Source organism: Streptomyces sp. NPDC001920, from assembly GCF_053594495.1.
Window position 1 is genome coordinate 1 of the sequence record NZ_JBSFEP010000024.1, and the last position, 57,671, is coordinate 57,671.

A 57,671-nucleotide genomic window follows, 5' to 3' on the forward strand; every position below is an offset into this window, starting at 1 on the left:
CAGGGCGTCGGCGTCGTCCTGGGTGGGGCAGGCGACGCGGACGATCTGGCAGCCGGAGGCCGTGAGCTCGGCGATCTGCTGGAGGGTGGCGCCGACGTCCGACGTACGGGTCGTCGTCATCGACTGCACCGACACCGGGGCACCGCCCCCGACCGCCACCGGACCGACCTGGATCCGCCGCGACACACGACGCTCGGCGATCGGCCGGAGGGGTACCTCGGGGACGCCCAAGGGGACGGCGGTCATGGCGTCACTCCCGGTTCCCGGAGACCGTCTCGCGCAGGGCGCGCAGCGACTCCTTGAGCGAGCCCATGGTGGCGAGGACGGCGGTCGGCTCGTAGCCGCAGTGCGCCATGCAGTTGGCGCAGCGCGGGTCCTTGCCACGGCCGTACTTGTCCCAGTCGGTGTCCTCGATCAGCTCCCGGTACGTCGGGACGTACCCGTCGCTCATCAGGTAGCAGGGGCGCTGCCAGCCGAAGAGGGAGTAGTTCGGGATCGCCCACGCGGTGCACGGGAAGTCGACCTTGCCCTCCAGGAAGTCCAGGAAGAGGGGCGAGTGGTTGAGCCGCCAGCGGCGCCGGTTGCCGCCCGCGAAGGCCTTTCTGAACAGCTCGCGGGTCTGCTCGACGCCGAGGAAGTGCTCCTGGTCGGGGGCCTTCTCGTAGGCGTAGGCGGGCGAGATCATCATCTCGTCGACCTTGAGGTCGTCGTTGAGGTAGTTGAGGACCTCGACGATCGTCTGCGGGGTGTCCGTGTTGAAGAAGGTCGAGTTGGTGGTGACCCGGAAGCCGCGCCTCTTGGCCTCCTTGATGGCCGCCACGGCCTCGTCGAACACGCCTTCCTTCGCCACCGACTCGTCGTGCCGCTCGCGCAGGCCGTCGATGTGCACGGCGAAGGCGAAGTAGGGCGAGGGCGTGAAGTCGTCCATCTTCTTGCGCAGCAGCATGGCGTTGGTGCACAGGAACACGTACTTCCGCCTGGCCACCAACTGCCGAGCGATCTCGTGGATCTGCGGGTGCATCAGGGGCTCGCCGCCGGCGATGGACACCATCGGCGCGCCGGATTCGAGCACCGCCCCCACGGCCTGGGCCACCGGCATGCGCTGCTTCAGGACTCCGGCGGGGTGCTGGATCTTGCCGCAGCCCTCGCACTTGAGGTTGCAGGCGTACAACGGCTCCAGCTCGACGATCAGCGGAAACTTTTCCCGCCTGCGCAGCTTCTGTTCGGCCAAGTAAGTAGCGACCTTGATGGACTGACGCAGTGGCATGGCCATCTGGCTCACCTCCTGGGGAGCAGCAAAGAACGGTGCCATTCGAAGAAAGCGGGCAGGACGGAACGAAGAACGCGGAAAGCCGATATTCCACCGCGCAACGTGCCGATCCGGACGAGTTCATGTTCTGGAGCGTCCACGACCACCCGGACGGCCGCAACCGGGCGCTCGCCCGCGCGCACGGCGCTCAGGAGCGTGGCCGCCGACTCCATGTCGACCGCGATCGCGCCGGTCGCCAGCAGCTCGGAGCGTTCCTGACCACGGATGACGTGGTCGGAGCCGGTGAGCGGGCCGGTGTGGACGGTGCGGCCCGGGACGGTCCGCACGAGTTCCTTGACGAGGAGCTCGGTCCCGACGCACGCGGTGGATCCCCCCGGATCCCGGGCCTCCTCGGCGACCACCAGGTCGCCGGGGTGCATCCCGGGGGCGAGACCGGCGCAGAAGCCCGTGGCGAGCACGGCGGCCCCGCTCAGCGCCGGCTCCGCCAGGGCCCGGGTGACGGAGCGCTCGGCCGCCTTGGGCCCCATGCCCGTACGGAGCACGGTGACGGGCCCGCCGGCGCCGCCGCGGTCGCTGGTGCGCAGGGCGAACTGCTCGATGCCGAGCGCACAGGCGATCAGCAGCGGGGCCGGGGCGGGCTTGGCGCTCATCAGCTCCCCTTGGCCTCGGCGAGCGGTTTTCCGGAGGTCGCCAACCCCTCGGAGGCGGTGGGCTTCTCGGCGAAGGGCTCCCCGTGGACGTACCGGCCGAGCGCGGTCAGCGGGAAGACCTGGCGATAGAGGTGGTAGTTGATCGAGAAGTCCCACGGGAACCCGGTACCGGTGAAGTACGGCTCGTCCCAGGAGCCGTCCTCGCGCTGGGTGGCCGCGAGCCACTGAACGCCCCGTTCGACGGCCTTGGAGTCCTTCTCGCCCGCGGCCAGCAGGGCCATCAGCGCCCACGCGGTCTGCGAGGCGGTCGAGGCGCCCCGGCCGCTCCACTGGCTGACGTACTTGTAGGAGCGCAGGTCCTCGCCCCAGCCGCCGTCGTCGTTCTGGACGGACTCCAGCCAGGCCACCGCGCGCCGGATCGCCGGGTGCGAGCCCGGGAAGCCCGCGGCCACCAGGGCGGGTACGACCGATCCGGTGCCGTAGACGTAGTTGACGCCCCAGCGCCCGAACCACGAGCCGTCCGGCTCCTGTTCGGCGAGCAGCCACCGGATGCCGCGCCGGGTACGCGGATCGTGGGCGAGGCCCTCGACCGCGAGCATCTCGACGACGTGCGCGGTGACGTCGGCCGACGGTGGGTCGATGACCTCGCCGAAGTCGCAGAAGGGCAGCCGGTTGGGGAACGGGCTGGTGTTGTCGACGTCGAAGGCGCCCCACGCCCCGTTGCGCGACTGCATCCCGAGGGTCCAGCGCACCCCGCGGCCGATCGCCTTCTCGACCCGCTCGGGGTCGTGGTGCCTGACGCGCCGCAGGGCGAGGACCACCTCGGCGGTGTCGTCGATGTCGGGGTAGTTGTCGTTGTGGAACTCGAACGCCCAGCCGCCCGGCGGAAGGTGAGGGCGCTTGACCGCCCAGTCGCCGGGGCGCACGATCTCCTCGCCCAGCATCCAGTCCGCGGCCTTGACGAGCTGCGGATGGTCGGCGGGCACTCCGGCGTCCGCCAGCGCGATGGTCGCCAGGCAGGTGTCCCAGACCGGTGACTGGCAGGCCTCGATCATCCGGGCCCCGTCCTCGCGCCAGACGGCGAACCGGTCCAGGGAGGCCAAGCCCTCGCGCATCACGGGGTGTTCGAGGTCGTAGCCGAGCAGATGCAGGGCGATGATCGAGTACACCGCCGGCGGCTGGATGCCGCCCCAGCAGCCGTCGTTCTCCTGCCGCTCGATGATCCAGCGGGCCGCGCTGTTCATGGCGGCCCTGCGCAGCTTGCGGGGGGCCACCTTGCGCAGCTGGTGCAGCGCCTTGTCGAGCCGCTGGAAGGCGCCGTCCCAAGTCGCCGCCGGGGCAAGGGGTTTGGGCGGATTGGGGTGCGCGGGATCGGTGTGCAGCTCGTCGAGCGGGAAGGGCGCGGGCCGCACCGGCCGCTTGGCGGAGACGATCGTCAACGGGACGATGGTCTGCCGGGCCCAGCAGCCGAAGTCGTAGATGTTGAGCGGCACCCACTTCGGGAAGTAGATCAGTTCCGGCGGGAGTTCGGGCAGGTCCTCCCACTTCCACCAGCCGAACAGGGCGAGCCAGATGCGGGTGAACACGCGCGCGGCCGCGATGCCGCCCCGCTCGCGGATCCAGGCGGCGGCTCTCGCCATGTGCGGGGCGTCGGGCGCGTCGCCGGCCAGGCGGAGGGCGACGTACGCCTCGACGGTGGTGGAGAGCTCGCCGGGGCCGCCGTGGAAGGTCGCCCAGGTGCCGTCCTCGCGCTGCTCGCCGCGGATGAAGAGCGCGGCGGCCTGCGTGGTCCTCTCGTCGCGGATGCCCAGGAACTGACGGAGCAGCAGGTCCTCGGCGTCCATCGTGACGTTCGTTTCGAGGTCGCCCTTCCACCAGCCCTGGGCGTCCTGCCTGGAGAGCAGGAAGTCGGTGGCGCGCCGGACCGCGTGCACGGCGGCTTCGTGGGCCCCGGCCGCCACGGGGGTCTCGATCTCGATGTCGCTGGCCGCGGCTGCCCGGGGCGGGAGCGCCCCGGTGCTTCCGTCGGTCGTCGCTGTCATGGCTTCCCCTTCGTGCAGTGCTCCTGGTAGTGCGTCTGCTGTGGGTCCGCCGTCGGCCGGTGCGCTGCTTCCAGCGGCACCGGCCGGCGACTACGCGAGGGCTATTCGACCGATATTGATCATCTCTTTTCGCCCGGTGGTGATCATCTCTTCCGTACGACGACGAAGTCGGCCAGCGCCGTGAACTGCGTCCGCACCCGCTCGGGCATGTCGACGGCGTCGAGGGCCTCGACGGCGACGGTGTGCTGGCGGCGCGCCTCTTCGGCGGTCCACTCGCGGCCGCCCGCCTCCTCGATGAGGGCGGCGCGGGCCGCGAACTCCTCCTCGGAGAAGTTCGCGAAGTCGCTGCCCTTGGCGTCGGCGGCGAGGATGTCGCCGAGCCGGTCGGAGGCGTCGCCGCCCGCCGCGAGCGCGGCCACCACCGGCAGGGACTTCTTGCGCTGGCGCAGGTCGCTCCAGGTCTGCTTACCGGTGGACACCGGGTCGCCCCAGATGCCGAGCAGGTCGTCGACGGCCTGGAAGGCCAGGCCCAGGTGGTAGCCGTACCTCTCCAGGGCGTCGGCGGTACGGTCGTCGGCGCCGCCGAGCACCGCTCCGATGGAGCTGGCGCAGGCGAGCAGGGCGCCGGTCTTGTTGCCCTCCATCTCCAGGCACTCCTCGACGCTGACGCGGTCGCGGTGCTCGTAGGAGATGTCCTGCGCCTGACCGTCGATCAGGGCGCGGGTGGCGGTGGTCAGACGGCGGGTGGCACGGCCGGCCTCGACGGTGCCGAGCTCCAGCAGGACCTCGTTGGCGAGGGCGAACAGGGCGTCGCCGACGAGGATGGCCTGGGCGGGGCCGTGCACCTTCCAGACGGTGTCGCGGTGGCGGCGCTGTTCGTCGCCGTCCATCAGGTCGTCGTGCAGGAGGGAGAAGTTGTGGACGAGTTCGACGGCGACGGCGCCGGGGATGCCGATCTCGGGCGCGGCGCCGGTGACCTCGGCGGAGAGCACCGCGAGGGCGGGGCGTACGGCCTTGCCGCCGTCGCCGGCCGTGGGGTTGCCCTCGGCGTCGATCCAGCCGAAGTGGTAGGCGGAAACGGTGTCCATGGGAGGGGCCAGGCGGTCGATCGCCGCCCGCAGTACCGGTGTGGCCAGGGTCCTCCCGCGCTCCAGGAGCGCGGCCACGTCCGCCGCGGTCTCTCGAGCGGCCTTCTCGGCCGGGGGCACAGTGGGCACAGTCTCTCCTCTTGTTGCGGTACCGGGGGTGCGGGGGCCTGCCTCGGTGTGCTGGTTCAGCATCAGGCCGCCTCCTCGACGTCGAAGAGGTGACCGGGGCGGGGCCGGCCCAGGGCGCTCAGCGCGGCGCCGGCCGCACTCACGCCGCTGCGGACCGCACTCTCCATGGTCGCGGGCCACCCTGTGGCGGTCCACGCTCCGGCCAGGTAGAGGCCGGGTGCCTGGGTACGGGCGCCGGGCCGCAGCCGCCCGACGCCGGGGGTGGGGGCGAACGTCGCCGTGCGCTCCCGGGTGACGAAGAAGTCCTTCACTTCGGCGCCGCGCGTCCTGGGCAAGAGCCGCTCCAGCTCCGGCAGGTACCGCTCGCGCAGCGCGGCGACGGGCTCGTCGATCTCGTCCTGCGCGGCCGACTGGGACAGGGCGAGGTACTGGCCCTCGCGCAGTCCCGAGGCCTCGGTGCGGTCGAACACCCACTGCACCGGGGTGCCGAGGGCCGCGAAGAAGGGCTTGCCGAGCACCTTGCGGCCGTACACGACATGGACGTTGAGGATCGGGGCGGTCCCGATCTCCAGCAGCCGCTCGGGAGCGTCGAGGGCACCGCCGGGCAGCAGGTCGTACGCCTCGCGCTGGGCCACGGCCAGTACGACGGCGTCCGCCCGGAGCGTCTCGCCGGGAACCTGGACGCTCCAGCCTCCGTTCCCCTCAGGGGTGATGGCGGTGACGCGGGTACGGACCTCGACGCGCACGCCCGCGGACTCGAGCGCCTTGCGAGCCAGCCGGTCGTGCAGGTCGCCGAGCGGGACGCGTGCCCAGCCGATGTCGGCGGCGCCCGGGTCGGAGAGCAGACCGGTCTTGAACACCATCGCGGCCAGCCCCAGCGAGGCGTCGCCCGCGACCGCGTTCAGGGTGGCGACCCCGACCAGGTCCCACAGGGCCTCGACGGCACGCGTCGACTGGCCGTGCTCGGCGAGCCAGCTGCCGAAGTCCTGGGCGTCCAGGGCAGGGTCGCCGAGGTCGAGGCCCTTGAGCGCGAGCGCGGCACGTCCGACCCTGGCGCGATCGGCGAGGGAGAGATGCGGATACGTCGCCAGGCTCCGGCCGAGGTGCAGGGGTACGGGCAGCGCGTCGCGCCGCAGCCTGCCGAGCCGCCGCCCCTCGGGCCGCGCGACGTCCAGCACGGGCACGTCGAGACGATCCTGCAGCGGTGCCAGCGCGGCCCCCTCGATCCGGTCGAGGAACCACCGGTAGGCGGTGCAGCAGCGCAGGTACACGTGCTGTCCGTTGTCGACGGTCAGTTCGCCGCGCTGGAAGGAGAACGCGAGGCCGCCGAGCCTCGGCCGGCCCTCGACCAGGGTGACCCGCACCCCGGCGTCGGCCAGGGAGAGCGCGGCGGTGATGCCGGCGAGGCCGCCGCCGACCACGACGGCGTGCTTCCCGGAGCCGCCGTAGATGTCCGCGAGCGCCTCGTCGGGCCGCGTGCCGTCGGTCATCGTGCACCCTCCCCTGCGCGACCGTCGTGCGGGTGGGTGAACGCCGCACGGCCGGTCGTCTCCGTCAGGGACGCGGCCGGACGGCGGAGGGTTGCCCGCCGCTTTTCACCGGTGGCATCACCTCGGACCGGAATGTCCATCAGGCACGCCTCCTGACCGCACGACTGACGCTTCGGCGGGTCACATGCCGGGTGTCCAGCCCGCTCAGGCCGCGCACGGCGACGTACGCCTTCTCGCGCCCCGGCAGCGAGACGCGGCCGCGCAGCACCGCCTGCGGGTCGCGCTCGATGCGGTCGAGGAGGCGGCGGTAGATGCCGGCCATGGCGGCGACGCAGGCGCCGCTGCGCCGGTCCAGCATCGGCAGCAGCCGGTAGCCCTCGGCGAAAAGAGCGCGGGCCCGTCGCACTTCGAAGTGCACGAGGCCCGCGAAGTCGGAGCCCTCCGGTGGTGTCGGTCCGCTGAAGCCGACCGAGCAGCCGAATTTGGCGAGGTCGTCGGAGGGCAGATAGGTACGCCCGCCCTCGCCGTCCTCGCGGACGTCGCGCAGGATGTTGGTGAGCTGGAGCGCCAGCCCGAGCGTGTCGGCGTACTCCGGCGCGCGCTCGACTCCGCGCGCCCCCGGTTCCGTGCCGAACACGCCGAGCGAGAGCCGTCCGATGGCGCCTGCGACACAGCGGCAGTAGACCTTGAGGTCGTCCCAGGTCTCGTAGGTCTCGCCGCGTACGTCCATCAGGACCCCGTCGATGAGTTCGTCGAGGCCGCCGAGCGGGATCGGGAAGGTGTCGGCGGCATGGGCGAGGGCGACGGCCACCGGGTCGATGTCGTCCTCGTCGACCGCCCGGTCACGGATCCGGGTCAGCAGCTCCCGGGTGTCCTCCAGCCTGGCGACCTTGACCTCGTCGGTCAGGGCGCCGTCGCCGATGTCGTCGACGCGGCGCGAGAACGCGTACAGCGCCGACATCGCGCGGCGCTTGGGCGTGGGCAGCAGGCGGATGCCGTACGCGAAGTTACGGGCCTGCCGCCCGGTGACGGCCTCGCAGTAGCTGTAGGCGGCGAGTACCGGTGCGGACGCGTGTGGTGCAGACTCCACGGTCCGGATCACCCCTCTCCTCGCAGAGTCACGCCCACCTCACGCAGCAACTGGAACCTGCTGGCTTTGGGCGGGCCGGGAAGTACGTCGTATTCGGCGGCGGCGATCGCGCCGATCGCCGCCCTTCCCCCCGCCACGAAACCCGCGAGCAGCAGCTTCAGCCTGCCGTGGACGCTACCCACCAAGGGGGTGCCTTCACTCAGGAGGTCCTGGGCACGTTCGGCTTCGTACGCCACCAGCGCGCGCACCGATGCGCCCGCCGTTTCGGCGGCGAGATCGGTTTCCTGGACGTGGAAGCGTTTCATGTCCGCGGCGGGCAGATAGATCCGGTCACGGCCGAGGTCCTCGGCGATGTCCTGAAGGTGCTCCACGATCTGCAGCGCGGTGCACACCGCGTCGGAGCGGCGGATCCGCTCGGGCGTCGCGGTACCGGTGACCGCGAGGACCAGACGGCCGACGGGGTTGGCGGACAGTTCGCAGTAGGCAAGGAGATCGTCGTAGGTCTCGTACCGTCCGACGAGCTGGTCCTGGCGGTTGGCGGCGATCAGGCCGAGGAAGGGCTCGGGGGTCAGCGAGCGGCGGCGGACGGTCGGCTGGAGGCGGCGCAGCAGGGGGTGGCGCGGGGTGCCGTCGAAGACCCGGCGCAGGTCGGCCTCGAAGGCGTCGAGCAGGACGAGGGGTTCCTCGGCGTCCTCGGGCGACACACCGAGCAGCCGGGCGTCGGCACCGCCGGGAGCGAGGTCGCCGTCGCCGATGTCGTCCACCAGACGGGCGAATCCGTAGACGGCCATGAGGTCGGTGCGCCAGGCCCTGGGCAGGAAGAACGGCGCCACGGGGAAGTTCTCCGTGGCGGCCTTGTCGAGCGTGTCGCGCTCTGGGTCACCTGCGCGGGTGCGCGTTCCCGTCACCGTGGACTGCCCGGGGCGGGGACGGCACGTGCTGCGTGGAGCTGGGGAGTTTCCGTAGCCATTGCCGTCACATCTCCCGTTCTACACCGCCGACCCAATGCATACTATTTCGGACACGCCGCCCGGCCGTCCGCGGCACAGCCCTGAGGGAGGGCGCCGTTCCTTATCGCCCCACTTGCCGCGTTTCGGTACCGGTACAGCTTACGTTGTACAACGGGGCGGGGCCTGTGAGGGTGTCCTGCGCATCACAACAACGCACCGATTGGCGTCAAGATTCCTACCGCCAGCCGGAGTTGACGTTTCCTTTGCAGACGCGGGGCCCCGCGGGGGCAGTTCCGGCGGGGCCCGGTCAAGCGTCCTGGGCCACATGGCCCATGCCGGGGTGGACTACTTGCCCGTGAACTTCTCGTACTCCTTGAGGACCTCGTCCGTAGGGCCGTCCATCCGCAGCTCGCCGCGTTCCAGCCACAGGACGCGGTCGCAGGTGTCGCGGATCGACTTGTTGTTGTGGCTGACGAGGAACACGGTGCCGGCTTCCTTGCGCAGCTCGCGGATGCGCTCCTCGGAGCGCTTCTGGAACTTGCGGTCGCCCGTGGCCAGCGCCTCGTCGATCATGAGGACGTCGTGGTCCTTGGCCGCGGCGATGGAGAACCGCAGCCGGGCCGCCATGCCGGAGGAGTACGTCCGCATCGGCAGCGTGATGAAGTCGCCCTTCTCGTTGATGCCGGAGAAGTCGACGATCTGCTGGTAGCGGGCCTTGATCTCCTCGCGGGACATGCCCATGGCGAGCCCGCCCAATATGACGTTGCGCTCGCCGGTCAGGTCGTTCATCAGGGCCGCGTTCACGCCGAGCAGCGAGGGCTGGCCGTCGGTGTAGACCTTGCCCTTCTCGGCGGGCAGCAGACCGGCGATGGCCCGCAGCAGGGTGGACTTCCCGGAGCCGTTGGAGCCGATCAGGCCGATGGCCTCGCCGCGGTAGGCGACGAAGGAGACACCGCGGACGGCGTGCACCTTGCGCACGCCCCGCTCCTCGCCGCGCTTGAGGATGCGGCTGAGCGCGGCGGTGGCACTGCCCTTGCCGGACTTGGCGCCGTTGACGCGGTAGACGATGTGCAGCTCGTCGGCGATGACGGTGGGGACGCGCGGACCGTCCTTCTTCGGCTCAGCCACGGCCGTACCTCTCTTCCGCCTTCCAGAAGTAGACGAAGCCGACCGCACCGGCCAGCAGCGCCCAGCCCAGTGCGAAGGCCCACACGTGCGGGGGCAGATAGGAGGAGCCGTAGCCGTCGATCATCGCGAAGCGGACCAGGTCCATGTAGATCGCGGCGGGGTTCCACTGCAGGACGTCCGAGAGCCAGCCCGGCACGTCCTTGCCCGCGAGCATCGCGGGAATGCTGAACATCACGCCGGACGCGTACATCCAGGTGCGCAGCACGAACGGCATCAGCTGAGCGAGGTCGGGCGTCTTGCTTCCCATCCGGGCGAAGATCAGCGCAAGCCCGGTGTTGAAGACGAACTGCAGGACCAGCACGGGCACCACGAGCAGCCAGGACAGGTCGGGGTAGGTGCCGAAGGCCACCATGATCACGACCAGCACGACCATCGAGAACAGCAGCTGCTGGAGCTGCTGCAGCGCGAACGAGATCGGCAGCGAGGCCCGGGGGAAATGCAGCGCGCGCACCAGGCCGAGGTTGCCGGAGATGGCTCGCACGCCCGCGAGCACCGAGCTCTGGGTGAAGGTGAAGACGAACACCCCGGTCACCAGGAACGGCACGTAGATGTCGTGCGGGATGCCCTCCCGGGCCCCCAGCAGCAGCCCGAAGATGAAGAAGTACACGGCCGCGTTCAGCAGCGGGGTCGCCACCTGCCAGAGCTGGCCGAGCTTCGCCTGGCTGTACTGGGCGGTCAGCTTCGCCCGCGAGAACGCGAGGATGAAGTGCCGCCGGTCCCAGAGCTGGCGGACGTACTGGAACAGCGAGGGGCGGGCGCCGCTCACGGACAGCCCGTACTTGGCGGCGAGCTGTGCCGCCGTGAGGCCCTCGTCGGGCGACGGAGCCGCGCTCACCGCGACTCCGCCGTCGTGCGTTGTCTCACTCACCAGTTGAAACTTTCGTCTTCGAGATGCGCAGCCTGTGCGGGCATGGCATGAACCTGGGGCCCGGACGGGGCCCGGGGGCTCTCAGGACCGAGCTTGTCAGATGACGGGAGGCCGGCCCAGTCGAGTCAGCCGCCACACCGTACGCCACTTCATGGGCCGGCGTGGACCGCAGGCAGTGGTCCACCCTTCCCGGAATCCGCCGAACCATGCCTTCAGGGCGGGGCGGGAGGGCCGGCGGACGAGGGTGAGCAGCATCCAGACGCCCAGATAGACCGGGACGAGGAGGGCCGGGAGGTTGCGGCGGGCGAGCCAGACACGGTTGCGGGCGACCATGCGGTGGTAGACCGCGTGCCGCGAGGGCGCGGTCGTGGGGTGGTACAGCACCATGTCGGACCGGTAGTCGATCATCCAGCCCGCGTCGAGGGCCCGCCATGCCAGGTCGGTTTCCTCGTGGGCGTAGAAGAATTCGTCCGGGAGACCGCCGACTTCGGCGAAGACCTGGGTGCGGACGGCGTTCGCGCCGCCGAGGAAGGTGGTGACCCGGGAGGAGCGCATCGGGTCGGAGGCCCGCAGCCTCGGGACGTGCCGGCGCTGGGTGACGCCGGTGTCCGGGTCGGCGATCCGGAAGCTGATGATGCCGAGCTTCGGGTCGGCCTCGAACGCCTGGCGGCACAGCTCGGCGGTGTCGTGGTGGGCGAGGAGGCCGTCGTCGTCGAGGAAGAGCAGGATGTCGACGTCGCGGCCGCTGGGGCCGAAGGCCTCGATGCCGACGTTGCGCCCGCCGGGGATGCCGAGGTTCTCGGGCAGCTCGACGGTGCGGACGCCCTCGGGGACGTCCGGTACCGGCGAGCCGTTGCCGACGACGACCACCTCGACCCGGTCGCCGTCCTGCTTGGCGACCGAGTCGAGCAGGGCACGCAGCTCGTCGGGGCGGTTGCCCATGGTGATGATGACCGCGCCGACCTTCGGCGAGGTTGCCGGTGAGGAGCCCATGCCGCTCACTTCAGCCTGCTGGAGGCGAGGATGGAGACGAGGTGCAGCAGGGTCTGCAGCAGCGCGACACCGGCGAGCACGGCCACACCGAGCCGGGAGAAGAAGAGGTCGCCGCGGACCTGGTCGGCGATGGCCAGGGCCAGGATCAGCAGGGACGCCTCGATGCCGAGGATCAGACGGTGGAACTTGAGCGCGGCGGCGGCCTTGCGGGCCAGCGCCATCCCGGAGGAGCGCATCTCGGAGGCGGTCTCCTTGACCGGGGGCTTGCCGGCCTGGTGGCGGGCGACGCCGACGAGGTCGGTCTCCGCCTTGATCAGGATGGCGCCGAGCGCGGCCAGGGTGCCGAGGAACGCCCACAGCCAGTCGATACGGCCGCTGCCCCACAGGTCGGCGGCGCGCAGACCGAAGCCGACGAGCACGGCGGCATCGGTGAGGTAGGCGCCGACGCGGTCCAGGTAGACACCGTTGAGGGAGTACTGCTTCTTCCAGCGGGCGATCTCGCCGTCGACGCAGTCCAGCAGCAGATAGAGCTGGACGCACACCACACCGAGCACGGCACCCGGGATCCCCGGCACGAGGAGCGCCGGGGCCGCGAGCACGCCGAAGACGGTCATCAGGTACGTGAGCTGGTTGGGCGTGACCCTGGTGTTCACCAGGTAGCGGTCGACCCGCAGGGACACCTCACGCATGTAGAGGCGTCCCATCCAGTGCTCACCGCTGCGCCTGTCCTTCACCCCCGCGGGGTGAACGACGGGGCGGAGTTCAGCTACCGATGGCCTTGACATAGTCGGCGTAGATGTCCTTGATCTGGTCGGTTGTCAGGTCGAGGTGTTCGAGGATCGTGAAGCGGCCGGGCCGGGTCTGCGGAGCGAAGTCCACGACGCGGACGAACTCGTCGTCCGTGAAGCCGATCTCCTTGGGCAGTACCGGCAGCCCGTGCCGACGCAGCACCTCGGCCATGAAGGCCGACTCCTCGTGGGCTCCGCGCAGGTACATCGCGAAGGCCGCGCCCAGACCGCACTGCTCGCCGTGCGCGGCCGCGCGCTTGGGGAACAGCAGGTCGAAGGCGTGGTTGATCTCGTGGCACGCCCCGGAGGACGGGCGGGAGTCACCCGACACCGACATCGCGATACCGCTCAGCACCAGCGCCTCGGCCAGTACCTGCAGGAAGTCGGTGTCCCCTATGCCGCCGGGGTGCCGGAGCACCGCCTCACCGGCCTGGCGGGCGATCGCGGCGGCGAGGCCGTCGATCTTCTCGCCCGTGACGCGGTGGGCGAGCTCCCAGTCGGCGATCGCGGAGACGTTGGAGATGGCGTCACCGATGCCGGCGCGCACGAAGCGGGCCGGGGCCTCGTGGATGACGTCGAGGTCGATGACGACGGCGATCGGGTTCGGCACACCGTAGGAGCCGCGGCCCGCGTCGTTGTCGAGGGTGGCGACCGGCGAGCACAGGCCGTCGTGCGCGAGGTTCGTCGGTACGGCGACCAGGGGCAGGCCGACGCGCGCCGCGGCGAACTTGGCACAGTCGATGATCTTGCCGCCGCCGAGGCCGACGACCGCGTCGTAGTGGCCGGCCTTTATGTCGCTCGCCAGCCGGACCGCGTCGTCGAGGGTGCCGCCGCCGACCTCGTACCAGCTGGCGCCGGGCAGCGCGGGAGCGAGCCGCTCCTTGAGCCGGGCCCCGGAGCCGTTGCTGACGGCGACGGCCAGCTTGCCGGAGTGCGAGATGCGCTCGTCGGCGAGCACGCAGGCCAGGTCGTCGAGGGCACCCGGGCGGATGTCCACGACGACCGGCGAGGGGATGAGCCGGGTCAGTACTGGCACGCGATCTCCCGTCCGCGGGCCAGATCGTCGTGGTTGTCGATCTCCACCCACTTGACGTCGCCGATCGGCGCCACGTCGATCCGGAAGCCGCGGTTCACGAGCTCCTGGTAGCCGTGCTCGTAGAACTGCTGCGGGTCGGTCTCCCAGACGGTCTTCAGGGCGTCGGCCAGCTCGGGGGCGGCGTCGCCCTCGATGAGGGTGACGCCGATGTACTCGCCGGTGGCCTCGGCGGGGTCCATCAGCTTGGTGATCTTCGTCATGCCCCGGGCGGGGTCGACGACGACCTTCATCTCCTCGTCGGCGAGGTCCTTCACCGTGTCCAGGGCGAGGATGATCTTCTTGCCGTCGCCGCGGGCTGCGAGCAGCGTCTTCTCGACGGAGACCGGGTGGACGGTGTCGCCGTTGGCGAGGATCACGCCGTCCTTGAGTGCGTCACGGCCGCACCACAGGGAGTAGGCGTTGTTCCACTCCTCGGCCTTGTCGTTGTCGATGAGGGTGAGCTTGAGGCCGTACTTCGCCTCCAGCGCCTCCTTGCGCGCGTACACGGCCTCCTTGCGGTAGCCGACGATGACCGCGACCTCGGTGAGACCGATCTCGGCGAAGTTGCCGAGGGTGAGGTCGAGAACCGTGGGTTCGCCCTCTATGCCCGCGGGGCCCACCGGCACCAGAGCCTTGGGAAGGCTGTCGGTGTAGGGGCGCAGACGCCGTCCGGCGCCGGCCGCCAGCACGAGGCCGATCATGCGGGTTCTCCTTCATCGTGTACGGCGGGCGCGCCACCCTTGTGGGCGGACACCCAGAAGCGGATGCTCTCGACGAGCACCACCAGGGCCACGGCCACGGCGAGGACCGTGAGCGCGACCGTGAACTGCGAGGCGGAGAGCACCGCGGCGAGGACGGTGACGAGCAGCGTCCGTCCTTCGTGCCCCCCGATGGCGCGCACCAGCCAGGCCGGGGGCGCTCCGGCGTTGCCGCGGATGCGGTACACCGTGTCGTAGTGATGGTAGGCGACCGCGGCCACCAGCCCGAAAGCCGCAGGAAGGGCTCCGTTCACGTCCGCCTTGGCCGCGAGGATCAGAACGGTGCCGTACTCGGCGGCGCGGAAGAGGGGCGGGACCAGCCAGTCGAGGGCGCCCTTGAGGGGGCGGGCGAGCGCCAGGGCGCTGAGCGCGACGTAGAAGACGGCGACCAGGGCGGGAAGCCGGCTGCCGTGCGGGGCCAGGGCGACGGTGAACAGCATCGCGGCGGCGCCCATGAGCGCCGAGGCGAACGGGGTCTTCAGCGGCCAGGCGACCTTGCTCAGTCCCTCGGCGAGCGGGCCGTTGTCGGCCAGGTCCGCGAGCGCCTGCGCGGCCCGGTCGGTGCGCTCGGCCCTGCGGGTCACCGAGCGCAGCACACGGCCCGCCGTGGTGTACGTCGCCGCGAAGGCGCAGCCGATGAGCAGCGCGTAGAAGGTGATGCGAGGTGTGGTGAGCGCCGTCAGCACCGCGATCATCGCCCAGCGCTCGCCGATCGGCAGGACGATCATCCGGCGCACCCACACCGTCCATCCGACGCTGTCGAGCTTGTCGGAGAGAGCGGCGGTGGGGCTGGTGTTGGCCGTGGCGTCGTGGTTGGCCTCGTTGAAGGAGAAGTCGACGACGTGCCGGCAGGTCTGCAGGACCATCGCGCCGAGGGCCAGGGCCCACACGTCGTCGCCGCCGCGGGCCGCGCCCAGGGCGAGGCCGGCGTAGTAGGCGTACTCCTTGGCGCGGTCGAAGGTGGCGTCGAGCCAGGCGCCGAGCGTGGAGTACTGCAGGGAGTAGCGGGCGAGCTGGCCGTCGGCGCAGTCGAGGACGAAGGAGAAGATCAGCAGGATGCCGGCCGCGACGAAGCCGCCCCGGGTGCCGGTGGCCGCGCAGCCCGCCGCGATGAGGGCGGTGACCAGGGAGGCGGTGGTGACCTGGTTCGGGGTCAGACCCCGGCGGGCGCACCAGCGGGCGATGTAGCGGGAGTACGGGCTGATGCAGAACGTCGTGAAGAAGCCGTCGCGGGCCTTCACGGCCGACCTCAGGCGCACGGCCTCGTCGTCGACGGAGGCGACGGACTGCCGGGCCTCGTTGCGGGCCTGCGGGTCGGCCGGGACCACGGCGACCAGGCTGCCGAGCTCGGGGCGGTGCACGTCGGTGCCGTCGGCGTCGAGGGCGGTGACGATGCGGTCGGCGAGGCTGTCCACGGCGACCGCCGCACCGCCGTCCGCGGAGGTCTCGCGGGCCATGGCACGGGTCAGGGCCTGCCGTCCGGCGGCCTGGGCGGTCACGGCGCCCGGGATCGCGGCGAGCGGGAAGCGCGGGTCGGTCAGGCCGAGGCGCAGGGCGTGCAGGTGGCCGACGAAACGGGCGTCGACGACGGCGACCCGCTGGTCGCCGGGCACCTGGGCGAGGAGGGTCTCGGCGTCGGCCGGGTCGGTGGCGACCCGCACGTCGTAGCCGAGCGACCGCAGATCGCCCTCGATCGACGATCCGGGGACCGGCTGACCGGTGAGGATGGCGGTCGACAACCGAACTCACTCCCTGGGTGCCGGCGTGTTCGCGCCGGTCATGTGCATGTGTGGGGGCGCCCCTTGCCGGTGACGGCCGAGCGGCATGTCGGCAGAGGCTATCGGATGGTTGGAAGCCTGCGTTCACCACCCGTTCGGCGGAGCGATCAATGTGGTTCGCCCGGCGCCTCGCCGCGATCATCATCGGGGATCCGGGGGCCGGCCCACAAACCCGCGCCCGCAGACCGGGGCATCGGGGACATTGCATCCGGCGCCGGCGCCTCGGCATAGGGTGGGCCACCATGACATGGCTGATCACAGGCGGAGCCGGCTACATCGGGGCACATGTGGCGCGGGCCATGACCGACGCCGGCGAGCGCGTTCTCGTACTGGACGACCTCTCGGCCGGGGTTCCCGCGCGGCTCCCGTCGCGGATCCCGCTCGTCGAGGGCTCGTCGCTGGACGGCGAGCTGCTCAAGCGGGTGTTCGCCGAGCACGCGGTGACCGGGGTGGTGCATCTCGCCGCGCGCAAGCAGGTCGGTGAGTCCGTGGCACAGCCGACGCGCTACTACCAGGAGAACGTGGGCGGTCTCGGCACGCTCCTGGCGGCGGTGGCCGAGGCCGGGATCAGGCGGTTCGTGTTCTCGTCGTCCGCGGCCGTCTACGGCGCCCCGGACGTCGACCTGATCACGGAGGACACCGCGTGCGCGCCGGTGAACCCGTACGGCGAGACCAAGCTGGCCGGGGAGTGGCTGGTGCGGGCGGCGGGCCGGGCGCACGGCATCGCGACGGTGTGCCTGCGCTATTTCAACGTCGCGGGGGCCGCCTCGCCCGAGCTGGCCGACACGGGCGTCTTCAACATCGTCCCGATGGTCTTCGACCGGCTCACCCGGGACGAGGCCCCGCGGATCTTCGGCGACGACTATCCGACGCCGGACGGCACCTGCGTCCGTGACTACATCCATGTGGCCGACCTCGCCGAGGCGCACCTGGCGGCGGCTCGACGGCTGACGGACCCGGGCGTGAGCGGCGACCTGACGGTCAACATCGGTCGCGGCGAGGGGGTGTCCGTGCGCGAGCTGATCACGGTGATCGGCGAGGTCACCGGGGATCGGCGGCCCGCGCTCGTCGAGGCGCGGCGTCCCGGGGACTCCCCCCGCGCGGTCGCCTCGGCCTCGCTGGCCGCCGCGGAACTCGGCTGGACGGCCCGGCGCGGGGTACGCGAGATGGTCGAGTCGGCATGGCGGGGCTGGCTGCTGCACCACGGCGGCTGACCACCCAGGCTCTGACCTGCACACTCGTTTCCGCAGGTCAGAGCATATGACAACGGTGTTCAATGCCGCGTTGCCCCATACCCCCCACCCGTAGTTGACTGTGATCCCGGAACGCACATTCGATCGTCCGACGGACCGCAGAAGGGCGGCTTTCTCATGGGGGCTGGGCACGACCACGGGCACGGGCATACGCACGTGCCGACGAGCGGTACGGCTGCTGCCGCGTATCGCGGAAGGCTGCGCGTCGCGCTGTCGATCACGCTCGCCGTCATGCTGGTCGAGATCGTCGGGGGCGTCGTCGCCGACTCGCTCGCCCTGGTCGCGGACGCGGCGCACATGGCGACGGACGCGGTGGGCCTGGGCATGGCCCTGCTCGCGATCCACTTCGCGAACCGGCCGCCGAGCACGAAGCGCACCTTCGGCTACGCCCGCGCGGAGATCCTCGCCGCCCTCGCGAACTGCCTGCTCCTGCTGGGCGTCGGCGGCTACGTCCTGTACGAGGCCGTCGAGCGGTTCTTCACGCCGGCGGACACCGAGGGCGGCCTGATGATCGTGTTCGGCGCCATCGGCCTGGTCGCGAACATGATCTCGCTGACGCTGCTGATGCGGGGCCAGAAGGAGAGCCTGAACGTGCGCGGCGCGTTCCTCGAGGTGGCGGCGGACGCGCTCGGCTCGCTCGCGGTGCTGATCTCGGCGGCGGTCATCCTGGTCACCGGCTGGCAGGCCGCCGACCCGATCGCCTCGCTGGTCATCGGCCTGATGATCGTGCCGCGCACCTTCAAGCTGCTGCGCGAGACCCTCGACGTGCTGCTGGAGTCGGCTCCGAAGGGCGTCGACATGGCCGAGGTGCGGTCCCACATACTCGCCCTCGACGGCGTCGAGGACGTCCACGATCTGCACGCCTGGACGATCACGTCCGGCATGCCGGTGCTGTCGGCGCACGTGGTGGTCAGCTCCGACATCCTCAACGGGATCGGCCACGAGAAGATGCTGCACGAGCTGCAGGGCTGTCTCGGCGACCACTTCGACGTGGAGCACTGCACCTTCCAGCTGGAGCCGAGCGGGCACGCCGAGCACGAGGCGCGGCTCTGCCACTGAACATCCGTACGGTCCGACAAGACGCCAGTACGGTCGGAATGCAGCGATCCGGTGGTCGGTCGCGTCCTCATGCCCACAGCACCCCTTCGGACGGTTCCGTGCCCGCCGCGCCGGGCACGATCAACTGCCGGGAGTGCCGGATTCGTACGGCACACTTGGGGCGCGAAGACCGACGTGAAGGATGGCTATGCCGATCACACCTGCGACCGCGACACACAGCCCGTCGAACGGCGCCGCAGACGCGATTTTGCTGGAACTGGTCGACGAGAACGGTGTGACGATCGGCACCGCGGAGAAGCTCGCCGCCCATCAGCCCCCGGGGCAGCTGCACCGCGCCTTCTCCGTGTTCCTCTTCGACGAGTACGGCCGGCTGCTGCTCCAGCGGCGGGCGCTCGGCAAGTACCACTCCCCCGGCGTGTGGTCCAACACCTGCTGCGGTCACCCCTACCCCGGCGAGGCGCCCTTCGCGGCCGCGGCCCGGCGCACGCACGAGGAACTCGGCGTCTCCCCGTCGCTGCTCGCCGAGGCGGGGACGGTCCGCTACAACCACCCCGACCCGGACTCGGGCCTGGTGGAGCAGGAGTACAACCACCTCTTCGTCGGCATGGTGCAGGCCCCGGTGCGCCCGGACCAGGAGGAGGTGGGCGAGGTCGCGTTCGTCACCGCCGCCGAACTGGCGGAGCGGCACGCCAAGGACACCTTCTCGTCGTGGTTCATGACCGTGCTCGACGCGGCCCGCCCCGCGATCAGGGAGCTGACGGGCCCGTCGGCCGGCTGGTGACGAGCCGGGCCCGACGCACGGGTGTCAGGGCACGTGCACGGGTTTGAGCGGAACGGCGGCCCAGATCACCTTGCCGCCGTTCGCCGTGTGCTCGACATCGCACACCCCGCCCGCCTCCCGCGTGATCTCGCGCACCAGGAGCAGGCCACGGCCGCCCGTCCGGCCGTGGTCCGCCTCCAGCGCGGTCGGGCGGTAGGGGTGGTTGTCCTCCACGGAGACCCGCAGCCATTCGGCGCCCACGGCGACCTCCACGGCGAGCATCGGTGACAGCAGCGCCGCATGCCGGACGGCGTTCGTGACCAGCTCCGAGACGATCACCAGCAGCCCCTGGACCAGGTCGTCCGGCACCGGTACGCCCTGGCGGTACAGCAGGTCCCGCACGGCGTGCCGCGCCTGCGGGACCGAGGCGTCCACGGCCGGGGCGGTGAACCGCCAGACACCCTCGTACGGCAGTGGATTCGGCGGCCGCTGATCGAGGGGCTCGTCCGCGCCGCCTGCTGGGCGTGGGCCGGACCCGCGCCCGTGGTTCTCCATCGTCCGGTCGCCATCCTCGCGCTCGATTGTCACCACACGTCGAGTGTTGGTAACGCGCAGGGCCGGACCATGGCACTGAACACAAGTCAGCAGGTATCGAGCGTTTCTGATCGTTGGCGTATGACACCGTCAGATGTGGGACCGCTCCTGTCCCGCTCCTGCCGACTTGGCGAACTATTCGGGTTGTACGGGTTTGACAGGCTCTGCGTCAGGAGCCGGCCGCGCCTCGGCCTCGTCCGCGAGGCGTTCGGAGACCATGCCGACGATACGGCGTCCGCCGAAGCCGGTGGCGATCAGACCGAGCCCGTCGAAGAGCAGCACGAGCGAGAAGAGCACGCCGATGACGTACCGGCTGCTCGGCCACGTGCTGAGCACCAGGATGCCCAGCAGCAGGTCGAAGGCACCCTGGACCAGGGTCCAGCCGAACTGCGGGCCGCGCACCACCAGGGCGCCCACCAGCCTGAACAGCCCTCCGGTGAGGAACAGCAGGGCGGCGAACATGGCCAGCGCCTCGGCCGCCGCCTCCGGCCGGCGGATCACCACGACGCCCGCCGCGATGTTCAGCGCCGCCACGACCACGCCCAGCCAGAAGAAGTTGCTCCCGCGCGCCTGGACCGCGTGCAGCAGCCCCACGACACCCCCGATCAGCAGCAGCCAGCCGAACAGGATCATCGAGGTCAGGGTGGCGAAACCGGTGTAGACGAGGCCCACGAGACCGGCGATGACCAGCAGGACGCCGAGCGCGCCCAGCCAGCTGAAGCCCCGCTGCATCTTCGCCGCCTCGCCCGTGGGCCTGGTGGACCTGGACCTGGCCATCGCGCCTCCTCGATCGGCCCCCTTCCTCTGAGTCCCCTTTGCGCCGTGCGTCGTAACGAGACTGTTCGACCCTTCCTGATCGGCCGTTCGACGCGGCCGGATAACATCCGGGCCATGGAGCCCCAGCTGCTGCACGGCGTCGCCGACTCGGTCGCCACCGTCGTCATCCACCACCCGGCCAAGCGCAACGCGATGACGGCCGCGATGTGGCGGGCGCTGCCCCCGCTGCTGGACACGCTGGCCACCGACCCTGCCGTACGGGCGCTGGTGGTGACCGGTGAGGGCGGGACCTTCTGCGCGGGCGCCGACATCTCCACGCTCCAGGGGTCGCCCCAGGAGGCGCAGGGGCTCGCCGTGGCCGCTGAGGAGGCGCTGGCCGCCTTCCCCAAGCCGACCCTGGCGGCGATCAAGGGGCACTGCGTGGGAGGCGGGTCGCAGCTCGCGGCGGCGTGCGATCTGCGGTTCGCCGGGGAGGGGGCGCTGTTCGGGGTGACACCGGCGAAGCTCGGGATCGTGTATCCGGCGTCCTCCACCCGGCGGTTGGTGTCGCTGGTGGGCCCCGCGACCGCCAAGTACCTGCTCTTCTCCGGCGAGTTGATCGACGCGGAACGGGCGCTGCGCACCGGTCTGGTGGACGAGGTGCTGCCGGAGGGCGAACTGGACAAGCGGGTCGCGGAGTTCGCCCGGATCCTGGTGTCGCGCTCGCAGCTGACGCAGGCCGCGGCGAAGGAGTTCGCCAACGGGCGCACCGATCGCGACGACCACTGGGCGGGGCAGGCACGGGCGAGCGGCGACACCGCGGAGGGTGTCGCCGCCTTCCTGGAACGCAGGCAGCCGCGCTTCACCTGGACCACGGGCGCTACATCAGGCTGAAGCGGCTGTTCGTGCGGAACTCCTCGACGAGGTGGGCCGGGGCCTTGTGCGGGGAGCCCGCGTCGTAGGGCGGCTGCGGGTCGTACTCGGTCAACAACTGCACGGCCTGGGCGTGTTCGTCACCGGCGATCTTCCCTACCAGTGCCAGACCCATGTCGATGCCGGAGGAGACCCCGGCCGCGGTGACGTACTTGCCGTCGGACACGACCCTGTCGCCGGTGGGCTCGGCGCCGTACTGCGGCAGGAAGTCCAGGGTGAGCCAGTGGGAGGTGGCGCGGCGGCCCCTCAGGAGGCCCGCGGCGCCCAGGAGCAGCGAGCCGCTGCACACGGACGTCGTCCAGGTGCTCGTGGCGTCGGCGGTCCTGAGCCACTCCAGGAAGACCTCGTTCTCGATCTCGGCGAAGGTTCCCGGGCCGCCCGGCACCACCACGACATCGGGGTGCGGCACATCGGCCGGTGTCCTGTCCGCCGTGAGAGCGAGGAACCCGGTGTCGGCGCGCACGGGGCCGGCCTGCGCGGCGACGAAGTGGACAGTCGCGTCCGGGATGCGGCTGAGGGCCTCGTAGGGCCCCACGACATCGAGGGCGGTGAAGCGGTCGTAGAGGACCATCGCGATCTGCATGGGCGGCTTCCCTTTCGGCGGGGGCTCACTGGGCGGTTGCGGGGCGGAACCGGCGGCGGTACTCGACCGGGGGCGTCCCGAGGTTCTTGACGAAGGCGCGTCGCATGGCCTCGGGGGTGCCGTAGCCGCTGGCGCGGGAGATCTCCTCGACGCCGTCGCCGGTGTCCTCCAGCAGGCGCCGGGCGTGTTCGAGGCGGACGCGGTCGACGTACCGGCCGGGCGTCATGCCGGTCTCGGCCCGGAAGGCGCGGGCGAAGTGGCGCGGGGAGAGGCTCGCGCGGGCGGCGAGCGCCTCCACGGTGAGGTCGGCGTCGGGTTGCTCGGTGATCCAGCGCTGGACTTCCCTCAGGGGTTCGCGCTGGGCGGTCTGGGCGGCGAGCTGGGCGCTGAACTGTGCCTGGTTGCCGGGGCGGCGCAGGAACACGACCAGGTGGCGGGCGATGCCGAGGGCCACGTCCCGGCCCAGGTCCTCCTCGACCAGGGCGAGGGCGAGGTCGATGCCCGAGGTCACACCGGCGGAGGTGGCGACATGTCCGTCGCGCACATAGATCGGTTCCGGGTCGACCTCGACGGCCGGGTGGTCGCGGGCGAGCTTGTCGCAGTACGCCCAGTGGGTCGTGGCCCGGCGACCGTCCAGCAGCCCGGCCGCGGCCAGCAGGATCGCGCCGGTGCACACGGAGACCAGGCGCTCCGCGCGGGGGCCGTGCTCGCGCAGCCAGTCGGCCAGGGCGGGTCGAGGGCTGCGCGTGCCCGCACCGCCCGGGACGACGAGAGTGTGCGGTTCGGGGACGTCGGCGAGCGCGTGGTCCGGTACGACGGTCAGGCCGCTGGAGGTGCGGACGGGACCGCCGTCCAGGGAGGCGGTCCGGACGCTGTAGGTGCCCGGCATGTGCTGCTCGGCCCCCATGAACACTTCCAGGGGCCCGGTGACATCGAGGCTCTGCACATCGTCGAAGAGCACGAAGAGAACGGTCCGCTGCGCCATGGCACCGATTCTTCGCGGCTCCCCGGACGGCCGCAATGACGGGTGACCCACCTTTCCTGCCATGCCCCGCGGGCCCTCCCGTCACGTACCAAGCGGTTGGTAACCTCCGGCTCATGACTTCTGCAGCCCTTGAGCCCCGAGCCGGTCGCCGCTGCCACAACGCCCTCAACACCCTGCACGCGACCTCCTACTTCGCCCCCGAGCTGGGCAAGGAAGCGGCCGCACTCGGCATCACGCACCCCCGGGCCGTCAACTTCGCGGTGCGCGCCGCAGCGCTGGGGCCGGTCGGCGCGGGCGCGGTGACGGCCGCGTTCTACAACTACAAGCACGAGCTGGTGGCCCGGCATGTCCCCGCGGTCTGGGCGATCGCCTCGCCGCAGGACGTACTGGCGGCACGCGCGCGTGCCGTCGACGCCTCGCTGCGGCGCCTGCTCGGTGCGGACGCGCTCAGCTCACCGGAGATGGCTCAGGCCGCACGGCTCGCGCTGCGGGCCGCCGAGGCCTGCTCCCGCAGCGCCCGGCCGCTGTACTCGGCCCACGCCGACCTGCCGGTCCCCGAGGAGCCGCACCTTGCGTACTTCCACGCGGCCACACTGCTGCGCGAGCACCGGGGCGACGGGCACCTCGCCGTGCTGGTGTCGGCGGGACTCGACGGGCTGGAAGCCGTGGTCACCCACACCGCGACCGGCAAGGGCATGACGCCGAAGTGGGTGTACACCACGCGCGGCTGGACCCAGGAGGACTGGGACGCGGCGTCCGGAAGGCTGCGCACCCGCGGGCTCCTGGACGAGGGGGGCGAGCTGACACCGGAGGGCGTCGCCCTGCGCGAGGAGATCGAGGCCGAGACGGACCGGCTGGACCGGGCACCGTACGAGCACCTCGGTGCGGAGGGAGTCGCGCGGCTCACGGAACTCGGTGCCGGCTTCGCGCGTGCGGCGGCGGTGGCGGGGGCCTTTCCGGCGGACCTGATCGGCAAGGGCTGAGCGTCGGCGCTGGCGCCTGGGTGCAGGCGCGGGGGCTCGTGGACGCCGGCGACGGGCCTCGGCGACGGGCCCCGGATGCCGGGCAGAAGCCCATGGGCGCCGGCGACGGGCCCCGGATGCCGGGCAGAAGCCCATGGAATCGGCGGATGGCGCCCGGATGCCAGGCGCGGGCCGGCGCCGGGGCGAGCCGGGGTCGGGCGCGGCCCAGTTGGCCGAAAAAGAACCGGTGACCGCCTTCCCGCATGGCCGGCGTGCACTGCGGTACCCGGTCCTCAGCCGGCCGTCGTGGCCGGGGAGAGGAAAGGTGAATCACGTGTTCCGTGCAATCGCAGACGTGTTGCGCCAGATCGGCGGCGCCATCGCGACCGTGGTGACACTGCCGTTCCGGGCGCTGGCCCGGCTGTTCGGCGGTGCCTCCAGCAGTACGCGCAGCCGCAGGGCCTGATTCCGTCCCGCCGCGACCGGCCGGGGGGCCGCCCTGATCCCCGGTTGTCGGTGTCACCTGCCACAATTGCCGCGCAACCTCAGTGAGAAGGCGGGACGGGATCGTGACGACACCCCTCGTAGGGTCCATCGAAGGCAGGATCGCCGCGGAGCTCGGCGTACGGGAGCGGCAGGTGAAGGCTGCCGTGGAGCTGCTGGACGGCGGTTCGACGGTGCCTTTCATCGCCCGCTACCGCAAGGAAGCGACCGAGATGCTCGACGACGCGCAGCTGCGCACGATCGAGGAGCGGCTGCGCTACCTGCGGGAGCTGGAGGAGCGGCGGACGGCCATCCTCGACTCGGTGCGCGAGCAGGGCAAGCTGACCGAGGAGCTGGAAGCACAGATCCGCGGGGCCGAGACCAAGGCGCGGCTGGAGGACATCTACCTCCCGTACAAGCCCAAGCGCAGGACCAAGGCGCAGATCGCGCGGGAAGCCGGGCTGGAGCCCCTCGCCGAGGGGCTCCTCGGCGACCCGACCGTCGAGCCGCTGGCGGCCGCCGCCGCGTTCGTCGACGCCGACAAGGGGGTCGCCGATCCGCAGGCCGCCCTGGAGGGCGCGCGGGCGATCCTCACGGAGCGCTTCTCGGAGGACGCCGACCTGATCGGCGAGCTGCGTGAGCGCATGTGGGTGCGCGGACGGCTGTCGGCCAAGGTGCGCGAGGGCAAGGAGGAGGCGGGCGCGAAGTTCGCCGACTACTTCGACTTCGCCGAGCCCTTCACCGAGCTGCCCTCGCACCGGATCCTGGCGATGCTGCGCGGCGAGAAGGAGGAGGTCCTCGACCTCGTCCTGGAGCCGGAGGAGGCCACGGACGGCCCGTCGTCGTACGAGGGGATCGTCGCCTCGAAGTTCGGGATCGCCGACCGCGGCCGCCCCGGTGACAAGTGGCTCACGGACACGGTCCGCTGGGCCTGGCGGACCCGGATCCTGGTGCACCTCGGCATCGACCTGCGGCTGCGTCTGCGCACGGCCGCCGAGGACGAGGCCGTGGGGGTGTTCGCGGCCAACCTCCGGGACCTGCTGCTCGCCGCCCCGGCCGGCACGCGCGCGACGCTGGGCCTGGACCCCGGATTCCGTACGGGTGTGAAGGTCGCGGTGGTCGACGCGACCGGCAAGGTCGTCGCGACGGACGTCATCTACCCGCACGTCCCGGCCAACAAGTGGGACGAGGCGATCGCGAAGCTGGCCCGGCTGGCGAAGGAGCACGCGGTCGAGCTGGTAGCGATCGGCAACGGCACGGCCTCTCGCGAGACCGACAAGCTCGCCGGTGAACTCATCACCAGGCACCCGGAGTTGAAGCTCACCAAGGTGATGGTGTCCGAGGCCGGCGCCTCGGTGTACTCGGCGTCCGCGTTCGCCTCGCAGGAGCTTCCCGACATGGACGTGTCGCTGCGCGGCGCGGTCTCCATCGCCCGCCGGCTCCAGGACCCGCTCGCCGAGCTGGTGAAGATCGACCCCAAGTCGATCGGTGTGGGCCAGTACCAGCACGACCTGTCCGAGGTGAAGCTGTCGCGCTCGCTGGACGCGGTGGTCGAGGACTGCGTCAACGGTGTGGGCGTGGACGTCAACACGGCCTCGGCGCCGCTGCTCGCCCGGGTCTCCGGCATCACCTCGGGGCTGGCCGAGAACATCGTGGCGCACCGGGACGCGAACGGTCCCTTCAAGTCCCGTACGCAGCTGAAGAACGTGGCACGGCTGGGCCCGAAGGCGTACGAGCAGTGCGCGGGCTTCCTGCGCATCCGCGGCGGCGACGACCCGCTGGACGCCTCCAGCGTGCACCCCGAGGCGTACCCGGTGGTCAGGCGCATGGTGAAGACCTCCGGCCAGGAGGTGGCCGCGCTGATCGGCAACACGGGCGTGCTGCGCTCGCTGAAGCCGGACGACTTCGTGGACGAGACCTTCGGTCTGCCGACCGTGACGGACATCCTCAAGGAACTGGAGAAGCCCGGGCGCGACCCGCGGCCGGCCTTCAAGACGGCCACCTTCAAGGAGGGCGTCGAGAAGATCTCCGACCTGGCGTCCGGGATGGTCCTGGAGGGCGTGGTGACGAACGTGGCCGCCTTCGGGGCGTTCGTGGACGTCGGTGTCCACCAGGACGGGCTGGTGCATGTCTCCGCGATGTCGAAGACCTTCGTCAAGGACCCGCGGGACGTGGTGAAGCCCGGTGACATCGTCAAGGTGAAGGTCCTCGACGTCGACATCCCGCGCAAGCGGATCTCCCTGACGCTGCGCCTCGACGACGAGGCGGCTCCGCAGGGGCAGCAGGGCGGCGGCGGTGAGCGCCGGCAGCGGGGCGGACGGCCGCCGCGGGGGGGGGGGGGGGGGGGGGGGGGGGGTGGGGGGGGCGGCTCCCGCCAGGCGCCGCCTCCCGCCAACAGCGCGATGGCCGACGCGTTGCGTCGCGCGGGACTGCTCAACCCCGACAAGGGCAGGCGCTGAGCCGATACTCGGGCCCGGCCCCTCCGGTGCGACATGGAGGGTCCGGGCCGTTTCGCCCGTAAGGTGGCGGGATGCCGACAACGCGTGTCATCACCTGGGAAGTGACGGGGAGCAAAGGGGTCGAGACCGCCTGGGTCGAGTTCGGCGGGGGTTTCCTCAAAGGCCGCGGCCGGGCCGTGGGGACGGTGCCGGAGCCCTACTGGATCTCGTACGAACTCGACACCGCCGACGGTTTCGTGACACGTCGGCTGCGGGTCACCGCCGAGTCGGCGGGAGGTGTCCGCACGCTCGATCTGCGGCACGACGGAGCCGGCCGATGGACGGCGAACGGTGCGCACCTGCCCGAGGTCGACGGTGCCCTCGACTGCGACCTCGGCCGGTGTCCGCTCACCAACACGATGCCGGTGCTGCGCCGCGGCCTGCACGGGGCGCCCGGGGAGGCCTCGTTCCTGATGGCGTGGGTGTCCGTGCCGGACCTCGCCGTGCTGCCGTCGCGGCAGACGTACACACGGCTGGAACAGGGCAGCATCCGCTTCGTCTCCGGTGACTTCCGCAGCGACATCACGTTCGACGACGACGGGTTCGTCGTCGACTACCCGGGGCTGGCGACCCGGCTCGGCGACTGAGCCCTTCCGGTCGTCCCGCTCGGCCAGGTGGAGCAGTACGGAAGGCCGTCCGCGCGGCGGCGGGCCAGGCTTGGATCCGCCGCTCGCGTGTCCGCCGTCGCTCAGGAGAGCCGATGCCGTTCCCCGTGTCACCACGCCGCCGACGCCCGCTCGGAACCCGTGCGGGCGCCGCCTCGCTCGTCGCCGCCTGTCTGGTCCTGCTGTTCCCGACCGCCGCCGGCGCCGTCCCACCGCCCGGACCGCACCCCCACGACTCACTCCGCCACCAGCTGCAGGAGCTGGTGCGCTTCCCGGGCGGTCCGCCCGGTGTCATCGCCGTCCTGAGTGACGGCAGGGGCACCCGGGTCGTCCGGGCGGGTGTCGCCGACCTGGCCACAGGGCGCAGACCCGAGGCCGACGACCACATGCGCATCGCCAGTGCGGCCAAGGCGTTCAGCGGCGCCGTGGCACTGTCCCTCGTCGACCGCCGTGAACTGAGCCTCGACGACACCCTGCGCGAGCGGCTGCCACGGCTGCCGCGGGCCTGGGGTGCCGTGACGCTGCGCCAACTGCTGAACCACACCAGCGGTCTGCCCGACTTCGCGCAGGCCCCGGCGTTCCAGCGGACCCTCCAGGCCGACCCCCGGCGCCGCTTCGACTCCCGCCGGCTGCTCGACTACGTCGCCGACCAGCCGCTGCTGTTCCGGCCCGGCAGCCGGTACCACTACTCCAACTCCGACAACATCGCCGTCGCCCTGATGGCGGAGGCGGCGACCGGCGTGCGGTACGAGCGCCTGCTGCACCGGCTGGTCTACCGCCCCCTGGGCCTGCGCAACACCAGCCTGCCGCAGGGCTTCCGGATGCCGAGGCCCTATCTGCACGGCTACGACGTGAGCCCGCCCGAGCCGCCGGAGGACGTCAGCGAGGTGCTCAGCATGTCCGCGGTGTGGGCTTCGGGCGGCATCGTGTCCACACCCGCCGACATGACCCGGTTCATCCGTGGCTACGCCGGGGGACGGCTGTACGGCCCGCACGTCGTACGGGAGCAGCGGCGCTGGATCCCCGGCGCCGCGTCCGAGCCCCCGGGGCCGGGGCGCAACGACGCCGGGCTCGCCATCTTCCGGTACACCACCCGGTGCGGGGTGGTGCTGGGGCACACCGGCAACACCCTCGGCTACACCCAGCTGATCGCCGCCACGCCGGACGGGCGCCGGTCGCTGACCTTCTCCGCCACCACCCAGATCAACGAGGCCATGAAGCCCGCCCTGCTGCGGAGACTGCGCGCCGTGCAGGAGAACTTCGTCTGCGCGCTGCTGCGAAGCGGGCGCTGACGGCCCGTACCTAGCGTTCCGTCACCTTGCCGTCGGCGACCTCCAGGCGGCGGGTGACGTGGACGGCGTCGAGCATGCGGCGGTCGTGGGTGACCAGCAGCAACGTGCCCTCGTAGGCGTCCAGGGCCGACTCCAGCTGCTCGATGGCCGGCAGGTCGAGGTGGTTGGTGGGCTCGTCCAGGACCAGGAGGTTGACGCCCCTGCCCTGGAGGAGGGCGAGGGCGGCGCGGGTGCGTTCACCGGGCGACAGGGTGGCCGCCGATCGCAGGACGTGGTCCGTCTTCAGGCCGAACTTGGCCAGGAGGGTTCTGACTTCGACGGGCTCCGTGTCCGGGACGGCGGCGCAGAAGGCGTCGAGCAGGGACTCCTCGCCGTGGAAGAGCCCCCGGGCCTGGTCGACCTCGCCGACCAGCACGCCCGAGCCGAGCGACGCCTGGCCCGCGGTGAGCTCGACGCGGCCGAGCAGAGCGGCCAGCAGTGTGGACTTGCCCGCGCCGTTGGCGCCGGTGACGGCCACCCGGTCCGCCCAGTCGATCTGGAGGCACACCGGGCCGAGGGTGAAGTCGCCGCGTCGCACCTCGGCGTCCCGCAGGGTCGCGACCACCGCGCCCGAGCGGGGCGCCGACGCGATCTCCATATGCAGCTCCCACTCCTTGCGGGGCTCCTCGACGACCTCCAGGCGTTCGATCATGCGCTGGGTCTGGCGGGCCTTCGCGGCCTGCTTCTCACTGGCCTCGCTGCGGAACTTGCGGCCGATCTTGTCGTTGTCGTTGCCCGCCCTGCGCCGGGCGTTCTTGACGCCCTTGTCCATCCAGGCGCGCTGCATCTGCGCCCGGTCCTGGAGGGCGGCCCTCTTGTCGGCGTACTCCTCGAAGTCGTCGCGGGCGTGCCTGCGGGCCACCTCCCGCTCCTCCAGGTAGGCCTCGTAGCCGCCCCCGTAGAGGTTGATCTGCCGCTGGGCGAGGTCGAGTTCGAGGACCTTGGTGACGGTGCGGCTGAGGAACTCGCGGTCGTGGCTGACGACCACGGTGCCGGCACGCAGGCCGGTGACGAAGCGTTCCAGGCGCTCCAGGCCGTCGAGGTCCAGATCGTTCGTCGGCTCGTCGAGCAGGAAGACGTCGTACCGGGACAGGAGCAGGGAGGCGAGGCCCGCGCGCGCCGCCTGGCCGCCCGACAGGGAGGTCATCGGCTGGTCGAGGTCGACGGCGAGGCCCAGGGAGTCGGCGACCTCCTCGGCACGCTCGTCCAGGTCCGCTCCGCCGAGGTCCAGCCAGCGCTCCAGGCTGGTCGCGTACGCGTCGTCCGCACCCGGCGCCCCATCGACGAGGGCCTGCGTCGCTTCGTCCATCACCCGCTGCGCCTCGGTGACGCCGGTGCGGCGGGCCAGGAACCCCCGCACGGTCTCGCCGGGCCGTCGCTCCGGTTCCTGCGGCAGGTGACCGACGGTCGCGGTCGGCGGAGAGAGCCGCAGCTCGCCCTCCTCCGGTGCGGTCAGCCCGGCGAGCATCCTGAGGAGCGTGGACTTGCCCGCGCCGTTGGCCCCGACCAGGCCGATCACATCACCGGGCGCGACGACGAGATCGAGCCCGCCGAACAGGGAGCGGTCGCCGTGGCCGGCGGCGAGGTTCTTGACGACGAGGGTGGCGGTCACAGAGGGCGATCCTAGTGGCCGCGCCGCCTTGGCCGCGTCGGGGTTCCGGGGCGCGGGCCCCGTGGCAGGGCGCTCGGCGCCCCCTGAGGGGCACGGGGAACCGCGCCACCCGGCCCCAACGAACCCGCCCGGAACCCCGCCACCAGCGGCGGCGAACCCGCGGGCGACCGACGGCACGGCGCCGCGCCCGCCCTGGTCGCGACCCCCTTTTAGGGGGCCACCGCCTCGACCAGCACGCTCCCCGACGTCCGGGCCACCACGAACGCCTCCCCCTTCACGGTCCTGGCGTCCAGCGCGATGCGGTGGCGGCCCGGTTCCAGGATGCCGTCGAAGACCTCGTGGGTGTGGGTGCGGTACAGGCGGTCGAGGCGGTACGCGGTGAGCCGGACCCGGCAGGGCGAGGTGACCTCGACGCCCGCCTCGCCGTCGGCGGCCACCAGGCGGGTCAGACGGCGCTGCTCCACCGGACTGCTGTCCAGGGCGTGTTCGATCTGGGCGACGAGCAGCGGCACTATCGGCGCCAGGCCGTCGACGTACGCCACGTCGACGCCGGCGTCCGCGAAGGCGCGGCGTACGGCGGCGCGCTGCTCGTCGCCGACCGCGCGGCCGAAGGCGACGGCGCCGTAGGCCCGCAGCTCGTCGGCGGGGACTCCGCCCAGGTCATGGGTGATGTCGGCGCCGATACCGATGGTGCGCAGGGCGGCGGCCAGTTTGGCGAGGAGCGCGACGCGGGCCCCGATGAGGAGCACGCGGCGGCGCGGCGGCCCACAGTCGCGGTCGAGGAGGGAGCCGAGCGCGGCGCGGTACTGGGCGCCGTGGAAGCGGAAGGGTCCGATGCCGTGGTAGCCGTTGAGCACCAGGTCGGCTCGTTCGTCGGTCTGCCAGGCGAAGTCCCGCCAGATGTAGTCGTCACCCTGCTTGTCGATGACGGCGGTGACGGCGCCGCAGGCGAGGTCCTCGCAGTCCGGGCAGCCGTAGATCACGTACCGGCCGCCGGGCAGCGGTGCCTCGGCCTCCAGGAGCAGGCTGCGTACCTGGGCGGTGAAGATGGCGGGCGGGACGTCGGAGGCGAGCGGGGAGACGGCGTCGAGGTCGGAGAGCTGGAACAGCAGCGGGCGTCCGTCGACGATGAAGTCCACGAAGTCCCGGTGCACCTGGTAGTCACCGTTGGCGAGGACGCCACCGGCACGCATCGCCGGTGCCAGGCCGAAGGTCGCGTACTCGGCAGACATGGTGTGAGTATCCCCAGGACGGGACCGATATGAGCGCGGCATGACATATTCCGCTACATCGGGCATGGGGAGCGAACAGGCGCCGGGGAGGCGTGCGGGGCGCGGAGGAGGCGCCGGGTTCGCCTCCTCCCGCCTGCGGGCGCGCGCTCAGCTGTGGTCGTGGCCCAGCGGGTCGCCCTCCGTCTCGGTGCCGGGGCCCGGGCCGACCCTGATCTCGAAGTCTCCGTCGTACCTCTTGTGGCCCTCGATCACGGCGAGTTCGACGGCCTCCGAGCCCATCTCGTTGCGCACGATGATGGGGTCCCGGCGCAGGTCGCGCATGAGGGCGACGCACATGCCGATCATGACGAGGACGAACGGCGCGGCGGCCAGGATCGTGAGGTTCTGCAGTCCGGTGAGCGCGTCACCCTGGCCGCTGCCGACGAGCAGCATGATGGCGGCGACGGCTCCGGTGACCACGCCCCAGAAGACGACGACGAAACGGCCGGGTTCGAGGGCGCCCCGCTGGGAGAGCGTGCCCATCACGATGGAGGCGGCGTCGGCCCCCGAGACGAAGAAGATGCCGACCAGGATCATCACGAGCAGGCTGGTGACGGTGGCGATCGGGAACTCCTGCAGCACGCCGAAGAGTTGACCTTCCGGGGTGTCCTCGCCGCCGAGCGCGCCGCCCTCCCTCAGCTTCATCGCCGAACCGCCGAAGATGGCGAACCAGACGAGGCTGACCGTGCTGGGTACGAGGATGACGCCGCCGACGAACTGCCGAATGGTGCGACCGCGGCTGATGCGGGCGATGAACATGCCGACGAAGGGCGTCCAGGAGATCCACCAGGCCCAGTAGAAGACGGTCCAGCTGCCGAGCCAGTCCGCGACGCCCTCGCCGCCGCTGGCCTCGGTGCGACCGGCGAGCTGGGGCAGGTCGCCCAGGTAGGAGAAGATCGAGGTGGGCAGCAGGTCGAGCACGATGATCGTGGGACCGGCGACGAACACGAACAAGGCGAGGATCAGGGCGAGCACCATGTTGGTGTTGGACAGCCACTGGATGCCCCGCTCGATACCGGACACGGCCGAGGCGACGAAGGCCAGGGTCAGTACGGCGATGATCGCGACGAGCAGGCCGGTGCTGACGTCGTCCATCCAGTTCAGCTCCTGGAAGCCGGAGCCGATCTGGAGCGCGCCGAGCCCCAGGGAGGCGGCGGAGCCGAAGACGGTGGCGATGATCGCGAGTACGTCGATGCCCCGACCGACGGCGCCGTTGGCGTGCTTCTCCCCGATGAGCGGGGTGAAGACCGCGCTGATGGTCTGGCGCCGGCGGCGACGGTAGGTGCTGTAGGCGATGCCGAGGCCGACGACCGCGTAGATCGCCCAGGGGTGCAGGGTCCAGTGGAAGAGAGTGGTGGCCATGGCCGTCTCCATGCGCTCGGCGGAGTCGGCGGGGCTGGTGCCCGGCGGTGGGGCGTTGTAGTGCGAGAGCGGCTCGCTGACACCGTAGAACATCAGGCCGATGCCCATGCCGGCGCTGAACATCATCGCCACCCAGGACACGGTCTTGAACTCGGGTTCCTCGCCCTCGGCGCCGAGGTGGATGCGGCCGTAGCGGCTGATCGCGAGCCACAGGGCGAACACCACGAAACCCGAGGCGGCCAGCATGAAGGCCCAGCCACCGTTGTGGATCAGGCCGTTCAGCATCTTCGTGGACACGCTCTCCAGCGAGTCCGTGGCGGCCCAGCCCCAGATCACGAAGGCCAGGGTGATCACGGCGGTGACGCCGAACACCACACGGTCCGTCTGGTGGCCGGAAACGTCCGACGGACTTTCCCGGCCACCTCTCTTCTTCAGGTCGTCAGTCATCTGCGGCACCTTCCCGGGAAAACGCTTGATACGCCGGGCCTCACGTCGTCTCCCAGGACCTACCACAGATTCCGCCGATCAGATCCGTTTCAGCAGTCGGTGTCGGGCTCACCTGCTGTGATGTGGTACGGGCCGCGCTCGTCGAGGAGCAGCGGGACGAGCGCGCGCAGTGACTGGCGCAGCGGGACCAGCGCGCCCGCGGCGGTCGGTTTCGCCTTCACCCCGTGCAGGGCGAGTTCATCCCTGATCTGCGTGTACTGCTCGACGGTGAGCCGGTAGCCGCAGGGCGGGTCCTGGATCACCTCGGCCGGTTCGGGCGGGTCGTTGTCCGCGCCGCCCAGGTGGACGGGCCCGGTGTCGGTGTGTCCGGCGAGGCGGGCCAGGCCGGTCGCCGCCTCGACCTGCGCCCTGCGGTCGTCGCTGAACCGGAACAGCCCCTTGAGAGCGGCGAGCTGGGAGGTCACCCGGCGCCGGTTGTTCAGGGCTTCGTCGGCCTTCTCGGCGTCCGTGAGCGGGTCGACGCGGCTCTCGATGAGCAGACCGACCGAGTGCTTGATTCCGGCCATGTTCCGCAGGATGCGTTCCTGGCCGTCACCGGCCACCTGCCTGATCGGTTCACCGGTGACCGGGTCGGTCCAGATCCCGTACGTGCCGGTGGAGTGGCCGGCGTGCGCGGCGGCGGGGCGTACGTACGACTCGGACAGGGTCTGCGCCTCCTCGTGGACATGCGCGTCGGTGTTGAGGTTGCGCGGCCACAGGTCGAACAGGTCCTTGTCGTAGTACGGGGGTGTGGCGCCGTACTCGTGCAGGTCGTAGACGACGTCCGGGCGCTGGTCGCGGACGAGGGCGGCCATGGCGCGGCCCTCGGCGGTCCGCAGCGCGAGGTGGTCGCGGTTGATGTCCACGCCGTCGCTGTTGCCGCGGGTGTCGGCGGCCCGGCCGTCGGGGTTGGCGGTGGGCACGACCAGCAGGGTGGTGCGTTCCAGGAAGCGCCGGGTGTGCCGGTCCTCGGCGTAGGCGAGGTCGCGGACGGTGGACAGGCAGGCCTCGCGGCCGGAGGGCTCGTCACCGTGCTGGCTGCACACCAGCAGCACCTTGTGGGGGCTGGGATGGGTGCCGACGCGGACGACCTGGAGCGGGCGGCCCTGTTTCGTGGTGCCGATGCGGGCGACGGAGACCCGCTCGCTCGCCCGGTCGACGGCCGCCAGGAGCTGCTGTTCCTCGCTCTGGCTGGTCCAGCGGGCGCCGTTCGACGTCTCGAAGCCGGTGCGGGGCGGGGAGCCGGCGGCGTGGGCGGGGACGGCCACGAGGCTTGCGGCGACGGCTGCCACGGTCACGGTGAGGGTGCGGATGGTGGTCACCGGCCTCCTTCCGGGATGCGGTGGACGGTGTGCGGTGCGCCGATGCCGTGCAGCGGAGCGCCGTGCAGGGGGGTGGCCCCGTAAGCGGCGGACGGCGAGCCGGCCGTGGCGCGTGCGAACGCTTCGGCGCCGCCGACCAGCGGGACGCGGGCCTTCGTACGGGAGAGGTCGAGGGTGAGGGTCGGCCTGGTCGACGGGGGGTCGATGAAGTCCTTGTCCGTGCCCGCGACGATCAGGGCGAGGCGGTGGCCGGCCGGGACGACGTGGTCGGTGGCCGCCAGGTCGAGGGTGATGGTGTACGCCCGGCCCGGCGTGAGCGGTTCGCCCCGCAGGTCGGAGGCGTGGTTGCCGAGGTCCGCCCAGCCACGGCTGACGACGGTGTGGCCGACGTCGGCGGTCTTGGCCGTGGTCTCCTTGAAGCAGGCGCTGTCACCGGTGGTGCTCTCGCCCCAGCAAGTGCGCTCGGTGAGGGTGCTGATGCCTTCGCCGCTCGCGGCGTAGTCGCGGATGGTGTCGGGGCCGAGGTCGACCAGGACGGCCGAGAGGTGGGCCGTCGCGGTGCTCGGGGTGGCGGTGACGGTGACCTTCGAGGAGCCGGACAGGCGCAGGTCGCGGCTGAGCGGCCCGGTCACGAAGCCGGCCTTGTCGGGGGTGGGCGTGTCGATGTGCGCGGCCCAGTCGGCCTCGCTGTGCTGCGGGTCGTCGGTGAAGGTCTCGGTGCCCTTGTCCCTGCGCAGGCCGAGCGTGCCCACGCCCGGGTGGGTGCCGTCGGCGGGACGCAGGGTGGTGCCGGCGGTGCCGCGCGGCGGCCAGACCTTGGAGGTGACCCACTGGTCGGGGTGGCGTTCGATGTCGGCCATCGGCTCGCGGTCGACGCCGTTGTCGTAGCCGAGGAGTTCGTGGTCGAACCAGCGGTGCAGGGTCTTCACCCACGCGGCGCGGCGGAAGTCGAAGGGGTCGACGTGGCCGGTCTGGGAGAGCCAGATCTTGCGTTCGACGCCGTTCTTCGCCAGCGCGTCCCACCACTGGCCGACGTGCTTCATCCGGACGTTGAGGTCCTGCATGCCGTGGATCACGAAGACGCTCGCCCTGACCTTGCGCGCGTCCTTGACGTAGTCCCGCTCGCTCCACAGCGGCGTCCAGTCGCCGCTGCGCGGGGCCCCCTCGACGAGCGTCTGCTGGACGGCGCCGCACTTGGCGCGGGCGTCGGGGCTGTCGACGTAGTTGGACAGCCAGTCCGGGCCGGAGTCGTACAGCGGGGCGCCCTGCTGGAAGTAGTAGTCGTACCAGGAGGAGATGGCACTGATCGGGACGATGGTCTCCAGACCCTCGACGCCGGTGGCGGCGACCCCGTTGGCGATGGTGCCGTCCCAGCTCTTGCCGATCATGCCGGTGCGGCCGTTGGTCCATGTCGCGTCGGCCTCGGTGGTGCCGGTGCGGGTCGTGTACGCCGTGGCGCGGCCGTTCAGCCAGTCGACGACGGCCTTCGCGGAGAGGATGTCGGAGCGTCCGCCCACATCCACGCAGCCGTCGGAGCGGTTGGTGCCGGCGAGGTCGACGCCGACGACGGCGTAGCCGCGGGGCACGAAGTAGTTGTCGTAGAACAGCGGCATCCGGTCGACGTCGCCGTTCGCGTCGTACGTCTTCTTCTGGCTCTCGTTGCCGCGCCCGCAGCAGGAGTAGTACGGGCTGGCGTCCATGATGACGGGCACCTTGCGGCCCTGCTGGGCGGCTTCGCGGGGCCGGACGATGTCCACGGCGACGCGGTCGTGCCTGCCGTCGCGGTCGAGGTCGAGTCCGGTGTCCACCCAGACGGCCTCTCGGACGGCGTTCTCGTACGAGTGGACGGGGCGGCTCTCCCGCGGGGCGGCCTGCGCCGTCATGGGGGTGAGGAACGCGGCCAGCAGAGCGACCGTGGCCGCCGTCGCGAGCGGTCTCCAGATCGTGAAGCGCATGCGTATCGGCATGCGCGGACGGTACATCGGTGAACTCCGGTGCAGAAGAGGGCGGCTGACGGCGTGTGAGGTCCAGTGTGGCCGATATTCGTCCCTGGGGTGGGCCTCACCATGTCGGCCGAATGGCGATCGTGTGTCGGCGGTGGTCATGGACACACCCGGGCCTCAGGTGATGAATAGGCTCCGGACAGACCTCGGGCCCCTAGGACTTGGAGCTTTCGTGCACCGCAGAATCATGGCGCCGGGCGCACTCGCAGCCGCCTCTTTGATGCTGGTGATCCCGGCGTCGGCCGCGAGCCACTCCCCCGGCGCTCCGGGCATCGGCGACCCCTACTACCCGGCGTACGGCAACGGCGGATACGACGTCTCCCACTACGACCTGCGACTGAAGTACCAGCCCGCCACGGACGAGCTGGAGGGTACGGCGACCCTGCTGGCGAAGACCACGCAGGACCTGTCCCGCTTCAACCTGGACTTCCTGCTGGACGTCAGCGAGGTCCGGGTGAACGGCCTGAAGGCGTCGTTCACGACCTCGGGCGAGCACGAGCTGGAGATCACACCGAGGAAACCGCTGGCCAAGGGTACGGCCGTCACGGTCGTCGTGCGCTACCGCGGAGTGCCGTCCTCGAAGAAGGCGTACGGCTTCACCAGTTGGCACCGCACCCCGGACGGCGGTGTCGCGGCGAACGAGCCCGAGGCCGCCTGGTGGTGGTTCCCCAGCAACGACCACCCGCTCGACAAGGCGACCTACGACGTCTCGGCGCTCGTCCCGGACGGCACGCAGGCGATCTCCAACGGCACGCTGCAGTCGACGAGTTCACGCCTGGGCTGGACCCGTTACAACTGGCGTTCCGACAAGCCGCAGGCGACGTATCTGGCCACGCTCGCGGTCGGCAGGTTCGACATCACCACCGGGACGAGCGAGAGCGGAATCCCGGTCGTCAACGCCTACAGCAAGGACCTGGGCGGGCACGCCGGCGCGGCGCGGGCCAGCATCGAGCGGACCGGGGAGATCGCCGACTGGCTGGCCGGGTACTTCGGGCCGTACCCGTACAACGCGCTCGGCGGGTACGTGCCGAACACCGACACCGGGTACGCGCTGGAGACGCAGACCCGGCCTTTCTACAGCCCGCGGAACTTCGCGAACGGGTCGAACACCTCCCTCGTCGTCCATGAGCTCGCCCACCAGTGGTACGGCGACCTGGTGTCCGTCGAGTCCTGGAAGGACATCTGGATCAACGAGGGGTTCGCCCGGTACGCGCAGTGGCTGTGGTCCGAGCACGAGGGTGAGGGGACGGCTCAGGAGATCGCCGACTACGTGTACGCCTCAAGGTCGGCCGACGACCCGTTCTGGAAGGTCGAACCCGGGGATCCGGGCCCGGAGAACCAGTTCCACAGCGCGGTCTACGACCGGGGGGCGCTGACCCTGCAGGCCCTGCGCAACGAGATCGGGGACGAGGCGTTCTTCGCGATCCTGAAGGGCTGGACCGAGAAGTACGCGTACGGCAACGCGTCGGTGGCCGACTTCGAGCGGTACGCCGAGGAGGTGTCGGGGCAGCCGCTGGCGGCACTGTTCGACACCTGGCTGTTCCAGCCGTCCAAGCCGGCCGCCGCCGCGGCGCGCGGTGCCTCCCTCGCCCGGTCGGCCGGCACCGCCCCACAGCAGCCGAAGTCGTGGAAGAAGATCGCGGCGACGAACGGTGCGCACGATCACGGGCGTGAGCACGCGGGCGGGCACACCGGACGCGCGCACGGCCACTGACGCCCCAGGGTCTGTCGTTCGGATCAGGTCGGCTGAGCGGAACGACAGGCCCCGGCGCGGGTCTCGGACGAGGCCGCCCTCGCGACCAGTTCGTCCCGGTCTATCGCGTCGGTCTCCGTCGAAGGCACCGTGCAGGCGTGGGCGCCGGCCACCGAGCCGAACAGGGCGCATCGGTGCGGGGGCTCGCCGGACAGCCAGCCGTGGAGGAAGGCGGCCGCGAAGGCGTCGCCGGCACCGTTGGAGTCGACCACCGGTGCCGGCGGGGTCACCGTGGGGACATGTGTGACCTCGGTGTCGGTCAGGAGGTACGCGCCGTCGGCTCCGGCGGTGGCGACGACCACCTGGGCTCTTCCCCGCTCGGCGATGCGGCGCATGGTCCGGGGCGGGTCCGTGAGGGCGGCGGCGGAGAGGAACACCACGTCGGCGGTGTACGCGAACGCCTCGTGGTAGGGGTTGTGCCCGTCCCAGTTGTGCAGGTCGGTGGAGAGTGTCACGCCGGCCTCGCTCAGGACGGGGAGGGCGTGCGCGCAGGGGTGCGTGATCGACACGTGCGCGTGGCGGCTCGCCGCCGCGAGAGCGCGCAGTGTGTCCTCGGGGAACCGGTCGTCCGCGTGGGCCCTGCTGGTGTCGTACAGCGACAGCCGCCGTCCGTCCGGTCCGACCAGGTTCACCGCCCGCCTGGTGCCGGCGGGTTGCGGGATCGCGGTCAGGGCGATGCCGTGCTCGCGGTGCATCGCCCGCACGAGGTCGCCCTCGGGGTCGTCGCCGAGGAAGTCGAGGTGGTGGGTGCGCAGGCCGAGGCGGCTCAGTCCGAGGGACACGAAGTCCCCGGTCTGCCCGGCACGGGCGCGGATCCCGCTGTCGACCATGTAGCTGTCGGCGTACGGGAGCGGCAGCTCGGGCACGTGCACGATGGTGTCCACCCCGGCACCACCCAGCACGAGCACGTCGATGTCGTGAGTCAACTCCGGTTCCCCCCGTGGTCGTAGACGGTGACTTCGATTCCTCTCCGCACCAGCCGCTCCGTGACGAGCGGCTCTGTACGGGACCACCTGCCACCGGCCAACCCGCACCCTATCCGCGGCATGTGCACGGACGCGCCGAGTTCGACCGCCTTCTCGCCGAGCCGCTCCAGTGCCGCGTCGATCGCCTCGTACCGCACGGGCACCCCCTTGCTGCCGGTGCGGATGCCCCGCTGCCCGACCAGGTTGGCCACCCAGGTGTACGGCTCGACCTGGACGAACTGGGCCGCGCCCAGTCCGAAGTCGTTCGAGGCGCGGTCGCGGTGCCAGGCGCGGTAGGACTTCTCCGGCTCCGGCCAGCGCCGCGATACGGCCAGGACGAAGCCCTTCCCCCATCCCCCGACGTCGTTGCAGACATGGGCGATCACCTTGACGCCCTTCACCGACGCAGCGGTGGCGTCACCCCGGATGCAAGTGATCTCCGACATGACGCCACCGTAGAGGGCCGCACTGACAACGGCCGCCGACTACTTCGTGAGCTCGGTCAGCTCGCGGTCCTCCTGACGGGCCACCCGGTGGCGGACCGCGTACCAGCCGCCGACGAGCATCGCGGCGATGACCGGGATGAGGAGGAGGGTCTTGCGGCCGACCTCGGGGTCGTTCCACATCATGCCGAGGCAGGCCAGCAGGAAGGCGATCGTGGCGATCTCCGTGACGGGGCTGCCCGGGAGGCGGAAGGAGGGGCGGGCGACCAGGCCGGCCTTGGCGCGGCGGACGAAGACCAGATGGCAGATCATGATGATCACCCATGTGCTGATGATGCCGAGGGAGGCTACGTTCAGCACGATCTCGAACGCCTGGGCCGGCATCAGGAAGTTCAGGCCGACACCGAGGACGCAGACCGCGCAGGTCAGCAGGATGCCGCCGTAGGGCACCTGGCTGCGGTTCATACGGGCGGTGAACTTCGGCGCCGAGCCCGCCATCGCCATCGAGCGCAGGATGCGGCCCGTGGAGTACAGACCGGAGTTGAGTGAGGACATGGCGGCCGTCAGGACCACCAGGTTCATCACGTCGCCGGCGCCCTCGACACCGATCTTCGACAGGACCGTGACGAAGGGGCTCTGGTCGGCCGAGTAGACCGAGCCGGGCAGGAGCAGGGCGAGCAGGACGACCGAGCCGACGTAGAAGAGGCCGACCCGCCACATGATCGAGTTCACCGCGCGCGGGACGATCTTCTCCGGCTCGGCGGTCTCACCCGCGGCGACACCGACCAGCTCCAGGGCGGCGTACGCGAAGATCACGCCCTGCATGACCAGGACGACCGGCATCAGACCGTGCGGGAAGACACCGCCGTTGTCCGTGACGACGTTCAGGCCCGGGGTCTGCCCGCCGACCTCGTGCTGGGTGGCGAGCAGGAAGATACCGACGAACATGAAGGCGACGAGCGTGGCGACCTTGATGATCGCGAACCAGAACTCCATCTCGCCGAAGATCTTCACCGAGATCAGGTTCACCGCGAGCACCACGGCCAGCGCGATCAGCGCCAGCACCCACTGCGGGATGTCGGTGAACATGCTCCAGTAGTGCGTGTAGAGCGCGATCGCGGTGATGTCGGCGATGCCGGTCGTCGACCAGTTCAGGAAGTACATCCAGCCGGCGACGTAGGCGCCCTTCTCGCCGAGGAACTCGCGCGCGTACGACACGAAGGACCCGGAGGAGGGCCGGTACAGGACGAGTTCGCCGAGGGCGCGCACGACGAAGAAGGCGAAGATGCCACAGACCAGGTAGGCGATCGCCAGGGCCGGACCGGCGTTGTGGAGGCGGCCGCCGGCGCCGAGGAAGAGGCCGGTGCCGATGGCACCGCCGATGGCGATCATGTTGACGTGGCGGGCCTTGAGGTCCTTGCTGTAACCGGCGTCGCCCGCGTCCGCGGGCACCTGGGCCGCGTCGGTTCGGGGTGCGGCCACTGCCGTGTTCACGGCGTCCTTGCTCACGGGGGTACCACTCTCTGGTGCGCCCGAGCGGGTCTCGCTCGGGTGGTGCCGGACGTGCGTATGGCCTGCGCCCTCGGTCAGGGCACAGACCACGGGGCCACCTTCCCCCAGCGCGGGCCGATCACGCGGTGGCGGATGTCACAGAGCGTCGCTTCTCACACGGCCCGCACAGGGTCGTCGGCGCTGCCGGAGGCGTCCGTGTCAGGGAGGTGTCACAGCAATGGTGAGACAGCGATACTGCTCCACATGACGACCGACGCCGGGGAGACGACCCTCACCATCGACGAGCTGGCCGCGCGGGCGGGAGTGACGGTCCGCACGGTGCGGTTCTACGGCACGAAGGGGCTGCTGCCGCCTCCGGTGATCGGTCCGCGCCGGGTGGGCCACTACGGGCGCGAGCACCTGGCCCGGCTGGCGCTCATCGAGGAACTGCAGCAGCAGGGCATGACGCTGGCGGCGATCGAGCGGTACCTGCAGCAGCTGCCCCCCGATCTGGACGCCCATGACCTCGCCATCCACCGTGCCGTGGTGGCCTCGTGGGCGCCGGACGCCGTCGAGACGGTGCCGCGGGCGGAGCTGGAGCGGCGGGCGGGGCGGGCGCTCGGTGACGGCGACGTGGAGCGGCTGGCGGCCATGGGGGTCGTCGCGGCCGGTGACGACGGCTACCGCGTCGACCTCGGGCTGCTGCGCCTCGGGGTCGGGCTGCTGGACGTACCGCTGTCGCAGGAGGCGATCCTCGCGGCGCGCAATGTCCTCATCGAGCACTCACGCGCCGCCGCGCACGAACTGTCGCAGCTCTTCCGGGGCGAGGTGTCCCAGCGTGCGGCGCGGGATGTGAAGTCGCTCTCCGCGCACATGCAGCCCGTGGTGGTGCAGGCCCTGTTGACGACGTTCCAGCGGTCGCTGCGCGAGGATCTGCGGGAGTGGCTCGGCGGCATGTCGGAGGATGGCGGATCGGCATGACAAGGGGAGCTTCGGCCCCAGGAGCATAAAGCCGCTGCCCTGTCGACGACGTACAACAACGTCGGCACCAGGTCGGCCGGTCCCTGCGTCCCGCGTACGCCGCTCACGGACGTGCTCGAAGCCGGCGGCCGTGTGCTCGTGCGTGCGGTGCGGCCCTTGCTGGGTGTGATCGCGTTCAGGGTGATGCCGTACGACGCGAGGGCCACGGCGAGCGGGGGGAAGCCAATCAGGCGCCCGGCTTCGAGGCGACGTAGGGAACCGTCGTGGGCGACGTGGTGAACACGGCCGCCGAGACGATGTTGACGACACGGCCTCACCCGGGCCGAGCCCGATTCGGTAGTCGCCGCCGGCACGGAGGACCAGTACCCCTCGCGCAAGGACCGCCCTCGTGGCCTGACTGTTCGTCATGGGGTGGAGGTGGCCGCTTGTAGGTGTAGTGAGAAGGCGAGGCGGATCGAACTGCAGCCGTCGGCGGCTGCGCACGCACATTCCACGACAGGGAACCGACTGTGTGCCCTGTGCCCTACGATCCTCGCCGAGGGGATTGCGTAGGGCGGGGGCGAGGACGCATGGCCACGAGGGATTCTCAGGCGCTCACGGGTGATCACGGCTCGGTGGCGACTAGCGGTTCGCACTCGGTGACGGCGATCAGCGGCGACAGTGTCCAGGTAACCTTCGCCTCTCCTCCCCTGCCGTTCATGGTGCCGCACCAGTTGCCTCGTCACATCGGGGCGTTCACGGGGCGACGTCGTGAGCTGGACGACCTCCTGACTCAGCTCGCGCCATCCGATGATCACGAACACGTACCCCCGCCCGTCCTGGTGACAGGTATGGCCGGGGTGGGCAAGAGTGCAGTGGTCCTGCAAGCGGCCCATGAGGCCGTGCAGCGGGGCTGGTTCCCCGGCGGTACCGTCTATCTGGACCTGCACGGATACGACCGGACCGAGCCCGTCGCACCCGCCGACGCCCTGGCGTCGGCCCTCCTGTCCGTGGGCGTGCCCTCGGAGCACATCCCGATCGACGTGGACAGCCGGGCAGCCCTGTACCGCACGGCGCTGTCCGGCATGCGGGAGGCACTCCTGCTGATGGTCGACAACGCCGCCGACGCCGAGCAGGTGCGCCCACTGCTGCCCGCCGACCCGCGGCATCGGGTCGTGATCACTTCACGGCATCGCCTGCCCTCCCTCATGGCACGCACCATCAGCCTGGGCGCACTGGCCACCGAGGAAGGGATCCAACTCCTGGACGCGGCGGTCCGAAGGGCGCATCCGGGTGACGTCCGCGTGGCCCGGGACCTCCGGGCAGCCGAGATCATCGTGGAGAGGACGGGCGGCCTGCCCCTCGCCCTGGCTGTCACCGCCGCACGGCTGACCACGAATCCGTCGTTGGACCTGGCGCAGTTGGCGCAGGAGCTGGCAGCAGAGGCCGACCGCTTGCACGACCGCATGGACCGTCTCGATGACGGCGAGCGGAGCGTCGCAGCCGCGATCGAGCTGTCCTTCCGCCATCTCCCCCAGGAACAGGCCCAGTTGCTGGTCATGCTCGCCCTGACGGTCGGCCGGAGGTTTTCCACCGCCGCCGTCGCCGCTGGCCTGGACACCGACGCGCACAGCGTGCGACACCTCCTCGAACAGCTGTCCGTAACCCACCTCATCGAAGACACCTCGCAACACGATCAGTGGCAGATGCACGACTTGATCCGTCACTACGCCACCACCGTTGCCGACGATGTTGTTGATGCGGCTCGACTGGAGCAGGTACGGGACCGGATCATCGACCACTTCCTGCGTCACTCGGACCCGGCCGACGACGGCTCGGGTTTCTTCACCACGCGGATCGGAACCAGGCCCCTGGCCGGTGTCCACGGCGACGGCCCGAGCTCTGAGGACCGCCTGGGCGTGGTCCGCGACGTGGAGGTGCTCGCCGAGCTGATCGCCGCCGCCGAGACGCGTCCGCCGCTCTCCATCGCTCTCATCGGTAACTGGGGCGCCGGCAAGTCCAGCGTGATGCTTCAGGTCGAACAACAGGTCGACCTGCTGGCACAGCTGTCGAGCGAGCGGCCGGGCCGGAGTGCGTTCGTCTCCTCCGTACGGCAGGTACGGTTCAACGCCTGGCACTACAGCGACACAAACGTGTGGACCGGGCTGATCACGCACCTGTTCACCGCGCTCGCCGGCGACGACACGGGCGACGCACCGAACCCCGCTCCGGATCCCGAGCAGGCCAGGCGGGACCGCGAATTGCTGCGCGAGAAGCTGAACCAGCGGGAGGAGGCCGAACGACAGGTCTCCGAACGGCTGACGACCGCTGACGACGCCGCGCCAGCACCGGGACGGTTCGCGGCACTCGGGTCGCCGATCAGGACGTACCGGGTGCTGCGGGCCACCTTGCTCCAGTCGGCCGACGACCTGCGGTTCGGCCGGCGCGTGCTGGCGCTGTGGCTGGTACTGGCCGGGGTCGCAACCGGCGCCTGGTTGCTGCGCGGCACGCTCACCGCATGGCTCACCAGTCTGCTGGCCATCGCCGTGGCGGCCGCCCCGCTGCGCCCCTTGCTGCAGAAGTTGCGCATGGCGCAGCAGGGGCTTCTCGGCTTCACCGAACGCCGGTACGGCGAGCTGGCCGCGCAGCAGCGTGCTCTCCGGGCCGAGATCAGCGGACTGCGGGAGAGGCTGGCCCTCGTCGACGCCGCCGCACGACTCGGTCAGTTCCTCCAGGAACGCGCTGACGGCACCGCCTATCAGCCTTACCGGGGTGTGCTGGGCCAGGCTCACGCCGATCTACTGCAACTCGGCCGCGACCTCGAGGAGGCCCGCGTTCAGTGGCGGGCGGAGAAGGCCGGCTCCCCGCCACCGCTGGAGCGCATCGTCCTGTACGTCGACGACCTCGATCGCTGCCCGCCCGACCGTGTCGTCGAGGTGCTCCAAGCCGTGCACCTGATGCTCGGCCTCGATCTGTTCGTCGTGGTCGTCGCCGTTGACGCGCGCTGGCTGATCCACTCGCTGCGCCATCACCACAACGCCCTCTTCCAGCATGAGAACACCAATGCCGCTGACACCGCGCCGGACGTCGGGGGGCTGGCGACCGCGGTGGACTACCTTGACAAGATCTTCCAGATCCCGTACGCCCTGACTCCGCCGCCGCCCCAGACGATGGGCCGATACCTGCGCTCACTCCTGCCGGACCCGCATGTCGCCGAGGCCGGGCGTCCGCTCACCGAGGTGTCCCCGCCCGCCGAGGAGCGCGCGCTGGACGAGGCCGGCACATCGCCGCGGCCCGAGGCGGACGGTGGCACCACACCTTCTGCTGTCTCCAGTACCTCCGAGCCGATCGCCATGCGCGCTCCCGCCACCGGGTCGCAACCCGCGGAGCGCACCGAGCACGCGGACCTGCTGCCCCAAGGGCTGCGCATTGGAGCGGGGGAAGTCGCATTCATGGCCCAGCTCGGAGCGTTGCTGCCGACCCCGCGGGCCGCGAAGCGGCTGGTGAACCTCTACCGGCTCGTCCGCATCGGGATCCCCGCCACCGACCTGCCGGCCTTCGCCAGCAGCTCCGGGCCTGCTCCGTACCAGGCCGTGCAGACCCTCCTCGCCGTGCTGGCGGGCGACCCGCGCGCGGCGGAGGAACTCTTCCGGCGCCTGCTGGCGTGCCCCGACGACAGCCTTCCGCTCACCGCACTCCTGGAGGACGACGCCGCAGGCCATCCTGCGTACGAGCGTCTGGCACAGGCGCTACCGGCCGTTCTGCGGAAACTCGAGGCCGAACAGGCCATCCCCCTCGCCGTCGGGCACTACCGGCGCTGGTGCGCCGATCTGGCCCGATACAGCTTCCACACCCGTAACCTGGCGCCTGCGCCGGACGCGCCCTCCGTCCGGGCAGCGCCTGCCTGAAGACATCGGTCGCTGCTGACACCTCATCGGTGTCCTCGCCGAGCAGGTCTCCTGGGGCGGAGAGGAAAACCGGTCCTGCGGGCGTGCTGGGTGTCGTAGGCCGCCTTCACCCCGGGAGGCCGGTGCCGTGCGCGTGGGCCGTCGGCCGTGGAGAGCACGACGCCTCGTGGACGCCGAGGACGTACCGGAGGCGTCGTCGACCTCGGACAGGGCGGCCGGGGAAGGGAGTTCGGTGGTGCTACGCCGGAGGGCTGAGCAAGTCAGCCCTCCGGCGTCCGAGGAGCGGGGACGCAGGAGGCGCAGCCCCCTGGCGGGGGCGAAACCCTCCCCCCTCGCCCGCTGTTACGCGTCCTCGAAGCGCTCCCCCTTCTCCGCCTTCTGCACCAGCAACGCCGGCGGCGTGAACCGCTCCCCGTACCTCTCGGCCAGCTCACGCGCGCGTGCCACGAAGCCGGCCACACCGCCCTCGTAGCCGTTGATGTACTGCAGGACACCGCCCGTCCAGCCGGGGAAGCCGATGCCGAAGACGGATCCGATGTTGGCGTCGGCGACCGAGGTCAGGACGCCCTCCTCCAGGAGCCTGACGGTGTCCAGGGCCTCGGAGAAGAGCATGCGCTCCTGCATGTGCCGGAAGGGGATCCGCACGTCCTCGCGGGTGAAGTGCTCGCGCAGGCCCGGCCACAGGGCCACCCGCTTGCCGTCCTCGTCGTAGTCGTAGAAGCCTGCGCCTCCGCTGCGGCCGGTGCGGCCGAACTCGTCGACCATGCGGTCGATGACCGCCTCGGCCGGGTGGGCCGTCCAGGTGCCGCCGGCCTCCTCCACGGCCCGCTTGGACTCGCCCCGGATCTTGCGCGGCAGCGTGAGGGTCAGCTCGTCCATCAGGGCGAGGACCTTGGCGGGGTAGCCGGCCTGGGCCGCCGCCTGTTCGACCGACGCGGGCTCGATGCCCTCGCCCACCATCGCCACGCCCTCGTTGATGAAGTGGCCGATGACCCGGGAGGTGAAGAAGCCGCGAGAGTCGTTCACGACGATCGGCGTCTTGTTGATCTGCCGGACCAGGTCGAAGGCGCGGGCCAGTGCCTCGTCGCCCGTCCGCTCGCCCTTGATGATCTCGACGAGCGGCATCTTGTCGACGGGCGAGAAGAAGTGCAGCCCGATGAAGTCGGCCTGGCGGTCCACGCCTTCGGCGAGGGCGGTGATCGGGAGCGTCGAGGTGTTGGAGCACAGCAGCGCGTCCGGCTCGACGATGTTCTGGATCTCCTGGAAGACCTTGTGCTTGAGTTCGGGGTTCTCGAAGACCGCCTCGATGACCGCGTCACAGCCGGCCACGTCCTGCGGGTCGGCGGTCGGCTTGATGCGGGCCAGCAGCGCGTCCGCCTTCTCCTGCGTCGTACGGCCCCGGGAGACCGCCTTCGCGCACAGCTTCTCCGAGTACCCCTTGCCCTTCAGCGCCGCCTCCAGCGAGACGTCCTTGAGGACGACCTCGATGCCCGCGCGGGCGCACGAGTAGGCGATGCCCGCGCCCATCATGCCGGCGCCCAGGACGGCGACCTTGCGGACCTTGCGCGGCTCGACGCCCTTGGGGCGGTTGGCGCCCGAGTTGACGGCCTGCAGGTCGAAGAAGAACGCCTGGATCATGTTCTTCGACGTCTGTCCCGCCGCCAGCTCGACGAAGTAGCGGGCCTCGATCACCTGTGCCGTCTCGAAGTCGACCTGGGCGCCTTCGACGGCGGCCGCGAGGATGTTGCGCGGGGCCGGGTACGGGGCGCCGTTCGTCTGCTTGCGCAGGGTGGCCGGGAAGGCGGGCAGGTTCGCCGCGAACTTGGGGTTGGCGGGCGTGCCGCCGGGGATCCGGTAGCCGGGCCGGTCCCAGGGCTGCTGCGACTCGGGGTGGGCCTCGATGTAGGCCCGGGCCCTGGCGAGCAGTTCCTCCCGGGTGGTGACGACGTCGTCGACCAGGCCGTTCTGCAGGGCGCGCCGCGGGTTGTACTGGGTGCCCTGGAGGAGGACCTTCAGCAGGGCGTCCGCGATGCCGAGGAGGCGTACCGTGCGGACCACGCCGCCTCCGCCCGGCAGCAGGCCGAGGGTGACCTCGGGGCAGCCGATCTTGGAGCCGGGGGCGTCCAGGGCGATGCGGTGGTGGCAGGCGAGGGCGATCTCGTAACCGCCGCCCAGGGCCGCGCCGTTCAGCGCGGCGACGACCGGCTTGCCGAGGGTTTCGATGCGGCGCAGGTCGCGCTTGATGGCCATGCCGCCGTCGAACAGCTCCTGCGCGGTCTCGGGGGTGACCCGGATCAGGTCGCGCAGGTCGCCGCCGGCGAAGAAGGTCTTCTTGGCGGAGGTGATGATGACACCGCGGATGGTGTCCTTCTCGGCCTCCAGGCGGTCGGTGATCACGGCCAGGGAGTCGCGGAACGCCTGGTTCATGGTGTTCGCGGACTGGCTCGGGTCGTCCAGGACGAGGGTGACGACGCCTTCGCGGTCCTGCTCCCAGCGGATGGTGGTGGACTCAGTGCTCATGTGGAGGTGCTCCGTGTGATCCGTCGTGAGGGGGTCAGATGCGCTCGACGATGGTGGCGATGCCCATGCCGCCGCCCACGCACAGCGTGGCGAGGCCGTACCGCTTGTCCTGGCGCTCCAGTTCGTCGACGAGCGAGCCGAGGATCATGGCGCCGGTGGCGCCGAGCGGGTGGCCGAGGGCGATCGCGCCGCCGTTGACGTTGACCTTGTCCAGGGACAGGCCCATGTCCTTCACGAAACGCAGGACGACCGCCGCGAACGCCTCGTTGATCTCGACGAGGTCGATGTCGTCGATGGTCAGACCGGCCTTGGCGAGCGCCTTGCGGGTGGCGGGCGCGGGGCCGGTGAGCATGATGGTGGGCTCGGACCCGGAGACGGCGGCGGAGACGATCCGCGCGCGGGGCGTGAGGCCGTAGCGCTCGCCGACCTGCCGGGAGCCGATGGCGACCAGAGAGGCGCCGTCGACGATGCCGGAGGAGTTGCCCGCGTGGTGGACGTGGTCGATCTTCTCCACCCAGTGGTACTTCTGCAGCGCCACGGCGTCGAAGCCGCCCAGGTCGCCGATGTCCGCGAAGGACGGCTTCAGCTTGGCCAGGGAGTCGGCGGTGGTGCCCGGGCGCATGTGCTCGTCGTGGTCGAGGACGACCAGGCCACTGCGGTCCTTGACCGGGACGACGGACCTCTCGAAGCGGCCCTCCTTCCACGCCGTGGCCGCGCGCTCCTGGGACAGGGCCGCATACTCGTCGACGTCGCGGCGCGAGAAGCCCTCGACGGTGGCGATCAAGTCGGCGCCGATGCCCTGCGGCACGAAGTTGACGGCGAGGTTGGTCATCGGGTCGTTGAACCAGGCGCCGCCGTCCGAGGCCATCGGCACCCGGGACATCGACTCGACACCGCCGGCGAGGACCAGGTCCTCCCAGCCGGAGCGCACCTTGGCGGCGGCCAGGTTGACGGCCTCCAGGCCCGAGGCACAGAAGCGGTTCTCCTGCACGCCGGCCACGGTGTCCGGCAGCCCGGCCGCGATGGCGGCGATGCGGGCGATGTCGGAGCCCTGGTCGCCGACCGGGCCGACGACACCCAGCACGATGTCGTCGACGGCGGCCGGGTCGAGGTTCGGGAAGCGGTCGCGGATCTCGTGGATGAGGCCGACGACCAGGTCGATGGGCTTGGTGCCGTGCAGGGCGCCGTTCGCCTTGCCGCGGCCGCGCGGGGTGCGGATCGCGTCGTACACGTACGCTTCGGTGCTCACAGGGAGGCCTTTCGGTGAGGGTCGGCCCGGCGAGGGGGCTTCAGCCGAGCAGGGAACGGCCGATGATCTCCTTCATGATCTCGGTCGTCCCGCCGTAGATGGTCTGGATGCGGCCGTCGGTGAAGGCACGGGCGACCGGCTGTTCACTCATGTAGCCGTAGCCGCCGTGCAGTTGCAGGCAGCGGTCGGCGACCCGCTTCTGGAGCTCGGTCGCCCACCACTTGGCCATCGAGGCGTGGACGGCGTCGAGCTCCCCGTTCGAGTGGTCTTCTATGCAGCGGTCGAGGAACGTGCGGGTGACGGCGCACTCGGTGGCCATCTCGGCCACCTCGAAGCGGATGTGCTGCTTGGTGGCCAGCGGGCGCCCGAAGGCCTCGCGCTGTTTGACGTACTCCGTGGTGATCTCCAGCAGGTGCTCGGCGGCGGCGATCGCGGAGACGGCGATGCTCAGGCGCTCCTGGGCGAGGTTCGTCATCAGGTGGACGAAGGCGCCGTTGAGTTCGCCGAGGAGGTTCTCCTTGGGCACGCGGACGTCATGGAAGAACAGCTCGGCCGTGTCCTGCGCCTTCTGGCCGATCTTGTCCAGGTTCCGGCCGCGCTCGAAGCCGTCCGTGCCGCGCTCGACGACGAGCAGGGACAGTCCGTGCGCACCGCCCTCGGGGGTGGTCCTGGCGACGACGATCACCAGGTCGGCGAGGATGCCGTTGGAGATGAACGTCTTGGAGCCGTTGAGCACCCAGTGGTCGCCGCGGTCCTCGGCGTGGGTGCGGATGCCCTGGAGGTCGGAGCCGGCGCCGGGCTCGGTCATCGCGATGGCGGTGATCAGCGTGCCGTCGCAGAAGCCGGGCAGCCAGCGGCGCTTCTGCTCGTCGGTGGCGAGGCCGGTCAGGTACGGCCCGATGATGTCGTTGTGCAGGCCGAGGGCGAGGCCCGGGGCACCCGCGCGGGTGAACTCTTCGGCGAGGACGGCGCTGTAGCGGAAGTCGGGGGTGCCGCCGCCTCCGTACTCCTCGGGTACGGCGAAGCCGAGCAGGCCCTGCTTGCCGGCCGCGCGCCATGCCTCGCGGGAGACGATGCCGTCCTTCTCCCACTGCTCGTAGTGGGGCAGCACCTCCCTGGCGAGGAAGGCCCGCACGGTCTCCCGGAACGCGTCGTGCTCGGGGGCGAAGATCTGCCGCTTCATTCGAAGCCCTTCGTGTCGGCGCCGTACGGGTCGGGGCGGGTCGTGCCGGAGGCCTTCGGGTGAGGGCTCGCGGCCTCGGCGCGAGTGGGACTGTGGGGGCGTGTGGCGTCGGCGTCGTTCGGGACCGGGTACGGGGCCTCGGCGCCGTCCGGATGCGAAGCGGTGGCGTCGCCGCTGTTCGGCAGCGGGGCCGTCGGAGCGGCGGGCGTCGAAGACGGGTCGATCACCTCGGCGCCCCGCAGGTCCGGGCCGGCGCCCCCGGTCTCCGCCGGGTTCGGGTCGACCACCTCGGCGCCCCGCAGGTCCGGGCGGTCCGTCGCTTCGGCGTCCGTCGGCGCTGCGCCCGCCCCACCAGGGTCGCCCGGCAACCCGCGTACGCCCCAGTCCCGTGCCACCTCCGCGGTGCCGGCGCCGGGCCGCGCCGGGCCGGTGCGTACGGCGGTGGGGGTGGCGGAGAAGCGGGGGGCCGGGGCGGGCTGGGTGATGCCGCCGTGTTCGGTGAAGGTGCCGCGGGCGGCGAGGTGCGGGTGGTGCGGGGCCTCGCGCAGCGACAGGACGGGCGCCACGCAGGCGTCGGTGTCCTCGAAGACGGCCGTCCACTCGGCCCGGGTACGGGACTTGAAGCGGTCGGTGACCACCTCGCGCAGTTCGCCCCAGCGGGTCCAGTCCTTGCGGGCGTCCGCGAACTCCGTGAGGCCGAGCAGGTCGAGGAACTCGGCGTAGAACTGCGGTTCCAGGGCGCCGACGGCCATGTACCCGCCGTCGGCCGTCTCGTAGGTGCCGTAGTAGGGGCAGCCGCCGTCCAGCAGATTGGCGCCGCGCCGGTCCTGCCAGCCGCCGGCGGCGAGCATGCCGTGGATCATCGCGGCGAGGTGGGAGGTGCCGTCGACGATGGCGGCGTCGACGACCTGGCCGCCACCGGTCGCGCGGGCGTGGAGGAGGGCGGCGAGCACGCCGACGACGAGGTAGAGGGAACCGCCCGCGTAGTCGCCGAGCAGGTTGGCGGGGACGGCCGGTGGCTCGTCGGGGCTGCCGATCATGCCGAGAGCGCCGGTGACCGCGATGTACGCGATGTCGTGGCCGGCGCGGTGGGCGAGGGGCCCCTCCTGGCCCCAGCCGGTCATCCGGCCGTACACCAGCGCGGGGTTGCGGGCGTGGCAGTCCTCGGGGCCGACTCCCAGACGCTCGGCGACACCGGGGCGATAGCCCTCGATCAGGATGTCGGCGCGAGCGGCGAGGTCGAGGACGCGGGCCGCGCCGTCGGCGGACTTCAGGTCGATGACCACCGAGTGCTTGTTGCGGTTGGTGATGTCGTACGCGGCGTCGATCGCGAGCCCCGGGCCGCCGGGGCGGTCCACTCGTACGACGTCGGCGCCGAGGTCGGCGAGGAGCATGGCGGCGAACGGGCCCGGCCCGATGCCGGCCAGCTCGACCACCCGTACGCCGGTGAGCGGGCCCTGTCCTGGCGTCGTTGCCATCCAGCCCCCAGGGAATCGGACACGAGGTGAGAGTGAGGAAGTCGGCGGTGCGACCGAAGTATGACGATATGCGACCGACAGATGACGAAGTGCGACGGCGCGTGACCCTGCGGTATGACACACCTGCTGTAACACCGACGATGCTAGAAACATGCTCCGCCGGATACAAGAGCAAGCGCTTAGGAAGTTACCCGCCCGAGGTCAGGCCGCACCCCCGGCCCGGCCGCGGTCAGCGCCCGTCCAGCTCGACCGTCAGCCGCTTCGGTGCGATGGTGCGGTAGCTCTCCTCCACCCAGTCGCAGAGCAGCTCCGCCGCGGGAGCACCCTTCGGCTGCAACGGGATGCTCACCCACCCCGACCTTCCCAGGCCGTATCCCGCGGGCTCGGCGCCGGGGCAGGTAAGGGCGTGGGCGTGGGCCGACTCGTCCTTGAGCTTCACCGTTATGCCCAGCGGATGGCTGCCGTCGTCGACCCCGAGGAAGACGAAGACCTTCTTCTCGACCTTCGCGACCGTCTCGCCCCAGGGGAACTCCTCGGTGGCGCCGGGGAGTCCCAGCGCGAACTCGCGCACTTTCTCCCACTTCTTCAGGGCATTACTGGGCACGGCCACCGCTTACCTCCGGCCTCGTCGTCGGGCTCCGCATCCCTCACGCTAGCCTCGGCCACCGACAAAGGCGCGAGCTGCGAGACCGAGGGGTGTCATGAGCAGGCTGAACAGGGCGGATCGCCCGTACGACATCGTGCTCTTCGGAGCGACCGGCTTCGTGGGGGTGCTCACCGCGGAGTACCTGGCCGCGCAGGCGCCCGAGGGGCTGCGCTGGGCGATCGCCGGCCGCAGCAGGGGCAAACTGGAGCGGCTGCGCGACCGGCTGCCCGGCGGTGAGGGGGTCGGGGTGCTGGAGGCGGACGTCTCCGATCCGGCCTCGATGCGCCGTCTCGCCGAGCAGGCGCACGTGGTGGCCACGACGGTGGGGCCCTACGTGATGTACGGCGAGGACCTGGTCGCGGCCTGCGCGGACACCGGCGCCGACTACCTCGACCTCTGCGGGGAGCCGGAGTTCGTGGACCGGACGTACGTCCGGCACGACGCACGCGCGCGGGAGACCGGCGCGCGGCTGGTGCACGCCTGCGGCTTCGACTCCGTTCCGCACGACCTGGGCGCGTACTTCACCGTCCAGCAGCTGCCGGAAGGCGTACCCCTCACCGTGGAGGGGTTCGTGACGGCCGACGCCACCTTCTCCGGCGGCACGTTCGCGTCGGCGCTCAACCAGTTCTCACGCGGACGTCAGATGGTGGCCGCCGCGCGTGACCGTGCCCGCCACGAGCCCCGGGTCATGGGACGCAGGGCGCTGGCGCCGACCGGCGCACCCCGGTTCGCCAAGGAGGTCGGCGCGTGGGCGCTGCCGCTGCCGACCATCGACCCGCAGATCGTCAAGCGCTCCGCGCGGGCCCTGGAACGCTACGGCCCGGACTTCCGCTACCGCCACTACGCCGCCGTACGGCATCTGCCCGTCGCCGTCGGTGGGGTGGCGGCGATGGGCGCGCTCTTCACGGCCGCCCAACTGCCGCCCGCCCGGCGCTGGTTGTCCGACCGGCTGAAGCCCGGTGACGGGCCGGGGCCGGAGAAGCGCGCGAGGAGCTGGTTCTCCGTCCGCTTCGTCGGCGAGGGCGGGGGCCGACGGGTCTTCACCGAGGTCGCGGGCGGTGATCCCGGGTACGGCGAGACGGCGAAGATGTTCGCCGAGTCGGCGCTGTCCCTGGCCTTCGACGAGCTGCCGCCGACGGCCGGGCAGGTCACGACGGCGGTCGCCATGGGGGACGCGCTGATCGAGCGGTTGCGGCGGGCGGGGATCACTTTGCGGGTGGCCGCACGTCGCTGAACCGCCGGCACGGCCACGCGTGTCGACCGGGACACTGCGAGGCCGCGTCTCGGTCCGGGCGAGGAGCGGGTCACGGGGTGCGGCAGGGCCGTCGCGAGGGTGCTGCCGCAGGGCACCGGACGCGGCGCTGCATGCGGCGCTGAGCCCGGTACTGCATGCGGCGCTGAGCCCGGTACTGCATGCGGCGCTGAGCCCGGTGCTGCATGCGGCGCTGAGCCCGGTGCTGCATGCGGCGCTGAGCGCGGACAGGACCGGCGGGCAGTCGGCGGCCCGCCCCTGGGCGAACCGCACCGGGCACGGTTGCGCGCGCGGCCTCGAACACCGCCTCGACCGGCCTCGGACACGGCGGGAGGGGGCGCACGGGCTCGCCGTACGCCCCCCTCCGCCGGGATGCGGGCGGGTTGCGGAATCACCCGTCGGGGCGGCCGTAGCGGATCGGTCAGGAGATCGTGCCGGTCTCGGGCCCGAACGCCTCGCCGACGGCCCAGGCGTCTGCCCATGCGCGCCGGACACGCGGGGGGAGCGACACGCGGGCCCTCCGGTCCGAAGCGCCCGCTCCCCCATGTCGCCGGGGCTGCCGGCGGCCCGCGCGTACGGACAATGGAAGGACGGCGGTGGGATGCTCCCCGGGGCGGGGCCGCGGGAAGGAGCGAAATGCCGCAGCGGGCGTCGTCACCCGACCGTGTGCAGGCCGCACGCCGGGCGGTGCGGGTCACCGTGGCGGCCGCCGCCGGGTTCTATCCGGCGGTGTACGTCCTGGACGCCCCGGTGGTCGCGCTCTACGCCCTCTTCACCCCGATCGCCCTCGGCATCCTGTCCCCCCTGCCCGGCTCGGGCCGGGACCGCGCCCGCGTCGTCCTGTACGCCCTCCCGGTCGCCGCGGCCCTGACCGCGCTCGGCACCGCGCTCGCCGTCGGCACCGCCCCGGCGGTCGCCGGGATGGTCCTCGTGGGCTTCGTGATGTCCTTCGCCGGGGCCTGCGGGCCCGCCCCGGCCGGCGCCGCCCCCGGTCTGCAGCTGTTCTACATCCTGGCCTGCTTCCCGCCCTACCAGCCGGACACCCTCCCCCAGCGGCTGGCGGGCCTGCTCCTGGGCGGCACGCTGACGGTGCTGTGCGAGGTACTGCTGCTACCGGCCCCCGCGGAGGTCCCCTACCGCGAACGGGTCGCCGCCGCCCTGGAGGTGGCGGCCCGCGCCGCGAGAGCCTCGGCGTGCGGCGGCACGGCCGAACCCGCTCGCGTCCGCGAGCTGCGGTCGGCCGGCCAGTCCCTGCGCCTGTCGCGACTGCCGCCCGCCGTACGACCGACCGGCGCGGGACGCACCGACCGCGCGCTGGCGCACGTGGGTGGCGCGGCCCGGCGCCTCCTCGACCAGATGGCCCGCGCCGCGGAACACCCCGCGTCCCCACCCGTCCGGGACCCCCTGTCGGCGTCGCTGCTGACCGGGATCGCCGCGGAGTGCGCCGCCATGGCGGAGAACCTGCGCGGTCGGCGTCCCGTAGCCGGCCCCGAGGGTCTTGAGGAGATGGTCGAACTGTTCGTCCTCGCTCGCAGGCGTGCCGCCGGCGCGCGCGAACCCCCGGCGTTGACCGTCCTGCGGCGCCAGTCCGCCGTTCTCGCCGAGGCCGCCTCGGCGGTGACCGCCCGGGCCGCCCTGTCCGTCGCGCTCGGCGGCAGGCGCGTCGTGCGCGGGCTGCCGCGCGAACAGCTCTGGTACGCGGGGCCGCCCGCGATCGACCTGTGGCTGCGGCGGCTCACCGGGAACCTGACGCTGCGCTCGGTCGTGTTCCAGAACGCGGTACGCACGGCGCTCGGGCTCGGCGTCGCACGTCTCGTCGCCGGTTCGCTGGACCTCTCCCACGGTTTCTGGGTACTGCTGGCCGTGCTGACGCTCGGACGCACCACGGTGGGCGCCACCTGGTCCGCCGTACGACTGGCGGTGATCGGCACGTTCGCGGGGGCTTTGACGGCCGGCACGCTGATCCTGTGGGCGGGCGAGACGACCGACGTCTACGCGGCGCTGCTGGTCCCCCTCATGCTGCTGGCCTTCACGGTGGGACCCGTCGCCGGAATCGCCTGGGCGCAGGGCCTGTTCACGCTGGTCGTCTCCACGGCCTTCGCCCAGCTCGCGCCGGTCACCTGGCGGCTCGGGGAGACCCGGGCGCTGGACGTCCTCACGGGCTGCTGCATCGGTCTGCTGTGCGGCGTCGTGGCGTGGCCGGCCGGAGCGGCCGCCGAGGTCCGGCGGGGCATGGCGAGGCTGCTTGTGGAGGCAGCACCCCTGGTACGGGCGACGGTGGCGGCCACGCTGCCCACACGTGCGGCGGCCGTGGCGACGGCTCCCACGAAGCCCCGCGAGGGCGCCGCGGAGCCATCGAAGGCGCACCCGGTACGCCCCGGCGACAGAACCGAACCGCCCGACGAGAGAACCGAGCCGGACGACGGCACGACCAAGCGGCACGACGGCAGGGTGAAACCGCACGACGGCACGGTGAAACCGCACGACGGCAGGGTGAAACCGCACGACGGCAGGGTGAAACCGCACGAAGACAAGGCCGAGCCGCCCGACGGCAGGACCGAGCCGACGCAGCCGACTGAGCCGACTGAGCCGACGGAGGACACCGGGCACACCCGGTGGCGGACCCGGCACCGGCTGCGGCTCGCCGAGGCGGCGTACGCCCAGTACCGCAGCGAACCCACAGGCCATCAGGAGGCAGCGCCCGACTGGCCGGCCGCGCTCAACTTCGCGATCCACACCCTGGTCGCCGCCGCCTGGCTGCCGCGGATCGCCGCGCGCGACCTGGACGGCGAGGTGCCCGACGCGGCG

At 71.5% G+C, this 57,671-nt stretch carries 46 protein-coding genes and 1 pseudogene (1 of these 47 running past the window's edge); 14 read left to right on the top strand and 33 right to left on the bottom strand.

The genetic code is table 11. The annotated features are described in order from the left end of the window. The 16 genes from ACWCPI_RS32605 to ACWCPI_RS32680 all read right to left on the bottom strand — a co-directional run. Nucleotides 1-246, bottom strand: a 246-nt coding sequence (locus ACWCPI_RS32605) for a flavodoxin-dependent (E)-4-hydroxy-3-methylbut-2-enyl-diphosphate synthase (protein ID WP_451041556.1), incomplete at its 3' end; no start/stop codon positions are given. Nucleotides 247-250: 4 nt separating this feature from the next. Continuing rightward, nucleotides 251-1,273, bottom strand: a complete 1,023-nt coding sequence (hpnH, locus tag ACWCPI_RS32610) for an adenosyl-hopene transferase HpnH (RefSeq protein ID WP_451041557.1) — start codon at nt 1,271-1,273, stop codon at nt 251-253. A 5-nt stretch (nt 1,274-1,278) separates the two neighbouring features. Continuing rightward, complete coding sequence (locus ACWCPI_RS32615) at nt 1,279-1,920, bottom strand: phosphorylase family protein (protein ID WP_451041558.1); 642 nt, start codon at nt 1,918-1,920, stop codon at nt 1,279-1,281. Beyond that, nucleotides 1,920-3,962 carry a squalene--hopene cyclase gene (gene shc / locus ACWCPI_RS32620; protein ID WP_451041559.1) on the bottom strand — a complete coding sequence of 681 codons (2,043 nt, stop codon included), beginning with the start codon at nt 3,960-3,962 and terminating at the stop codon, nt 1,920-1,922. Before shc ends, ACWCPI_RS32615 begins: the two co-directional genes overlap by 1 nt. Before the next feature lie 143 nt (nt 3,963-4,105). Continuing rightward, nucleotides 4,106-5,170: a polyprenyl synthetase family protein gene (locus tag ACWCPI_RS32625; RefSeq protein WP_451041665.1), complete on the bottom strand. Its 1,065-nt coding sequence runs from the start codon at nt 5,168-5,170 to the stop codon at nt 4,106-4,108. Nucleotides 5,171-5,241: 71 nt separating this feature from the next. After that, on the bottom strand, nt 5,242-6,669 hold the full coding sequence (gene hpnE / locus ACWCPI_RS32630; RefSeq protein ID WP_451041560.1) for a hydroxysqualene dehydroxylase HpnE: 1,428 nt from the start codon (nt 6,667-6,669) through the stop codon (nt 5,242-5,244). Beyond that, nucleotides 6,666-6,809, bottom strand: coding sequence for a DUF6380 family protein (locus ACWCPI_RS32635; protein ID WP_451041561.1), 144 nt, complete (start codon nt 6,807-6,809; stop codon nt 6,666-6,668). Before ACWCPI_RS32635 ends, hpnE begins: the two co-directional genes overlap by 4 nt. Then, nucleotides 6,809-7,771, bottom strand: coding sequence for a presqualene diphosphate synthase HpnD (gene hpnD / locus ACWCPI_RS32640; protein ID WP_451041562.1), 963 nt, complete (start codon nt 7,769-7,771; stop codon nt 6,809-6,811). The genes ACWCPI_RS32635 and hpnD overlap by 1 nt, the downstream gene beginning before the upstream one ends. Then, on the bottom strand, nt 7,768-8,667 hold the full coding sequence (gene hpnC / locus ACWCPI_RS32645) for a squalene synthase HpnC (protein ID WP_451041563.1): 900 nt from the start codon (nt 8,665-8,667) through the stop codon (nt 7,768-7,770). The genes hpnD and hpnC overlap by 4 nt, the downstream gene beginning before the upstream one ends. 387 nt (nt 8,668-9,054) lie before the next feature. Beyond that, nucleotides 9,055-9,837: an ABC transporter ATP-binding protein gene (locus ACWCPI_RS32650; protein ID WP_451041564.1), complete on the bottom strand. Its 783-nt coding sequence runs from the start codon at nt 9,835-9,837 to the stop codon at nt 9,055-9,057. Continuing rightward, entirely contained in the window at nt 9,830-10,765 is a 936-nt protein-coding gene (locus tag ACWCPI_RS32655) for an ABC transporter permease (RefSeq protein ID WP_451041565.1), read from the bottom strand. Before ACWCPI_RS32655 ends, ACWCPI_RS32650 begins: the two co-directional genes overlap by 8 nt. A gap of 96 nt (nt 10,766-10,861) precedes the next feature. Next, nucleotides 10,862-11,758, bottom strand: coding sequence for a glycosyltransferase family 2 protein (locus tag ACWCPI_RS32660; protein WP_451041566.1), 897 nt, complete (start codon nt 11,756-11,758; stop codon nt 10,862-10,864). 5 nt (nt 11,759-11,763) lie between these two features. Next, nucleotides 11,764-12,543 (bottom strand): CDP-alcohol phosphatidyltransferase family protein, encoded by a 780-nt coding sequence (locus tag ACWCPI_RS32665; RefSeq protein ID WP_451041567.1) that lies wholly within the window; start codon nt 12,541-12,543, stop codon nt 11,764-11,766. Next, nucleotides 12,521-13,582, bottom strand: a complete 1,062-nt coding sequence (locus tag ACWCPI_RS32670; RefSeq protein WP_451041568.1) for an iron-containing alcohol dehydrogenase family protein — start codon at nt 13,580-13,582, stop codon at nt 12,521-12,523. Before ACWCPI_RS32670 ends, ACWCPI_RS32665 begins: the two co-directional genes overlap by 23 nt. Next, nucleotides 13,570-14,322: a phosphocholine cytidylyltransferase family protein gene (locus ACWCPI_RS32675; protein ID WP_451041569.1), complete on the bottom strand. Its 753-nt coding sequence runs from the start codon at nt 14,320-14,322 to the stop codon at nt 13,570-13,572. Before ACWCPI_RS32675 ends, ACWCPI_RS32670 begins: the two co-directional genes overlap by 13 nt. Then, nucleotides 14,319-16,118 (bottom strand): DUF5941 domain-containing protein, encoded by a 1,800-nt coding sequence (locus ACWCPI_RS32680; RefSeq protein ID WP_451041570.1) that lies wholly within the window; start codon nt 16,116-16,118, stop codon nt 14,319-14,321. The genes ACWCPI_RS32675 and ACWCPI_RS32680 overlap by 4 nt, the downstream gene beginning before the upstream one ends. Nucleotides 16,119-16,399: 281 nt before the next feature. Here ACWCPI_RS32680 and galE point away from each other — a divergent pair, with 281 nt between their 5' ends. From galE to idi, 3 genes are all read left to right on the top strand, one after another. Continuing rightward, the gene (gene galE / locus ACWCPI_RS32685) at nt 16,400-17,371 is read left to right on the top strand and encodes a UDP-glucose 4-epimerase GalE (RefSeq protein ID WP_451041571.1); all 972 of its coding nucleotides are present in this window, start codon (nt 16,400-16,402) and stop codon (nt 17,369-17,371) included. 156 nt (nt 17,372-17,527) lie between these two features. Continuing rightward, nucleotides 17,528-18,469 (top strand): cation diffusion facilitator family transporter, encoded by a 942-nt coding sequence (locus tag ACWCPI_RS32690; protein WP_451041572.1) that lies wholly within the window; start codon nt 17,528-17,530, stop codon nt 18,467-18,469. A 187-nt stretch (nt 18,470-18,656) separates the two neighbouring features. Continuing rightward, entirely contained in the window at nt 18,657-19,250 is a 594-nt protein-coding gene (gene idi, locus ACWCPI_RS32695) for an isopentenyl-diphosphate Delta-isomerase (RefSeq protein WP_388806312.1), read from the top strand. A 24-nt stretch (nt 19,251-19,274) separates the two neighbouring features. On the opposite strand, the gene ACWCPI_RS32700 is transcribed toward idi, so the two are convergent. Both ACWCPI_RS32700 and ACWCPI_RS32705 read right to left on the bottom strand, forming a co-directional pair. Continuing rightward, nucleotides 19,275-19,784 carry an ATP-binding protein gene (locus ACWCPI_RS32700; protein ID WP_388807280.1) on the bottom strand — a complete coding sequence of 170 codons (510 nt, stop codon included), beginning with the start codon at nt 19,782-19,784 and terminating at the stop codon, nt 19,275-19,277. Nucleotides 19,785-19,958: 174 nt separating this feature from the next. Further along, complete coding sequence (locus tag ACWCPI_RS32705) at nt 19,959-20,600, bottom strand: HdeD family acid-resistance protein (protein ID WP_451041573.1); 642 nt, start codon at nt 20,598-20,600, stop codon at nt 19,959-19,961. A 114-nt stretch (nt 20,601-20,714) separates the two neighbouring features. Between ACWCPI_RS32705 and ACWCPI_RS32710 the strand changes: the two genes are divergently transcribed. Then, nucleotides 20,715-21,473 (top strand): enoyl-CoA hydratase/isomerase family protein, encoded by a 759-nt coding sequence (locus ACWCPI_RS32710; RefSeq protein ID WP_451041574.1) that lies wholly within the window; start codon nt 20,715-20,717, stop codon nt 21,471-21,473. Here the strand turns inward: ACWCPI_RS32710 and ACWCPI_RS32715 are convergent. Beyond that, entirely contained in the window at nt 21,460-22,095 is a 636-nt protein-coding gene (locus tag ACWCPI_RS32715; RefSeq protein WP_451041575.1) for a DJ-1/PfpI family protein, read from the bottom strand. The two genes, ACWCPI_RS32710 and ACWCPI_RS32715, sit on opposite strands and share 14 nt — an antisense overlap. Nucleotides 22,096-22,120: 25 nt before the next feature. Beyond that, a complete protein-coding gene (locus ACWCPI_RS32720) occupies nt 22,121-23,080 on the bottom strand; it encodes a GlxA family transcriptional regulator (protein ID WP_451041576.1) in 960 nt (319 codons plus the stop codon). A 113-nt stretch (nt 23,081-23,193) separates the two neighbouring features. Between ACWCPI_RS32720 and ACWCPI_RS32725 the strand changes: the two genes are divergently transcribed. The 5 genes from ACWCPI_RS32725 to ACWCPI_RS32745 all read left to right on the top strand — a co-directional run bounded on the left by ACWCPI_RS32725 (nt 23,194) and on the right by ACWCPI_RS32745 (nt 28,920). Continuing rightward, the gene (locus tag ACWCPI_RS32725; RefSeq protein WP_451041577.1) at nt 23,194-24,063 is read left to right on the top strand and encodes an SCO6745 family protein; all 870 of its coding nucleotides are present in this window, start codon (nt 23,194-23,196) and stop codon (nt 24,061-24,063) included. Nucleotides 24,064-24,376: 313 nt separating this feature from the next. Further along, a complete protein-coding gene (locus ACWCPI_RS32730) occupies nt 24,377-24,508 on the top strand; it encodes an LPFR motif small protein (RefSeq protein WP_252100478.1) in 132 nt (43 codons plus the stop codon). Between the two features lie 103 nt (nt 24,509-24,611). Continuing rightward, nucleotides 24,612-26,984, top strand: coding sequence for a Tex family protein (locus ACWCPI_RS32735; protein ID WP_451041578.1), 2,373 nt, complete (start codon nt 24,612-24,614; stop codon nt 26,982-26,984). A 71-nt stretch (nt 26,985-27,055) separates the two neighbouring features. After that, nucleotides 27,056-27,610, top strand: a complete 555-nt coding sequence (locus tag ACWCPI_RS32740) for a putative glycolipid-binding domain-containing protein (protein WP_451041579.1) — start codon at nt 27,056-27,058, stop codon at nt 27,608-27,610. Between the two features lie 113 nt (nt 27,611-27,723). Beyond that, entirely contained in the window at nt 27,724-28,920 is a 1,197-nt protein-coding gene (locus ACWCPI_RS32745) for a serine hydrolase domain-containing protein (RefSeq protein ID WP_451041580.1), read from the top strand. A gap of 10 nt (nt 28,921-28,930) precedes the next feature. Here ACWCPI_RS32745 and ACWCPI_RS32750 read toward each other — a convergent pair whose 3' ends face one another. The 5 genes from ACWCPI_RS32750 to ACWCPI_RS32770 all read right to left on the bottom strand — a co-directional run bounded on the left by ACWCPI_RS32750 (nt 28,931) and on the right by ACWCPI_RS32770 (nt 36,979). After that, the gene (locus tag ACWCPI_RS32750) at nt 28,931-30,571 is read right to left on the bottom strand and encodes an ABC-F family ATP-binding cassette domain-containing protein (RefSeq protein ID WP_451041581.1); all 1,641 of its coding nucleotides are present in this window, start codon (nt 30,569-30,571) and stop codon (nt 28,931-28,933) included. A 209-nt stretch (nt 30,572-30,780) separates the two neighbouring features. Beyond that, nucleotides 30,781-31,803 (bottom strand): oxidoreductase, encoded by a 1,023-nt coding sequence (locus tag ACWCPI_RS32755; RefSeq protein WP_451041582.1) that lies wholly within the window; start codon nt 31,801-31,803, stop codon nt 30,781-30,783. A 147-nt stretch (nt 31,804-31,950) separates the two neighbouring features. Next, a complete protein-coding gene (locus ACWCPI_RS32760) occupies nt 31,951-33,651 on the bottom strand; it encodes a BCCT family transporter (RefSeq protein ID WP_451041583.1) in 1,701 nt (566 codons plus the stop codon). Nucleotides 33,652-33,740: 89 nt separating this feature from the next. Then, nucleotides 33,741-35,012: a M14 family metallopeptidase gene (locus ACWCPI_RS32765; protein WP_451041584.1), complete on the bottom strand. Its 1,272-nt coding sequence runs from the start codon at nt 35,010-35,012 to the stop codon at nt 33,741-33,743. Further along, nucleotides 35,009-36,979, bottom strand: coding sequence for a Xaa-Pro dipeptidyl-peptidase (locus ACWCPI_RS32770; protein WP_451041585.1), 1,971 nt, complete (start codon nt 36,977-36,979; stop codon nt 35,009-35,011). The genes ACWCPI_RS32765 and ACWCPI_RS32770 overlap by 4 nt, the downstream gene beginning before the upstream one ends. 208 nt (nt 36,980-37,187) lie before the next feature. On the opposite strand from ACWCPI_RS32770, the gene ACWCPI_RS32775 reads away from it, so the two are divergent. After that, a complete protein-coding gene (locus tag ACWCPI_RS32775; RefSeq protein WP_451041586.1) occupies nt 37,188-38,729 on the top strand; it encodes a M1 family metallopeptidase in 1,542 nt (513 codons plus the stop codon). A 23-nt stretch (nt 38,730-38,752) separates the two neighbouring features. On the opposite strand, the gene ACWCPI_RS32780 is transcribed toward ACWCPI_RS32775, so the two are convergent. From ACWCPI_RS32780 to ACWCPI_RS32790, 3 genes are read right to left on the bottom strand one after another with little or no spacing between them, the layout of a single operon-like run. Then, entirely contained in the window at nt 38,753-39,694 is a 942-nt protein-coding gene (locus ACWCPI_RS32780; protein ID WP_451041587.1) for a PfkB family carbohydrate kinase, read from the bottom strand. Continuing rightward, on the bottom strand, nt 39,691-40,179 hold the full coding sequence (locus tag ACWCPI_RS32785) for a macro domain-containing protein (RefSeq protein WP_451041588.1): 489 nt from the start codon (nt 40,177-40,179) through the stop codon (nt 39,691-39,693). The genes ACWCPI_RS32780 and ACWCPI_RS32785 overlap by 4 nt, the downstream gene beginning before the upstream one ends. A 39-nt stretch (nt 40,180-40,218) precedes the next feature. Further along, entirely contained in the window at nt 40,219-41,685 is a 1,467-nt protein-coding gene (locus tag ACWCPI_RS32790) for an amino acid permease (RefSeq protein ID WP_451041589.1), read from the bottom strand. 246 nt (nt 41,686-41,931) lie between these two features. Here ACWCPI_RS32790 and ACWCPI_RS32795 point away from each other — a divergent pair, with 246 nt between their 5' ends. Together ACWCPI_RS32795 and ACWCPI_RS32800 are read left to right on the top strand one after the other, a co-directional pair. Continuing rightward, nucleotides 41,932-42,648, top strand: coding sequence for a MerR family transcriptional regulator (locus ACWCPI_RS32795; protein ID WP_451041590.1), 717 nt, complete (start codon nt 41,932-41,934; stop codon nt 42,646-42,648). Nucleotides 42,649-43,217: 569 nt separating this feature from the next. Continuing rightward, nucleotides 43,218-46,535 carry a P-loop NTPase fold protein gene (locus tag ACWCPI_RS32800; RefSeq protein ID WP_451041591.1) on the top strand — a complete coding sequence of 1,106 codons (3,318 nt, stop codon included), beginning with the start codon at nt 43,218-43,220 and terminating at the stop codon, nt 46,533-46,535. A 342-nt stretch (nt 46,536-46,877) separates the two neighbouring features. Here the strand turns inward: ACWCPI_RS32800 and ACWCPI_RS32805 are convergent, their stop codons facing one another. From ACWCPI_RS32805 to ACWCPI_RS32825, 5 genes and pseudogenes are all read right to left on the bottom strand, one after another. Then, complete coding sequence (locus tag ACWCPI_RS32805; protein ID WP_451041592.1) at nt 46,878-49,055, bottom strand: 3-hydroxyacyl-CoA dehydrogenase NAD-binding domain-containing protein; 2,178 nt, start codon at nt 49,053-49,055, stop codon at nt 46,878-46,880. Between the two features lie 34 nt (nt 49,056-49,089). Further along, nucleotides 49,090-50,304: an acetyl-CoA C-acetyltransferase gene (locus ACWCPI_RS32810; protein ID WP_388806344.1), complete on the bottom strand. Its 1,215-nt coding sequence runs from the start codon at nt 50,302-50,304 to the stop codon at nt 49,090-49,092. Nucleotides 50,305-50,344: 40 nt separating this feature from the next. Next, nucleotides 50,345-51,487 (bottom strand): acyl-CoA dehydrogenase family protein, encoded by a 1,143-nt coding sequence (locus ACWCPI_RS32815; protein WP_451041593.1) that lies wholly within the window; start codon nt 51,485-51,487, stop codon nt 50,345-50,347. A 365-nt stretch (nt 51,488-51,852) separates the two neighbouring features. Beyond that, a pseudogene (locus ACWCPI_RS32820) lies at nt 51,853-52,965 on the bottom strand (CaiB/BaiF CoA transferase family protein); the annotation flags it as partial. 229 nt (nt 52,966-53,194) lie between these two features. Next, nucleotides 53,195-53,575 carry an MmcQ/YjbR family DNA-binding protein gene (locus tag ACWCPI_RS32825; protein WP_451041594.1) on the bottom strand — a complete coding sequence of 127 codons (381 nt, stop codon included), beginning with the start codon at nt 53,573-53,575 and terminating at the stop codon, nt 53,195-53,197. 91 nt (nt 53,576-53,666) lie between these two features. Here ACWCPI_RS32825 and ACWCPI_RS32830 point away from each other — a divergent pair, with 91 nt between their 5' ends. Both ACWCPI_RS32830 and ACWCPI_RS32835 read left to right on the top strand, forming a co-directional pair. After that, nucleotides 53,667-54,845 (top strand): saccharopine dehydrogenase family protein, encoded by a 1,179-nt coding sequence (locus ACWCPI_RS32830; RefSeq protein WP_451041595.1) that lies wholly within the window; start codon nt 53,667-53,669, stop codon nt 54,843-54,845. A 654-nt stretch (nt 54,846-55,499) separates the two neighbouring features. Beyond that, nucleotides 55,500-57,671, top strand: the 5' portion of a protein-coding gene (locus ACWCPI_RS32835) for an FUSC family protein (protein WP_451041596.1). The gene runs 294 nt beyond the window's last position; the window shows 2,172 of its 2,466 coding nt (coding positions 1-2,172); it begins with the start codon at nt 55,500-55,502; its stop codon lies beyond the right edge, outside the window.

Bases quoted from the DNA above. Each gene is read 5' to 3' on its own strand.
- ACWCPI_RS32700 (WP_388807280.1), bottom strand. From the start codon at position 19,784: ATGGAGAACCACGGGCGCGGGTCCGGCCCACGCCCAGCAGGCGGCGCG.
- ACWCPI_RS32725 (WP_451041577.1), top strand. From the start codon at position 23,194: ATGACTTCTGCAGCCCTTGAGCCCCGAGCCGGTCGCCGCTGCCACAAC.
- ACWCPI_RS32690 (WP_451041572.1), top strand. From the start codon at position 17,528: ATGGGGGCTGGGCACGACCACGGGCACGGGCATACGCACGTGCCGACG.
- ACWCPI_RS32785 (WP_451041588.1), bottom strand. From the start codon at position 40,179: ATGTCGGAGATCACTTGCATCCGGGGTGACGCCACCGCTGCGTCGGTG.
- ACWCPI_RS32705 (WP_451041573.1), bottom strand. From the start codon at position 20,600: ATGGCCAGGTCCAGGTCCACCAGGCCCACGGGCGAGGCGGCGAAGATG.
- shc (WP_451041559.1), bottom strand. From the start codon at position 3,962: ATGACAGCGACGACCGACGGAAGCACCGGGGCGCTCCCGCCCCGGGCA.
- ACWCPI_RS32755 (WP_451041582.1), bottom strand. From the start codon at position 31,803: ATGTCTGCCGAGTACGCGACCTTCGGCCTGGCACCGGCGATGCGTGCC.
- ACWCPI_RS32665 (WP_451041567.1), bottom strand. From the start codon at position 12,543: ATGTCAAGGCCATCGGTAGCTGAACTCCGCCCCGTCGTTCACCCCGCG.
- galE (WP_451041571.1), top strand. From the start codon at position 16,400: ATGACATGGCTGATCACAGGCGGAGCCGGCTACATCGGGGCACATGTG.
- ACWCPI_RS32805 (WP_451041592.1), bottom strand. From the start codon at position 49,055: ATGAGCACTGAGTCCACCACCATCCGCTGGGAGCAGGACCGCGAAGGC.
- hpnE (WP_451041560.1), bottom strand. From the start codon at position 6,669: ATGACCGACGGCACGCGGCCCGACGAGGCGCTCGCGGACATCTACGGC.
- ACWCPI_RS32715 (WP_451041575.1), bottom strand. From the start codon at position 22,095: ATGCAGATCGCGATGGTCCTCTACGACCGCTTCACCGCCCTCGATGTC.
- hpnH (WP_451041557.1), bottom strand. From the start codon at position 1,273: ATGGCCATGCCACTGCGTCAGTCCATCAAGGTCGCTACTTACTTGGCC.
- ACWCPI_RS32660 (WP_451041566.1), bottom strand. From the start codon at position 11,758: ATGGGCTCCTCACCGGCAACCTCGCCGAAGGTCGGCGCGGTCATCATC.
- idi (WP_388806312.1), top strand. From the start codon at position 18,657: ATGCCGATCACACCTGCGACCGCGACACACAGCCCGTCGAACGGCGCC.
- ACWCPI_RS32710 (WP_451041574.1), top strand. From the start codon at position 20,715: ATGGAGCCCCAGCTGCTGCACGGCGTCGCCGACTCGGTCGCCACCGTC.
- ACWCPI_RS32800 (WP_451041591.1), top strand. From the start codon at position 43,218: ATGGCCACGAGGGATTCTCAGGCGCTCACGGGTGATCACGGCTCGGTG.
- ACWCPI_RS32815 (WP_451041593.1), bottom strand. From the start codon at position 51,487: ATGAAGCGGCAGATCTTCGCCCCCGAGCACGACGCGTTCCGGGAGACC.
- ACWCPI_RS32635 (WP_451041561.1), bottom strand. From the start codon at position 6,809: ATGGACATTCCGGTCCGAGGTGATGCCACCGGTGAAAAGCGGCGGGCA.
- ACWCPI_RS32770 (WP_451041585.1), bottom strand. From the start codon at position 36,979: ATGCCGATACGCATGCGCTTCACGATCTGGAGACCGCTCGCGACGGCG.
- ACWCPI_RS32720 (WP_451041576.1), bottom strand. From the start codon at position 23,080: ATGGCGCAGCGGACCGTTCTCTTCGTGCTCTTCGACGATGTGCAGAGC.
- ACWCPI_RS32745 (WP_451041580.1), top strand. From the start codon at position 27,724: ATGCCGTTCCCCGTGTCACCACGCCGCCGACGCCCGCTCGGAACCCGT.
- ACWCPI_RS32795 (WP_451041590.1), top strand. From the start codon at position 41,932: ATGACGACCGACGCCGGGGAGACGACCCTCACCATCGACGAGCTGGCC.
- ACWCPI_RS32615 (WP_451041558.1), bottom strand. From the start codon at position 1,920: ATGAGCGCCAAGCCCGCCCCGGCCCCGCTGCTGATCGCCTGTGCGCTC.
- ACWCPI_RS32830 (WP_451041595.1), top strand. From the start codon at position 53,667: ATGAGCAGGCTGAACAGGGCGGATCGCCCGTACGACATCGTGCTCTTC.
- ACWCPI_RS32675 (WP_451041569.1), bottom strand. From the start codon at position 14,322: ATGATCGGCCTCGTGCTGGCGGCCGGCGCCGGACGGCGTCTGCGCCCC.
- ACWCPI_RS32760 (WP_451041583.1), bottom strand. From the start codon at position 33,651: ATGACTGACGACCTGAAGAAGAGAGGTGGCCGGGAAAGTCCGTCGGAC.
- ACWCPI_RS32740 (WP_451041579.1), top strand. From the start codon at position 27,056: ATGCCGACAACGCGTGTCATCACCTGGGAAGTGACGGGGAGCAAAGGG.